The 55,813-nt window shown below is 58.9% G+C and carries 58 protein-coding genes and 3 tRNA genes (1 of these 61 cut by a window edge); 15 read left to right on the plus strand and 46 right to left on the minus strand.

All coding sequences use genetic code 11. The features are described 5' to 3' along the window. The coding region (locus JQM66_RS12760; protein ID WP_407945996.1) for an IS66 family transposase at positions 1-82 on the minus strand (82 nt) is incomplete at its 3' end. A gap of 49 nt (positions 83-131) precedes the next feature. On the opposite strand from JQM66_RS12760, the gene JQM66_RS01580 reads away from it, so the two are divergent. Then, the gene (locus JQM66_RS01580) at positions 132-680 is read left to right on the plus strand and encodes an O-acetyl-ADP-ribose deacetylase (RefSeq protein WP_235228065.1); all 549 of its coding nucleotides are present in this window, start codon (positions 132-134) and stop codon (positions 678-680) included. A gap of 62 nt (positions 681-742) precedes the next feature. Here JQM66_RS01580 and JQM66_RS01585 read toward each other — a convergent pair whose 3' ends face one another. From JQM66_RS01585 to JQM66_RS01650, 14 genes are all read right to left on the minus strand, one after another. Next, positions 743-1,930 (minus strand): M20/M25/M40 family metallo-hydrolase, encoded by a 1,188-nt coding sequence (locus tag JQM66_RS01585; RefSeq protein WP_235228066.1) that lies wholly within the window; start codon positions 1,928-1,930, stop codon positions 743-745. A 3-nt stretch (positions 1,931-1,933) separates the two neighbouring features. After that, positions 1,934-2,932 (minus strand): ABC transporter substrate-binding protein, encoded by a 999-nt coding sequence (locus JQM66_RS01590; protein WP_235228067.1) that lies wholly within the window; start codon positions 2,930-2,932, stop codon positions 1,934-1,936. A gap of 21 nt (positions 2,933-2,953) precedes the next feature. Further along, positions 2,954-3,709 carry an ABC transporter permease gene (locus tag JQM66_RS01595; protein ID WP_235228068.1) on the minus strand — a complete coding sequence of 252 codons (756 nt, stop codon included), beginning with the start codon at positions 3,707-3,709 and terminating at the stop codon, positions 2,954-2,956. Next, positions 3,706-4,461 (minus strand): ABC transporter ATP-binding protein, encoded by a 756-nt coding sequence (locus tag JQM66_RS01600; protein ID WP_235228353.1) that lies wholly within the window; start codon positions 4,459-4,461, stop codon positions 3,706-3,708. The genes JQM66_RS01595 and JQM66_RS01600 overlap by 4 nt, the downstream gene beginning before the upstream one ends. Before the next feature lie 2 nt (positions 4,462-4,463). Continuing rightward, entirely contained in the window at positions 4,464-5,132 is a 669-nt protein-coding gene (tenA, locus tag JQM66_RS01605; RefSeq protein ID WP_328284096.1) for a thiaminase II, read from the minus strand. Beyond that, on the minus strand, positions 5,129-5,938 hold the full coding sequence (gene thiD, locus JQM66_RS01610) for a bifunctional hydroxymethylpyrimidine kinase/phosphomethylpyrimidine kinase (RefSeq protein ID WP_235228069.1): 810 nt from the start codon (positions 5,936-5,938) through the stop codon (positions 5,129-5,131). Before thiD ends, tenA begins: the two co-directional genes overlap by 4 nt. Before the next feature lie 123 nt (positions 5,939-6,061). Then, on the minus strand, positions 6,062-6,361 hold the full coding sequence (locus JQM66_RS01615) for a thiamine-binding protein (RefSeq protein ID WP_235228070.1): 300 nt from the start codon (positions 6,359-6,361) through the stop codon (positions 6,062-6,064). A 16-nt stretch (positions 6,362-6,377) separates the two neighbouring features. Beyond that, a complete protein-coding gene (locus JQM66_RS01620; RefSeq protein WP_235228071.1) occupies positions 6,378-7,034 on the minus strand; it encodes an HAD family hydrolase in 657 nt (218 codons plus the stop codon). Beyond that, positions 7,027-7,689 carry a thiamine phosphate synthase gene (gene thiE, locus JQM66_RS01625; RefSeq protein WP_235228072.1) on the minus strand — a complete coding sequence of 221 codons (663 nt, stop codon included), beginning with the start codon at positions 7,687-7,689 and terminating at the stop codon, positions 7,027-7,029. Before thiE ends, JQM66_RS01620 begins: the two co-directional genes overlap by 8 nt. Further along, positions 7,670-8,497 carry a hydroxyethylthiazole kinase gene (gene thiM / locus JQM66_RS01630; protein WP_235228073.1) on the minus strand — a complete coding sequence of 276 codons (828 nt, stop codon included), beginning with the start codon at positions 8,495-8,497 and terminating at the stop codon, positions 7,670-7,672. The genes thiE and thiM overlap by 20 nt, the downstream gene beginning before the upstream one ends. A 12-nt stretch (positions 8,498-8,509) precedes the next feature. Further along, entirely contained in the window at positions 8,510-9,058 is a 549-nt protein-coding gene (gene thiW, locus JQM66_RS01635; RefSeq protein WP_235228074.1) for an energy coupling factor transporter S component ThiW, read from the minus strand. 288 nt (positions 9,059-9,346) lie between these two features. Next, complete coding sequence (locus JQM66_RS01640) at positions 9,347-12,763, minus strand: hypothetical protein (protein WP_235228075.1); 3,417 nt, start codon at positions 12,761-12,763, stop codon at positions 9,347-9,349. Beyond that, positions 12,747-15,212: an efflux RND transporter permease subunit gene (locus tag JQM66_RS01645; protein WP_235228076.1), complete on the minus strand. Its 2,466-nt coding sequence runs from the start codon at positions 15,210-15,212 to the stop codon at positions 12,747-12,749. Before JQM66_RS01645 ends, JQM66_RS01640 begins: the two co-directional genes overlap by 17 nt. A 6-nt stretch (positions 15,213-15,218) precedes the next feature. Further along, a complete protein-coding gene (locus JQM66_RS01650; RefSeq protein ID WP_235228077.1) occupies positions 15,219-15,509 on the minus strand; it encodes a hypothetical protein in 291 nt (96 codons plus the stop codon). Between the two features lie 162 nt (positions 15,510-15,671). Between JQM66_RS01650 and JQM66_RS01655 the strand changes: the two genes are divergently transcribed. Continuing rightward, a complete protein-coding gene (locus JQM66_RS01655) occupies positions 15,672-16,271 on the plus strand; it encodes a TetR/AcrR family transcriptional regulator (RefSeq protein ID WP_235228078.1) in 600 nt (199 codons plus the stop codon). Positions 16,272-16,329: 58 nt separating this feature from the next. On the opposite strand, the gene JQM66_RS01660 is transcribed toward JQM66_RS01655, so the two are convergent. From JQM66_RS01660 to JQM66_RS01690, 7 genes are all read right to left on the minus strand, one after another. Beyond that, positions 16,330-16,779 carry a GAF domain-containing protein gene (locus JQM66_RS01660; protein WP_235228079.1) on the minus strand — a complete coding sequence of 150 codons (450 nt, stop codon included), beginning with the start codon at positions 16,777-16,779 and terminating at the stop codon, positions 16,330-16,332. Positions 16,780-16,809: 30 nt separating this feature from the next. Beyond that, positions 16,810-17,184 carry a YkvA family protein gene (locus tag JQM66_RS01665; protein WP_235228080.1) on the minus strand — a complete coding sequence of 125 codons (375 nt, stop codon included), beginning with the start codon at positions 17,182-17,184 and terminating at the stop codon, positions 16,810-16,812. Continuing rightward, positions 17,181-17,642, minus strand: a complete 462-nt coding sequence (locus tag JQM66_RS01670; protein WP_235228081.1) for a flavodoxin family protein — start codon at positions 17,640-17,642, stop codon at positions 17,181-17,183. Before JQM66_RS01670 ends, JQM66_RS01665 begins: the two co-directional genes overlap by 4 nt. Before the next feature lie 11 nt (positions 17,643-17,653). Beyond that, positions 17,654-18,445: a GNAT family N-acetyltransferase gene (locus JQM66_RS01675; protein WP_328284097.1), complete on the minus strand. Its 792-nt coding sequence runs from the start codon at positions 18,443-18,445 to the stop codon at positions 17,654-17,656. A 10-nt stretch (positions 18,446-18,455) separates the two neighbouring features. Then, complete coding sequence (locus tag JQM66_RS01680; RefSeq protein ID WP_235228356.1) at positions 18,456-18,851, minus strand: DUF5655 domain-containing protein; 396 nt, start codon at positions 18,849-18,851, stop codon at positions 18,456-18,458. A gap of 445 nt (positions 18,852-19,296) precedes the next feature. Next, positions 19,297-19,389, minus strand: a tRNA-Ser gene (locus JQM66_RS01685). A 17-nt stretch (positions 19,390-19,406) separates the two neighbouring features. Next, a tRNA-Ser gene (locus JQM66_RS01690) sits at positions 19,407-19,494 on the minus strand. A gap of 191 nt (positions 19,495-19,685) precedes the next feature. Between JQM66_RS01690 and JQM66_RS01695 the strand changes: the two genes are divergently transcribed. Continuing rightward, positions 19,686-19,761 (plus strand) — tRNA-Pro (locus JQM66_RS01695). Between the two features lie 160 nt (positions 19,762-19,921). Beyond that, positions 19,922-21,139, plus strand: a complete 1,218-nt coding sequence (locus tag JQM66_RS01700; protein ID WP_235228082.1) for a tyrosine-type recombinase/integrase — start codon at positions 19,922-19,924, stop codon at positions 21,137-21,139. Between the two features lie 300 nt (positions 21,140-21,439). Here JQM66_RS01700 and JQM66_RS01705 read toward each other — a convergent pair whose 3' ends face one another. The 5 genes from JQM66_RS01705 to JQM66_RS01725 all read right to left on the minus strand — a co-directional run bounded on the left by JQM66_RS01705 (position 21,440) and on the right by JQM66_RS01725 (position 22,823). Further along, positions 21,440-21,655: a hypothetical protein gene (locus JQM66_RS01705; RefSeq protein WP_235228083.1), complete on the minus strand. Its 216-nt coding sequence runs from the start codon at positions 21,653-21,655 to the stop codon at positions 21,440-21,442. 195 nt (positions 21,656-21,850) lie between these two features. Next, positions 21,851-22,147, minus strand: a complete 297-nt coding sequence (locus JQM66_RS01710; protein ID WP_235228084.1) for a hypothetical protein — start codon at positions 22,145-22,147, stop codon at positions 21,851-21,853. 9 nt (positions 22,148-22,156) lie between these two features. Further along, positions 22,157-22,354, minus strand: a complete 198-nt coding sequence (locus JQM66_RS01715) for a hypothetical protein (RefSeq protein ID WP_235228085.1) — start codon at positions 22,352-22,354, stop codon at positions 22,157-22,159. 150 nt (positions 22,355-22,504) lie between these two features. Continuing rightward, the gene (locus JQM66_RS01720) at positions 22,505-22,651 is read right to left on the minus strand and encodes a hypothetical protein (RefSeq protein ID WP_235228086.1); all 147 of its coding nucleotides are present in this window, start codon (positions 22,649-22,651) and stop codon (positions 22,505-22,507) included. Beyond that, positions 22,641-22,823, minus strand: a complete 183-nt coding sequence (locus JQM66_RS01725; protein WP_235228087.1) for a hypothetical protein — start codon at positions 22,821-22,823, stop codon at positions 22,641-22,643. Before JQM66_RS01725 ends, JQM66_RS01720 begins: the two co-directional genes overlap by 11 nt. Positions 22,824-23,355: 532 nt before the next feature. Between JQM66_RS01725 and JQM66_RS01730 the strand changes: the two genes are divergently transcribed. The 8 genes from JQM66_RS01730 (at position 23,356) to JQM66_RS01765 (ending at position 30,524) form a co-directional block, all read left to right on the plus strand. After that, positions 23,356-23,553 (plus strand): hypothetical protein, encoded by a 198-nt coding sequence (locus tag JQM66_RS01730; RefSeq protein WP_235228088.1) that lies wholly within the window; start codon positions 23,356-23,358, stop codon positions 23,551-23,553. Further along, on the plus strand, positions 23,553-23,738 hold the full coding sequence (locus JQM66_RS01735) for a helix-turn-helix domain-containing protein (RefSeq protein ID WP_235228089.1): 186 nt from the start codon (positions 23,553-23,555) through the stop codon (positions 23,736-23,738). The genes JQM66_RS01730 and JQM66_RS01735 overlap by 1 nt, the downstream gene beginning before the upstream one ends. 76 nt (positions 23,739-23,814) lie before the next feature. Then, positions 23,815-24,396 carry a hypothetical protein gene (locus JQM66_RS01740; protein ID WP_235228090.1) on the plus strand — a complete coding sequence of 194 codons (582 nt, stop codon included), beginning with the start codon at positions 23,815-23,817 and terminating at the stop codon, positions 24,394-24,396. A gap of 13 nt (positions 24,397-24,409) precedes the next feature. Next, positions 24,410-25,699: a CFI-box-CTERM domain-containing protein gene (locus JQM66_RS01745; RefSeq protein WP_235228091.1), complete on the plus strand. Its 1,290-nt coding sequence runs from the start codon at positions 24,410-24,412 to the stop codon at positions 25,697-25,699. 193 nt (positions 25,700-25,892) lie between these two features. Further along, positions 25,893-26,498 (plus strand): recombinase family protein, encoded by a 606-nt coding sequence (locus tag JQM66_RS01750; RefSeq protein ID WP_235228092.1) that lies wholly within the window; start codon positions 25,893-25,895, stop codon positions 26,496-26,498. A gap of 869 nt (positions 26,499-27,367) precedes the next feature. After that, the gene (locus JQM66_RS01755) at positions 27,368-28,420 is read left to right on the plus strand and encodes a tripartite tricarboxylate transporter substrate binding protein (protein WP_235228093.1); all 1,053 of its coding nucleotides are present in this window, start codon (positions 27,368-27,370) and stop codon (positions 28,418-28,420) included. Positions 28,421-28,512: 92 nt separating this feature from the next. Further along, positions 28,513-28,989, plus strand: coding sequence for a tripartite tricarboxylate transporter TctB family protein (locus tag JQM66_RS01760; protein ID WP_235228094.1), 477 nt, complete (start codon positions 28,513-28,515; stop codon positions 28,987-28,989). 17 nt (positions 28,990-29,006) lie between these two features. Continuing rightward, the gene (locus tag JQM66_RS01765) at positions 29,007-30,524 is read left to right on the plus strand and encodes a tripartite tricarboxylate transporter permease (protein WP_235228095.1); all 1,518 of its coding nucleotides are present in this window, start codon (positions 29,007-29,009) and stop codon (positions 30,522-30,524) included. A 47-nt stretch (positions 30,525-30,571) separates the two neighbouring features. Here the strand turns inward: JQM66_RS01765 and JQM66_RS12525 are convergent, their stop codons facing one another. Beyond that, positions 30,572-31,087 carry a pyridoxal phosphate-dependent aminotransferase gene (locus JQM66_RS12525; protein WP_328284098.1) on the minus strand — a complete coding sequence of 172 codons (516 nt, stop codon included), beginning with the start codon at positions 31,085-31,087 and terminating at the stop codon, positions 30,572-30,574. Continuing rightward, a complete protein-coding gene (locus JQM66_RS12530; protein ID WP_328284099.1) occupies positions 31,057-31,752 on the minus strand; it encodes an aminotransferase class I/II-fold pyridoxal phosphate-dependent enzyme in 696 nt (231 codons plus the stop codon). Before JQM66_RS12530 ends, JQM66_RS12525 begins: the two co-directional genes overlap by 31 nt. A gap of 274 nt (positions 31,753-32,026) precedes the next feature. On the opposite strand from JQM66_RS12530, the gene JQM66_RS01775 reads away from it, so the two are divergent. Then, the gene (locus JQM66_RS01775; RefSeq protein WP_235228096.1) at positions 32,027-32,887 is read left to right on the plus strand and encodes a sugar phosphate isomerase/epimerase family protein; all 861 of its coding nucleotides are present in this window, start codon (positions 32,027-32,029) and stop codon (positions 32,885-32,887) included. 502 nt (positions 32,888-33,389) lie between these two features. Here the strand turns inward: JQM66_RS01775 and JQM66_RS01780 are convergent. After that, positions 33,390-34,121 carry a hypothetical protein gene (locus JQM66_RS01780; RefSeq protein WP_235228097.1) on the minus strand — a complete coding sequence of 244 codons (732 nt, stop codon included), beginning with the start codon at positions 34,119-34,121 and terminating at the stop codon, positions 33,390-33,392. Between the two features lie 548 nt (positions 34,122-34,669). On the opposite strand from JQM66_RS01780, the gene clpB reads away from it, so the two are divergent. Beyond that, complete coding sequence (gene clpB, locus JQM66_RS01785) at positions 34,670-37,261, plus strand: ATP-dependent chaperone ClpB (RefSeq protein WP_235228098.1); 2,592 nt, start codon at positions 34,670-34,672, stop codon at positions 37,259-37,261. 81 nt (positions 37,262-37,342) lie between these two features. Here clpB and JQM66_RS01790 read toward each other — a convergent pair whose 3' ends face one another. Together JQM66_RS01790 and JQM66_RS01795 are read right to left on the minus strand one after the other, a co-directional pair. Beyond that, a complete protein-coding gene (locus JQM66_RS01790) occupies positions 37,343-38,290 on the minus strand; it encodes an AEC family transporter (protein WP_235228099.1) in 948 nt (315 codons plus the stop codon). 27 nt (positions 38,291-38,317) lie between these two features. After that, positions 38,318-39,199, minus strand: coding sequence for an NAD(P)-dependent oxidoreductase (locus tag JQM66_RS01795; protein ID WP_235228100.1), 882 nt, complete (start codon positions 39,197-39,199; stop codon positions 38,318-38,320). 226 nt (positions 39,200-39,425) lie between these two features. On the opposite strand from JQM66_RS01795, the gene JQM66_RS01805 reads away from it, so the two are divergent. After that, positions 39,426-40,163 (plus strand): FadR/GntR family transcriptional regulator, encoded by a 738-nt coding sequence (locus JQM66_RS01805; protein ID WP_268824279.1) that lies wholly within the window; start codon positions 39,426-39,428, stop codon positions 40,161-40,163. A gap of 236 nt (positions 40,164-40,399) precedes the next feature. Here the strand turns inward: JQM66_RS01805 and hemL are convergent, their stop codons facing one another. The 14 genes in view from hemL to cobK are tightly spaced (at most 26 nt apart) and all read right to left on the minus strand, a layout consistent with a single transcriptional unit that may run on beyond the window. Beyond that, positions 40,400-41,662 carry a glutamate-1-semialdehyde 2,1-aminomutase gene (gene hemL / locus JQM66_RS01810; protein ID WP_235228101.1) on the minus strand — a complete coding sequence of 421 codons (1,263 nt, stop codon included), beginning with the start codon at positions 41,660-41,662 and terminating at the stop codon, positions 40,400-40,402. Continuing rightward, positions 41,662-42,645, minus strand: coding sequence for a porphobilinogen synthase (gene hemB / locus JQM66_RS01815; protein WP_235228102.1), 984 nt, complete (start codon positions 42,643-42,645; stop codon positions 41,662-41,664). Before hemB ends, hemL begins: the two co-directional genes overlap by 1 nt. A gap of 5 nt (positions 42,646-42,650) precedes the next feature. Next, a complete protein-coding gene (gene cobA, locus JQM66_RS01820) occupies positions 42,651-44,126 on the minus strand; it encodes a uroporphyrinogen-III C-methyltransferase (RefSeq protein ID WP_235228358.1) in 1,476 nt (491 codons plus the stop codon). 5 nt (positions 44,127-44,131) lie between these two features. Next, on the minus strand, positions 44,132-45,007 hold the full coding sequence (gene hemC, locus JQM66_RS01825) for a hydroxymethylbilane synthase (RefSeq protein WP_235228103.1): 876 nt from the start codon (positions 45,005-45,007) through the stop codon (positions 44,132-44,134). Beyond that, on the minus strand, positions 45,004-46,422 hold the full coding sequence (gene hemA, locus JQM66_RS01830; protein ID WP_235228104.1) for a glutamyl-tRNA reductase: 1,419 nt from the start codon (positions 46,420-46,422) through the stop codon (positions 45,004-45,006). The genes hemC and hemA overlap by 4 nt, the downstream gene beginning before the upstream one ends. Continuing rightward, positions 46,419-47,882 (minus strand): precorrin-2 C(20)-methyltransferase, encoded by a 1,464-nt coding sequence (gene cobI / locus JQM66_RS01835; RefSeq protein ID WP_235228105.1) that lies wholly within the window; start codon positions 47,880-47,882, stop codon positions 46,419-46,421. Before cobI ends, hemA begins: the two co-directional genes overlap by 4 nt. 4 nt (positions 47,883-47,886) lie before the next feature. Further along, a complete protein-coding gene (locus tag JQM66_RS01840) occupies positions 47,887-48,531 on the minus strand; it encodes a precorrin-8X methylmutase (protein WP_235228106.1) in 645 nt (214 codons plus the stop codon). Further along, complete coding sequence (locus JQM66_RS01845; protein ID WP_235228107.1) at positions 48,522-50,018, minus strand: cobyric acid synthase; 1,497 nt, start codon at positions 50,016-50,018, stop codon at positions 48,522-48,524. Before JQM66_RS01845 ends, JQM66_RS01840 begins: the two co-directional genes overlap by 10 nt. 2 nt (positions 50,019-50,020) lie before the next feature. Beyond that, a complete protein-coding gene (gene cobD, locus JQM66_RS01850; protein ID WP_235228108.1) occupies positions 50,021-51,073 on the minus strand; it encodes a threonine-phosphate decarboxylase CobD in 1,053 nt (350 codons plus the stop codon). A gap of 16 nt (positions 51,074-51,089) precedes the next feature. Continuing rightward, positions 51,090-52,043 carry an adenosylcobinamide-phosphate synthase CbiB gene (gene cbiB, locus JQM66_RS01855; protein WP_235228109.1) on the minus strand — a complete coding sequence of 318 codons (954 nt, stop codon included), beginning with the start codon at positions 52,041-52,043 and terminating at the stop codon, positions 51,090-51,092. A gap of 26 nt (positions 52,044-52,069) precedes the next feature. After that, positions 52,070-53,128, minus strand: coding sequence for a nicotinate-nucleotide--dimethylbenzimidazole phosphoribosyltransferase (cobT, locus tag JQM66_RS01860; RefSeq protein ID WP_235228110.1), 1,059 nt, complete (start codon positions 53,126-53,128; stop codon positions 52,070-52,072). A gap of 12 nt (positions 53,129-53,140) precedes the next feature. After that, positions 53,141-54,499: a cobyrinate a,c-diamide synthase gene (locus JQM66_RS01865; RefSeq protein ID WP_235228111.1), complete on the minus strand. Its 1,359-nt coding sequence runs from the start codon at positions 54,497-54,499 to the stop codon at positions 53,141-53,143. Further along, complete coding sequence (cbiE, locus tag JQM66_RS01870; protein ID WP_235228112.1) at positions 54,496-55,695, minus strand: precorrin-6y C5,15-methyltransferase (decarboxylating) subunit CbiE; 1,200 nt, start codon at positions 55,693-55,695, stop codon at positions 54,496-54,498. Before cbiE ends, JQM66_RS01865 begins: the two co-directional genes overlap by 4 nt. After that, on the minus strand, positions 55,692-55,813 hold the 3' end of the coding sequence (gene cobK, locus JQM66_RS01875; protein ID WP_235228113.1) for a precorrin-6A reductase. 625 nt of this gene lie beyond the right edge of the window; the window shows 122 of its 747 coding nt (coding positions 626-747); its start codon lies beyond the right edge, outside the window; its stop codon occupies positions 55,692-55,694. The genes cbiE and cobK overlap by 4 nt, the downstream gene beginning before the upstream one ends.

Genomic DNA, 55,813 nt, shown 5'->3' on the forward strand with positions numbered 1-55,813 from the left:
CATGTGCCCAACAACCCACAACACGGATATTTTCAGGCAGTTTGTGGTAGCCCTGGTATCCATCTGCATGAAGAGCTTGCATTTTTCGTCACGGCACCGTATACTGAAACAAAAAACGAGGGAGGTTCCCCATGCAACGATTTTCCATCATTGTGGGCGATATCACAGAATCAAAGGTTGACGCCATCGTCAACGCCGCCAACACCACTCTGCTGGGCGGCACCGGCGTGGACGGCGCCATCCACCGGGCCGCTGGCCCGGATCTGCTGGCGGAATGCCGGACCCTGGGCGGCTGCGAGACCGGAAAAGCCAAGATTACAGCGGGCTACCGCCTGCCCGCCAAATACGTCATCCACACCCCCGGCCCCATCTGGCGGGGCGGCAAGGAGAACGAGGCCGCCCTGCTGGCCTCCTGCTACCGCTCCTGTCTGGAGTTGGCCGCTGAAAAGGGTCTGCGGACCGTGGACTTCCCCTCCATCTCCACCGGGGTCTACCGCTACCCCCTCTCCCAGGCTGCCTCTGTGGCCCTGTGGGCCATCATGGACTTTCTGCGGCAGCATGACCTGCCGGAGCAGGTCCGCATGGTCTGTCACACCCCCGAAGCCGCCAACGTTTATCGCCAGATCTGGAACATGTGGTTCGCCAGCACCAAGGCCGAGCGTATGGAGACCGTCGAATAAAGCAGGATAGACAAAAACCAGCGTGTGCCGCCACGGCACACGCTGGTTTTTGTCTCACTGTATTACTTTTTGAAGTCCCGGCAGACAGTATGGATGGTCAGTGCAGCCAGGGCAGTCCGCTGCCGGATGGAGGAGATGGACACATGCTCCTCCATGGTGTGGATGCCCACTTCCATGGCCGACAGGGCATCCACAGCGGGAACACCAAAGGAGGAGATCCAGGCTGCGTCCGTGGCACAGGGGTCGGAAATCTCCACAGGAGAGAGCCCCAGCTGCTCTGCCGCCGCGGCTACGCAGCCGTACAGTCGGCCGCTGTCCTCCGTGCGCTCCATGGCGGGGAACAGGGTGTGCCAGGTCACATCCACCGTGCAGCCCTCCACCGTCACCTGCTCCGGCATGGAGCGGAGGTTTTCCTCCACAAGTCCGAAGTCGGCATTGGTGGGCATACCCGCCACGCAGAACTGTCCATGGGCCTCTCCGGCCACCACGCCGTTGGGCCGGCCGCCGGAAATGGGGGCCACATTGTAGTAGATCTTCTTCTCCATGTCGTTGAAGGAGTACAGCCGGACGATCTGCTGGGCCAGCTCATGGACCGCGCTGTATCCCTCCAGATAGGCGTTGCCGGCATGGGCCTCCTTACCGGTCACATGGATGTCGCCCAGGATGACGCCCCGGCGGGCCGTCACGAATGCGGAGTGTCCGTCCTGCTCCCGTCCGCCCTCGAAGACCAGGGCGCAGTCGGCGGTCTCCGCCTCCCGGGCAAAGAGCTTCTGTCCGGAGCCGGAGCCGATCTCCTCGTCGCAGTTGAAGAGGTAGGTCAGTTCCCAGGGCGGCAGCAGGCCCGCTTCCTTCAGGATCAATGCGCCGAACAGAGAGATCAGGACACCGCTCTTGCAGTCGCCCACGCCCAGGCCCCAGGCCCAGTCGCCGTCAATGTGGAAGGGGTGCTGGGCAGCGGAGCCCACGGGGAATACCGTATCCAGATGGGCCATCAGCAGCAGCTTTCCGGCAGGTTTCCCCTGGGGCTGCACTCTGGCCGCCAGATGGGTGCCGAGCCCCGGCTCATAGACCTCCTCCACCTGGGCGCCCAGTTCCTCCAGAACAGGGCGCAGCAGTTCGATCACCTGCCGATTCCCCTGCTCATGGCCGCTGCAGCTGTCCAGGGCACAGAGCTGCTCCAGAAGCCCCAGAATCCGGGGCAGTGCCCGTTCCGCGCCCTCCAGAGCAATTGTTTTCAATTCCTTGTCCATGGCTCACTCCCCCAGCAGGTCCACCATGACCTCCGCGGGATCAAAAGTGGATTCAATCATACCGGTGCTATAGAGCCAATCGATGTTCTCCTGCCACACCGCCGCGTCCTGGGACAGGAAGGGAGTCCCCTCTTTCTCCATAATGGGCAGCAGCACGTCAAAGCTCTTCTTCTCCACGGATTCCGTCAGGGGGAAATTCTCCGTGTTCTGATTATTCATCATCAGCTGCAGGGCACCGTCGGGATCGGCCTGCATGTCGTCAAAGCCTTTTTCACAGGCCCGCAGGAAGCGGGTGTACTTATCCCGGTTCTTCTCCAGCTGGCCCTCGCCGGTGACCAGCATTAGGGCGTAGTAATTGGGAACACCGTAGTCCGTCAGCTTCATGTAGTCCATGGGGAAGCCCTCTTCCTCCAGGGCGGGGATCTCATGGTTGATGAAGCAGCCGTAGGTGGCGTCCACGTTGCCGGTGGTCATGGAGCTCATCAGGTCAAAGCCCACGTCGATCATCTCCACGTCATCCAGCGTGGCACCCACGGACTGAAGCAGCTGATTCACGGCCACTTCAGCGAAACGGGTGCCGGAGTAGCCGATGGTCTTGCCCACCAGGTCAGCAGGCTGGGTGATGTTCTTCTCCTTCAGAGAGGCCATGATGCTGATGGGCTCCTGGACCACAGCGCCCAGCACCTTGACGGGAACGCCCTCATTGGCCTTGGCGATGATGGTGTCCTCTTGGTAGTAAAAGCCAATGTCCGCCTTTCCCGCCGCCGTCATGGTCAGAGGATCGGTGGTGTTGGAGGGAAAGAGGACGTTCACCTGCAGACCCTCATCGGCAAAGTAGCCCTTGTCAATGGCCTCATAGATAAAGGCATGGACGGCGTTGGGATACCAGTCCAGCACCACATCCACGGTCTCCGGTTTTTCCTCCTTGCCGCTCTTTTCCGGAGCGGCGCTGCAGCCCGCCAGCAGCAGGCAGACCAGCAGCAATGCAACGATTCGTTTCATACGATATCTCCTTTATATCACTCAGGATTCGCCCCGCCAGCGGACCAGCCGCTTCTCCAGCAGGGACACGATTCCCACTGTCACCATAGCTGTCACCGACAGCAGCACGATGGGCGAAAAGACGCCGGCACCGTCCAGCTGGGTCATCATCCGGCGGGAGAAATACCCCAGGCCGCTCTGCGCCCCCAGCCATTCGCCGATGGCGGCGCCGATGATGCTCATGGGCACAGCCATTTTCACGGCGGAGAAAAAGTACGGCAGGGCGCAGGGCACCTTTACCTTCCAATAGATATCCCGCTTGGTGGCTCCGTAGGTCAGCAGCAGCTCTGCCATCTCCACCTTGGCGGAGCGCAGGCCATCGTACACCGTGATGGTGATGGGGAAAAAGGTGATCAGAATGGTCACCAGCACCTTGCTCCAGATGCCGTAGCCGAACCACAGGACAAACAGCGGCGCGATGGTAGTGGTGGGGATGGTCTGGGAGGCCACCACCACCGGGTAGAGCGCCTTCTGCCAGAAGGGGCTCACGTCCATCAGCACCGCCAGTCCCAGGCCTAGTACCAGGGAGATGGCCAGGCCGATGAGGGTAACCTCCATGGTGGCCGGCAGGTGGACGGTGAACAGGATGACACGCAGCTCCCACAACTTCCGCAGGATTTGCATGGGCGTGGGCAGGATGTAAGACGCGTCGATCTTCATGGCCCCCAGCTGCCACAGCATCAGCAGGGCAAACAGGAACAGCAGGGCCGGAAGATTGCCTTTACAAGCCTTCTTCATGGCGTCACCTGCTTTCTCAGCATGTCCACCAGCTGCTCCCGCAGCCCCACGATCTCCGGCTGCGACAGGTCCTGCCGGGTGCGGGGATAGTCCATGGGGACGGGGATCTCCCGCAGGGAGCGGATGGGGGTGGACTCCACCACCAACACACTGGAGGAGAGGAAAACAGCCTCCTCCACGTCATGGGTGATGAAGAGGATGGTCTTTTTGTGCCGCTGCCACTGATCCAGCAGCCACTCCTGCATAGAGATACGGGTCAGGAAATCCAGGGCGGAGAAGGGCTCGTCCAGCAGCAGCAGGTCGCTGCCGGTCAGCATGGTGCGGGCAAAGGCCGCCCGCTGGCGCATACCGCCGGAGAGCTCCTGGGGCATTTTGTCCCGGCAGCCCTCCAGACCCACATCCGCCAGCGCCGCGTCGATCAGCTCCCGCCGCTCCTGCTTGGTGGTTCCTCCCTGAATCTCCAGGGGCAGGGCCAGGTTTTCACCGATGGTGCGCCAGGGGAACAGCAGGTCCTTCTGGGGCATGTAGCCGCAGTAGTGCTTCTGCTCCGTGATGGGGACGCCCCCCACCCGGATGGTGCCGCCCTTGGGCTGCAGCAGGCCGTTGGTCATGCGGAAGATGGTGCTCTTGCCGCAGCCGCTGACACCGATGATGCAGTGGAAAGACCCTGGCTCCACAGAGAAGGACAACTGGTCGATGATGTCGAAATCCTCACTGGGGTACTGGTAGGAGACCCGCTCAAATTCCAGAATGCTCATTGGCGCAGTTCCCATGCCATGTCCCAGAAGCCCAGCTCATAGCGGCTGCAGTTGACGAAAATATCCGTCAGGTGGGCGATCTGGTCCTCGGTTGCGTCGGTGGCCAGTTCGTCCATCAGCTCGATCAGGGCCTGATTGGTGGCGGCATAATCCTCAGAGGCGTAGCCCTGGATCCACTCCCCGTAGAAGGGATGGTCCGCTGCGCCAGGGATGGCTGCCAAAGCCTGACCGATCTCCGCGTAGCTCCAGGAGCAGGCCAGGATAGAGGCCACGATCTCCATAGGACCGCCGGTGTGGGCCACGGAGAGCATGTAGTTGGTATAGGACAAATTGTCCAGAGCAGGCTTCACGGCAAAGACCTGCTCCTCGGTAATGCCCAGCCGCTTCATATAGGCCCGGTGGATGTTCATTTCCCCGTTCAGGATGGCATCCACATTCTTGGAGAAGGTCCGCATCAGCTCGGGGTCTCTCGCCTTCACCACGCCCAGAGCGAATACCCGGGCGTAATCAAAGAGGTAGAGATAGTCCTGCAGCATAAAGTGCCGGAACTTTTCCACATCCAGCGTGCCGTCGCCGATACCGGTGACGAAAGGGTGGTGCAGGCATGTTTCCCACACCGGGTCCGCCGCCTGCCGCAGACGGGCGGAAACAGACAGGCCGCTCATGCGTTCTCCTCCTCTATGTAGTTGCTCTTCAGGTCAAAGAGGTGGTTCATGGGTCCCCGGCCCTTGCCCAGATCCAGCATGGCTGCCAGTGCCCCGGAGATGTAGGCCTTGGCGCCCTCCACAGCCGCTTCCAGGTCCATACCCTTGGCCAGATTGGAGGCGATGGCGCTGGAGAGGGTGCAGCCGGTGCCGTGGGTATTGGGATTGTCGATGCGGCGGCCTTTGAACCAGCGGGCATGGCCGTCCTTCCATAAAAGGTCGTTGGCGTCGTTCAGGTCGTGTCCGCCCTTGCAGAGGACGGCACAGCCGTACCGTTCACTGATGGCCCGGGCGGCAGTCTCCATGGCGGCAGGACTTTCGATCTTCATGTCCGCCAGGATCTCCGCCTCCGGGATGTTGGGGGTCAGGACCTCCGCCAGGGGCAGCAGCTTCTCCGTCAGGGCGCCGATGGCGTCATCCCTCAGCAGCTTGGAGCCGGAGGTGGCCACCATCACCGGGTCCACCACGATGTGGCGGGCGCCGTACTTGGTCAGCTTGTCCGCGATCACAGTGATCAGGTCCGCGGAGGACACCATGCCGATCTTGACCGCGTCGGGGAAGATATCGGTGAATACGGCGTCCAGCTGATTGGCGAGGAATGCGGGGGTGGATTCCAAAATGTCTGTGACGCCGGTGGTGTTCTGGGCAGTCAGGGCCGTGATGGCGCTCATGGCAAAAATGCCATGGGCGGACATGGTCTTGATGTCTGCCTGGATACCGGCGCCTCCGCTGGAATCGCTTCCAGCGATCGTCAATGCTGTTCTCATAGAGATTCTCCTTTCTGTTTATACAGCATTCGTTTTATAGAGCGACGGAAGGTGGTGCCCCCAATCCGCCGCTGAAAAACCGGCAGATGCCGGATTTTTCCACAGTTCCGTGATTTCAGCCGCTCAATGGCGGTGCTTGGTGATCTTCTGGTCGATGGTCAGGACTTCGCCCTCCGGCTCATAGTCCACCTTGATGTTGGTGCAGACCTCCGGCGCGCCCGCCCGGACCGCCACCTTCTGACATTCCTTGGCAATGTCCATCAGCTGGTCCATGTCGTCGCCCTCGATGGCCGTCTCAAAGGGGCCCACCTCATACCGCAGGCCGGTGCTCCTGATATAGTCGATGACCTCGTCCACAATGCGGACCAGCTCCTCTTTATCGCTCACCTGGGGCAAAATCTGAATGGCAATGCTTGCTTTCATATCTCATTTCTCCTGTTCAACGTTTGATCTCTTCCGCCGCTGCTCTCCAGTCCCGGACGGTCTCGTCCGCCAGGGCGGTCAGCTCGCTCCAGTGTCCCTCGCCGCTGGCGTCCCAGACGCCCACGGTGTAAAAACCCGCGTCCTTTGCCGTCCGCAGGGCGAACATGGCATCCTCAAAGACTGCTGTCTCGGCCGGGGCAGAACCCAGACGCCGGGCCGCCTCCAAAAAAACATCGGGCCGGTCCTTGCCGGCGCCCACCGCGTCGCAGCTGAGGAGGAACTCCAAATCCTCCAGCACGCCCAGCCGCTTCAGGCAGGCCCGGGCCAGAGGCTCCGGCGTGGCGGTGGCCACACACATCCTTGTTCCCCGCTCTTTCAGCGCGGCCAGATAGTCCGCCGCACCGGGTTTCAGGGGGATGTCGGAGCGGTAGTGCTCATCCATGACGGCGTTCATCTCCGCCGCCACGGATTCCGGTGTCCCCGGCAGTCCGAAGGTCTCGATAAACAGGGCAGAGGACTCCGCCATGGTCATGGCCTTGATGCGCTCCAGCACCTCGTCCATGCCCTCTGTGACACCCTGGGCCGTCAGGTACTCCCGCCCCAGCCGCTGCCAGTAGACCATGGAATCCACCAGGGTGCCATCCATGTCGAAAACAGCGTAAGGCTTATTCATGGGCAGCCACCATCTGTGCCGACAGCTTCCGCAGCTCCGCCGTGGCCCGACCGGGGTCCTGGGCCCCGAAAATGGCGGACACCACCGCCACACCGTCCACGCCGCTACCGGAGAGTTTTAAGATATTGCCCGCGCTGATGCCGCCGATGGCCACCACGGGAATGGAGACGGCATTGCTGATGCGCCGCAAAAGCTCCGTCTCCATGGGCTTGGCGTCCTTCTTGGTGCTGGTGGGGAACACTGCGCCCACGCCGATATAATCGGCGCCTGCCTGTTCGGCGGCGATCGCCTGCTCCACCGTTCCGGCGGAGATGCCCAGAATCTTGTCCGGCCCGATGATGGCCCGGATGTCCCGGCCCTTGATGTCGCTCTGGCCCACATGGACGCCGTCGGCACCGCACTGCAGGGCGATCTCCACGCTGTCGTTCACCACAAAGGGCACACGGTAGGCGCTGCACAGAGCCTTCAGCTTCTCGGACTCCTCCTCAAAGCTGGCCTCGTCCAGGTCCTTTTCCCGGATCTGCAGGAAGGTGGCGCCGTTCTGCAGCACCTTCTCCGCAACATCCACCAGACTCTCGCCCTCCTTCAGCCACATCCGGTCCGTCACCGCGTACAGCAGCATGGACGAGCGAATTTCATCCTTCGTAAATTTCATATCGAACTCCTCCGTTCAGTTGTTCTTCCGTCAGATTGAATACCGCGTCGATCAGGTCGGTGCGGAAGGTGGCGTTTCCGGTGCCGTTTTGCAGCCGCCGCGCCTCCGCCAGGTCCCCCGTCACACCCATGGCGGCGATAGCTCCGCAGGCGGCCTCAAAGGGATGGTCCGGGTCCGCGCCGCAGAAGGCGCCCAGCATGGCCGTCAGCATACAGCCGCTGCCGGTGATGCGGGCCATGGTGGCACAGCCGTTCCGCAAAAGGATCGTCCGTTCACCGTCCGTCACCACGTCAATGGGGCCGGACACCGCCGCCACAGCCCCGGTCTGTTTTGCCAGCAGGCGGGCGGTCTCCACGGTACGGGGCAGGTTCTCCTCTGTCACGGCATCCTCGCCGCTGACATCCACGCCGCTGCCGGCCCGCTCCCGCCGGGCCAGCGCCCGGATCTCCGAGGCGTTGCCCCGAATAACGGCGAATCGGACCCCCGCCAGCAGCCGGTCGGACTCCGCACGCCGCAGGGCCGTGTTGCCCGCCGCCACAGGGTCCAGCACCACCGGCCTGCCCAGCTCATTGGCCGCCTTGCCCGCGGACAGCATGGCGTCCACCGCAGCGATGGCCCCCAGGTTGCACACCAGTGCGGCAGCGCCCTGGACGGCCTCCGCAGCCTCCCGGAGGTCGTCTGCCATGGAGGGGGAACCTCCGGCGGCCAGAATGATGTTGGCGCAGTCGTTGACCGTGACAAAATTCGTGATGCACTGGACCAGGGGCGTCCGCTCCCGGACCAGGCTCAGCTGCTTTCCAAAATCCATGGTTTTCTCCTTTCAGCGCTCCAGCTCCTGCTTCATCCGGTTCAGCACACCAGTGCGCTTCAGCAGCACCAGCACCGCCGCGCCCATGGAGGCGCCCACGGCAGCAGAGGGGATGTAGAAGGGGATGAAGTAGAAGGGGGACTGGGCATCCAGGGCATAGAACATCTTAAACAGCGGGTAGGACGCCATGGCGCCGATAACGCCGGTGCCGATGATCTCTCCGATCCAAACGGACCACCAGGTCCCGAACTTCCGGTACAGCAATCCGCCCAAAATAGGGCCGAACATGGCGCCGGTGACGGAGCCGATATCCCGCCCGCACAGCATCCGCAGCACGCCGCACAGCGCTCCGGCGGCGCTGCCGTACCAGGGTCCCACCAGCACGGCGGCCAGCACGTTCACAAAATGCTGAAAGGGCGCCATGGCCGGAAAATACACAAAGGTATTCAGCACAAAGGCCAGGCAGGTGAACATGGCAGTCAGGACCAGCTTCCGGGTAGACAGTCGTCCGGCGCTCCCCAAGACAGGTCGATCCTTCTGGATATTCGTTTGTTGTTTCATGGCTTCACATTCCTCCTTTTGATTCGCTTCAGGAGCATCTGTGGTCATTGGAAGAAAAAAGCAGAGTCCCCCCTCACAAGGGGACTCTGCTCAAATTTCCATTGATCCGCCGCCTCACGGCCATCAGCCGCGAAACCGCGAAAAAATATCCGTTTTTCTTCGCATCCCTACGTTGGCATTACCCAAATCAGGTGAGGTCGAGGGAATACACCCTCCTCTCAGCCCTCTTCCGAGAACTCCCTTGCAAGGCACAGTATATGCCCGGAACGTCTGATTGTCAAGCCTTTATCAAACCTTTTCCGGAATGCGCGCCTTCTTTTCGCAGGAGCCCTTTGGCTTTTGGGGTTTGTGCCCGACAGCCAGCAGCAGGATACCAACGGCAGCAAGGGCCACGGCCCCGCCGATCCAAATGGTCGTTCCGCTCTCCGTTTTGACGAGGCACAGCTCCGCCGCGTTTGTCTCCAGCTCCGCACGCAGGTAGCTTCCCTCTTTGGTACAGGCGAGCTGGCGCCACGGTCCCTGCTCCGTCCGGCACCAGAGCTCCGCTTTTCGCACATTCTCCGGTTTCAGGACCCGCAAGGCAGTGAAGGGCGCACCGCCGTCCACGCTGACGGACTGGTGCAGCAGCACTTCACCCTTAGTCGCCGGGGTTTCCCCCTGCTCCTCAGATGTACGCAGCTCTGTCCCCGGTGCGAAGGTCCCCTCTGCCAAAATGCTGCCGTCCTCGTCGGACAGGGTGGTGACCCAGGGGGTGTAGACCGCCTTGATGGTATCATCGAAGGTCAGGGCCGTCCGGTCAAATTCCTCCCAGGCGCCGTAGAACCCCTCTTTCTCCGGTACAACAGGGATGTCATCCTCCCGGATGCCCTTGCCGTAAGAAAAGGAGACCTGTTTCACCGCCACATCATCCGCCGTGAAGGTCAGGGCAAAGGTCGAAAATTCCTCCGGGGCCCCCAGGTCCAACAGGTCTCCGTAAGCCACGGGCTCCGCCTGACCGGCATAGCTGATGCCGTCCACGCCGCCCAGGTCGTCACTGACAAAGTAGTTATCCGCCAGAGTCCCCTGGGTCTCTCCGGCGATAGCGCCGCTGTAAGCCGTTTCTTCCATACGCACCAGGGTCCGGCAGCCGCTCAGCTGATCCTCCGCCAGTCCGGCGATGCCGCCCACATGGCTGCCGCCGCTCAGGTCACATTTGGCCCAGCAGTCCCGGATAGGCACCGCGGACCGCCCGGCAATGCCGCCCACATAGGCGCCGCTGCTGCTCTCCACGCTGCCGTAGCCCTGACAACCGGTGATCACGCCCACCTCGGCACGGCCTACCACGCTGCCCACGCAATCCTTCCTGCCCGTTACCGCGGCGTGGTTGACGCACGCCCGCAACACCGCATGGGTGAGGTACTGGAAGTTGAGGGAGGCATCCCCCTGGCGGCTGATGTCGTCCTCCGGATCGAAATCCAACTCCACAGCCATGGAGCCGGCCACGCCGCCGGTGTTGACGTCTCCCTCAACACCCCCCCGGTTGACGCAGTCCGCCGCCGTGCCCATGGTGATGGAGTGATCCTCCTCCGAGGTATCCACCACCCGGTCCTCCTCTTCTTCTCCGCTGTCCCGCAGCAAATTTGTGATGACATCGAACTGGTCATTGATACGCCGCAGGTCGCCGCCCAGGGTATCTCCCACGCCGTCCGCCGTGGACTGCATGGACCGCAGTTCCTGAGACAGCCGGTCCAGCGTGGTGCTGAGGCTATCCTCCTTCTCATGGAAGGCACTGTCCAGCTTGGGGAACTCCAGTGCGGGCTGCTCCGTCTGCTCTTTCAAAAGTTCCTTCAATCCGCTCAGGGCGGAATCCATGGCGTCCCCGGCATCCTTCATGGTGCGCAGAGCCTTGCGGAACCGCTGGGAAGCCTCCTGCGCCTTGTCTCCCATATCTTCCCAGTGAGGAGCCGCGTCCTGGAGCCGGTCCAGGGCCTCCCGGATCTTCCCGGAGGCCGCCGTCATATGCTCCAGTGCTTCCTCCAGATGCTCCATCAGCGCCTGGAGGGCCTCCGGGTCCCCCGTAGCCCCCGGCAGCAGGCTCTCGCCGACGCCGCGGGCCGTGTCCACCGCCGATGCGCTCTCCCTCAGTGCCTTCCCCACCGTTTCCAGGGAAGTCGCTGCGTCCGCCGTCTCCTGCCAGCCGGGCTGGTCCTCCAGGTCCTCCGCCGCGTCCGTCACGTTACCCACGGTGTCCGCGGTCTCCTTCAGGGCATCCGATAGCTCTCCCAGCGCCTGATCCAACTCCTTTTCCGCCTCTCCAGTCTCTTTATCCAGGCCCACCGCTTCTTTCAAATGCTCCAGGGCTTCACCCACGGCGGCCATGGCCTGTTCTACCCGGTCAAAGGCCCCTCTCAGTTCCTTCAGCGCCTCCCGGAGCACCTTCGCTCCCTGAGAAGCAGAGTCCCCGGCATTCTCCAGGGTCCTCAGGGCCTCTTCCAGCTGACCGACGGCGCCGCCGATCTGCCCGGTACCCTCCTCCAGGTCCTCCATTACCGGGACTGCCCGGTCCAGCACCCGGGAAATTCTGGCGCTGAGATCATTCACCGTGTCCACGGTGCCGTCGCCCCACATCTCCAGGTCCTCCAGCAGGCCGCCCACGTCGCCCCGGGCGCTGTCCGTCAGGTCGCCTACGGCGGTCAGATGGGCGGACAGCTGCTGCCGGGAACGGTCCGTGTTGTCCAGAGCGGTCCCCATCAGGCTTTGCAGCGTAGACAACTCCTCCGCCATCCGCTGTAGGATATCCTCCTGAAAGCGCAGCTGGGTATAGGGCTCCATCTGCCCGATGATACCGCCCACTTCCTTCCGGCCCCGGATATTGCCGTGGTTGACGCAGTTGTTTACATAACCTGCCTGCCGACCCGCGATGCCGCCGACGTTGTAGCCGGTGTGGGGATAGCCAACGTCGCCGAAGTTCACGCAGCCCTGCAAAACGCCCTTGGAATATCCCACGATGCCGCCGGTGTCGGTGCAGGCCGGGATGTTCTCCGTGCTGTTCAGGTTCCCCCAGTCGATGCCGTCCAGGTCCGGGGACACCTCCTCGCCGCGGGTGTTGATCCGTGCCTTGTTGGTGCATTGAATGATGCTTCCGTAATTTTCCCCGGCGATGCCCCCGGTGAAATGCTCACCGGAAATGACGCCGGATGACGTGCAGTTGATGAGCGCACCGGCAGCCTCGTTGATACCGGCGATGCCGCCCACCCGGTCCGGGGCATCCATGACGCCGGTGTAGGCACACTGGGCGATGGTCCCCCGGTTAACTCCGGCGATGCCGCCGAAGCCGCTCCACTCTCCGGACACGCTGACTGTGCCGGACACGTTCAGGTTTTTGACTACGGCTCCCTCCTGGACATACCGGAACAGTCCCCGGTGGGAGCCCTCCCCTTCCAGCTTCCAGCCCCGGATGGTGTGGCCCTGGCCGTCAAAGGTCCCGCCGAAGGTAGGGATACTCGCCTCCCCCGTCAGGTCCAGATCACAATCCAGCACCACGGTCTTTCCTTGGGACCAGGTATCCAGGCGGCAGTTCTGCGCCAGTCGGCGCCAGTCGGCGGCGGAGCTGATGTGAATGTCTCCGTCCAGCGCCAGGGCAGCCGGCACCAGGATGCCCAGCAGCAAACACAGGCAGACCAGACCCGCTGTCAGGCGGCGCAGAGGTTTATTGGTTTTTCTCATCAGGGACCACCTCCTCCGTGTTTTCCTGCAGGGCGCCCACATCCACCACGGCGGACAGGGTCCCGTGAATGACGCCGTTCATCTCCGCGTCCACCATACCGTTGACATAACCCCGGACGCGGCCCTTGACCACCATGCTGCCCTGCCGCTCCGTCCGCGGGGGCAGGGGCACCTTCAGGGCGAAGGCCGTCTTTTCAATGATGGTATCGCCCAACAGCAGGATCTGGGGCAGCACCCCCATGACCAGCAGCATGGAGATCAAGGTGCCCCGGCCCAGGCACTCGCCGATGGCCGTGATGGCGGCCTCGGAGGTCAAAAAGCAGATCAGCGTACCGGCTGACGCCAGAATGGTGCCGGAGGTCACGATAGTGGGGAAGGCCAGATTCAGGGCCTCCACGATGGCCTCCCGGCAGCTCATGCGCTGCTTCAGCTCCATGTATCGGCTGGAGATCACGATGGCGTAGTCGATGTTGGCGCCCATCTGGATGGAGCTGACGATCAGGTAACTCATAAAGAACAGGTTCTTGTGCAGCAGGTACGGGAAGGAGAAGTTGATCCAGATACTGCCCTGGATCACCAGGATCAGCAGCACCGGAAGCCCCGCCGAGCGGAAGGTGAAAATCAGCACCATGATGACGAACAGGGCCGACAGGATGCTGATGAGCACATTGTCCCCCTCGAAGGAGGAAGCCAGATCGTGATCGCTGGTGGAGTCGCCCACCAGGTACACGTGGTCATAGTACCGTCCACCGATCCGGTGCAGCGTATCCAGATAGGCAAAGGTCTCCTGGCTCTCCTCCGGCAGGTCCAGGTAGACCAGCAGGCGGCTGTAATGGGGACCCGCCAGCTGGGCCCTGGCGTCGGTCAGCTGGCTGTGCATGTCATCCAGCTGTTCCGCCATGTCCTCATCCAGCGAGATATAGCCCGCCTCCTTCTGGTCGTACAGGAAAAACACCATGTCGATGAGGGGGATGCTGTACTGGTCCAGGTCGTTGATGATGCGGCCGTAGTCCTCCTGGTCGGCGGCATAGGCGCCATACAGCAGCTTTACCACCTCATAGTCCATGTCCAAAGTCTCGGCCAGCTGCCGGGGCGTCAGTGCGTCAGTCAGCATGTAACCGTCCACGGCCTCGATGTTGCCAAGCCCCATGACGCGCTCCACCTGGGGCTCCCGCTCCAGGTCTGCCAGCAGGGCCTGCTCCTTTTCATAGTCCCCGGCGGGCACCAGCATGGCCATGAGGTTGGTGCTGCCGAAGGTGTCCTTGATCTTCTGCTCCGCGATCTGGTTGTCGCTCTGTTTGAAGGTGGTCAGGGTAGAATAGCCGTAGACATAGGGGCATTTGTTGGACAGCAGGAAAGACACCGCCAGCAGCACCAAAAACACCGGCGGTATGATATACCGGCTCTTCACCACCAGCTTGCCCCAGCCGGTGATCCTGGGCACAAAGCTCTTGTGCTGGGTCCTGTCCATACCCCGTGAGAACAGCATCAGCAGCCCGGGCATCAGGGTGAACACCGACAGCAGGCTGAAGAAAATAGCCTTGATGAGAACGATGCCCATGTCATAGCCGATGCGGAACTGCATAAAGGTCATGGCTACCAGGCCGGAGATGGTGGTCAGGCTGGACCCCGCGATCTCAGGGATGGACTTGCTCAGGGCGGCAATGCAGGCCTCCCGGGCTTCCTGGTGCTCCCGCTCCTCGGTGAAGCGGTGGCACAGGATGATGGCGTAGTCAATGGCCAAAGCCAGCTGCAGCACCACCGCAATGGACTTGGTGATGAACGAAATTTCCCCCAGCAGATAGTTGGTACCCATGTTCAGCAGGGCCGCCATGCCGAAGGTCAGCATCAGCACCGGGATCTCCATGTAGGTCTTGGAGGTGAACAGCAGCACCAGCAGGATGATGACCACCGCCACCAGCATGACGATCTGCATTTCTCCGCCAATGGTGTCGTTGATCCCGCTGCCCACCTCACTGCTGATGTAGGTGTCATAGCTGCTGAGCCGCTCCCGGATCTCCTCCATGGCGGCATTGCAGATGTCATCCCCGGTCTCTCCGTCAAAGGTCACGGAGAACAGCGCCGCAGCGCCCCGGTAGTAGTCCTCCAGGCAGGCGTCCTCCCGGTCCGGGTCATAGAAGTCCACGGAGGTAACGCCTTCCACGGCCTCCAGCTCCTTCTGCAGCGCCAGTGCCCGGTCCAGGGTGATGTTATCCACCATCACCTGGGCTGTGGCATAGGTGGTGAACTCCTCCTCCATCAGCGTCAGGCCCTGGCGGGTCTCCGTGTCGGCGGGAAGGTAGTCCGTCAGGTCGCTGTTGGTCTGCACCCAGCCGGAGGCAATGGCGCAGAAAATTCCGGCAGCAATGAAAAACAGAAAGAAGATGTTGCGCTTATCCACAATAAATGTGGCGACCCTCTCCCAAAATGTCGGTTTCTTCGTATCCATGTATCGTTACTCCATATTCTCCACAAGTCGTCCGGTCAGCCGCATGTCGCCCTTTCCGGTGCGGGCCAGGCTGTCAAAGGCGCCGTCCCGGATGGTCAGCTTCGCCTCAAATCTGATCTTGCCCATAATGGAATCCAGATCGCCCGTCAGGCAGAACCGCCCGCCATCCATTCGGCGGACAGCCACTCCGCTGCGGAAGCCCAGCAGCTCCACCACCGCCTCCCGGTCATTCACGATCTCCAGGCTTCCCCGCCGCGGCCCCATGGGACTATGCAGGGTGATCTGATACCGTTCCATGTCCAATACCCCCTTGCAAATTAGTCCCAGTATACGCAAAGCCATCCCCCGATTTCCATAGACAATTGAGGCGATTTGTCGTATTGATCCGGGCTTCACAAAAAGTTTACATCGTCTTTTCCCCCGGTCATGGTATACTGGACCGGAAAAAGGAGTGGTTCCATGGAAGAAATGCTGCATACCGATACCACAAAGCGGCTGCTGACCGAATCGTTGAAACGGCTGATGGCACAGAAGCCGCTGAACAAGATCTCCATCCGGGAGATCACGGAGGGCTGCGGCGTCAACCGGCAGACCTTCTATTATCATTTTGAGGATATCTACGACCAGGTCCGCTGGATGTTTCATCAGGAGGCCGTCAAACTGCTGGATCGGCAGGAGGGCATCCTGGTCTGGCAGGATGGGCTTCTGCAGCTCTTCCGGTATCTGGAAGAAAACCGGGATATCTGTCTCTGCGCCATGCACTCCGTGAGCCACGAGCATCTGCGCCGTTTCTTCCAGGCTGACATCTATGACATCATCCATCGGGTGATCGACCAGCTGACGGAGGATCTTCGCACCAACGAGGCGGAAAAGGATATCCTGACTCACTTCTACGTCTCCGCCCTGGCCGGCACAGTGGAAAGCTGGCTGCTGGGCGAGCTCCCCTACACACCGGAAACCCTGGTGGCCGCCGCGGACCGGATTATCCAGGAACACATCACCGGAGCCCTGATAGCACGCAGCCCTGAAAAATCCGCTTCTCGCAGTCCCGAGCTATAAAAAAACAGCAGCACTGACTTTTTCCGTCAGTGCCGCTGTTTTGATCTTACAAGATACCTTACCAGAGCTCCGTCTCCAGAACATGTACGAATTCTTCCAGGCCCACCCGGTCCTCTTCCGTAAAGCGGCCCGTCAGGGGGCTGTCGATGTCCAGAACGCCGACGATCCGGTCCCCTGCATGGATGGGGACCACGATCTCAGAATTGGACGCGCCGTCGCAGGCGATGTGGCCGGGGAACTGGTGGACGTCGTACACCAGCTGCGTCCGGTCCTCTGCCACCGCCGTGCCGCAGACGCCCCGTCCCACCTGGATCTCGATGCAGGCCGGCTTGCCCTGAAACGGCCCCAGCACCAACATACCGTCTTCCATCAGATAGAAGCCCGCCCAGTTCAGGTCCGGCAGCGTGTTGTAAAGCAGCGCCGCGGCGTTGGAGAGGTTTGCGATTCTGTGTGGCACGCCGTGGATCAGTGCCGCAAGCTGTTGATTCAGCAATGGATACTCTGTCATGGTGTTCCCCCGTTTCGTTTTCTTTCCATTTCACAGCAGCCGTATCAGTAATCTGAACAGCCAGCAGCCCAGCAACACCCAAATCGCAATGATGGGCAGCGCATAATACCACTTCTTCGGCTTTCCGTCCGCCCACATACCGGCGGCCTCGCTGCGGTAATATTCAAAAACCTCTCTGGGGATACATTTCACCGTCAACGCTGCCAGGGCGGGCAGGATGATAAAGTCATCCAGATATCCCAGCACCGGAATAAAGTCCGGAATCAGGTCAATGGGCGACAGCGCATAGCCAACTGTTACTACTGCCAGCACTTTGGCGAGGGCCAGCGTTTCTTCTGCTTTCAGACAGAGCCACAGTACCGGGATGTCTGTTTTCAATTGTGCGGCCCGTTCTTTCCAGTTCATGTCGTCCCTTCATTTTCCCGGCAGATGGACTGATAAAACTCCCTGGCCCTCTGCAGTTCCTCCGCGCTGGGGTGGCCTTTGGCGATGCCGCCGATGAGCTTGAACGGCCCGAAGGTGTCAAAGCCCCGGCAGCCGTATTCGCCCAGGATATTTGCATCCTTGTCAGCTACAATTTCGGAAATGGCCTTGGTATATCCCTTCCGCATGGAGCCACAGGTGTAGACGAAGAACATGTCCTTGCCCTGAGGCAGGTACTGCCGGACAAAGTCCAGCACCGTCTCCTGAAACTTGGAATAGTAGATGCCGGATGCAAACCCAATGCAGTCGTAGTCCTCCAGGTGCACGGCCACACGGCTGGTCACATCGATCAGGTCAATATCGTTTCTCTGGGCCATGGCGTCCAGGACTTTCCGGGTGTTCCCGTGGTGGCGGGAGTAATAACAAATCGCAGTTTTCATCATTCTTCTCCTCACACAAGCTGTCCGGACAGCTTTTTCTTTTCCTTGGGCGGGAACTTCGCGTCAAAGGCCTCCACATCGTCATACTCCACAAAGTACCCCTCCGGGTCCCTGTATACGCCAGTAATACCCTCCAGGAAGCCCTCTTTCAGCTCTTTTACCATGAAAAAGGGTGCTTCCTCGCTTCGAGGGAGGCCGTTGTAATAGATGCCCAACCCGCTGCCGCTGACAAAACCAAAGCGGTGATAGTACCCTGGATCTCCGGTAATGGCCACGGCGCCGCAGCCCAGTTTCTCCGCCAGGTCCAGCGTGTGCCGGATCAGTTTGCTGCCGTATCCCTTGCCTTGTTTTTCCGGCAGGACACTGACCGGGCCAAAAATCATAATAGGAATCGTCGACCCGTCATCCGCAGTGATCTGTGCCCGGCTGTACATGATATGGGCGACGATTTTTCCGTCTTCCTCCACCACATAGTCCAGTTCCTTTACAAACTCCGGGCGGTCCCGGTAGCGGTGCAGCACATAGTGCTCAAAGCAGCCGGGACGGTACTTGTTCCAGAAGGCCTCCCGGGTGAGGTTCTCCACCTCCCGGTAATCTCCCGGTTCTTCCAGCCGGATGGTCATACTGTTCAACTCCCTCTCGATCAAATCCAACGCAATCCTGAAGGCCGCGATGCGCCGGGCCATCAGCGTGTGCTGAGACTTGCCGGGCTGCAGCTTCAAAATCACCTTTTCGCATTTGTTCAGCGTGGAGGTAATGGAACGTCTGGCCTCCAGCAGTTCTTCGGTGGTGTATATGTTCATATGACGGCCCTCACCGCTTGCTCTCCGCAAACTCGTATGCCTCCCGCAGCCAGTTCACCAACTCATCGTCGATCTGTTCCTCCGCGGAGATCAGCACATGGTGGGTCCAGCGGCCCGGATACGGCTCCACGGCCACCGCTACCCGGGGAGAGTCCAGTTGATGAGAAAGGCCGATAGTCACCACGATACAGTGCTCCGGCCAGCTCTTCTTCCTCCGAACCGGCAGGGACGCGGCCCCAAATAGGTGCCTTCCGTAAAAGCTGATCTGACTTTTCTGCACTTTGACAGTAGCGTCTGGAAACTCCGTCTCCATGCGCCGGAACAGCGTTTCATACTGAGATAATTCCAGCGGCTTGCCGTCGAAGAAAAACAATATATCAGATTCATAATGCTCAGGTTTTTTCATCACGAACATCCCTCCAACCGTGGTTTTATCATATCACGCTCCCGATCATTGAGAAAGCCCTGGGCCCCAACTTTCCAAAAAAAGTCAAGGCCTTGGGGGTATCCTTACCCGAAACCCTATTCCTGCAGGCGCACCATGGCAGCAGCTCTTGCCCACGGGAACATCGCCGCCTGGTATCCAGGAGATCATACGGCACACGAAGTTCAGCACCCCCCAGCGCTATATCTACCTGGACATGACGACAGCCCACGCGGCTATCGTCACGATAGAGAAGGGCCGCGAGGGATAGAAATACGTGTATACTACGATGTACACTACCAACACGGTTTTTTATGTCTGAAGCAGTCCGAACAGGTCTTTTTCAGTTTTCAATAAAGTGGCATTTCAGAACTCCATGAAACAAAAAAGTTACCGAAAACGCTCGATTCAAGCATTCTCGGTAACTTGGCGCGGAAGGAGGGATTTGAACCCTCGCGCCGGTTTTATCCAGCCTACTCCCTTAGCAGGGGAGCCCCTTCGGCCTCTTGGGTACTTCCGCAGGTCATCATATAATTGTGGCGGAGAGAGTGGGATTCGAACCCACGGACGCTTTCACGTCGCCGGTTTTCAAGACCGGTTCCTTCAACCGCTCGGACATCTCTCCATGAAACGGCGGGAGTGTCCGTCATTCAGGCACTTGTTTATGATACCATACCCCCCTATTCTTGTCAACATAATTTTGAAATGCTCAATTCAAAAATTTTTTTAAATTTTTTTGAAAAAGGGCTTGCATTTTTTTAATCGGCATGCTAATATATACAAGCTGACTTCCACGAGACAGCATCAAAAAAATATCCGGGTGTAGCGCAGTTGGTAGCGCACTTGACTGGGGGTCAAGGGGTCGTGAGTTCAAGTCTCGCCACTCGGACCAGTCGAAAAGCCTTGAATCCCAATGGATTCAAGGCTTTTTGCTTTTTCCGGAAGTCGGATGAAATTGCGAAAAATCAAAAAAAGCGCACAAAAAAGCGCACAACTTTGAAAAAGTGTGCGAAAAAGCCGTTGATGCATCGAGAAAGAAAGGGTGCGTATCAATGGCAAATATCAGAGAAAACACGAAGAATGGCAAGGTAGTTTCCTATCGCTTCACCGCTTGTATGGAGCGTGATGTGCGTGGAAAGCAAGTCCGCAAGTACACGACTTGGACACCGCCAGAGGGATTGACCCCCGCAAAGGCAAAGAAAGCAGCAGAACGCGCGGCGGACGCTTGGGAACAGGAAGTCAGAGCAGAGTACCAAAAGGAAAAGGAATTGGGAGATGCGTATCGTCTTCCGCCCGAAAAGCGTCACGATGATTTTGTTGCCTTTGTCAATGAGATGTGGTTGCCGTTGCAGATTCGCGGCGGAGATGCCAAGCCGTCAACCGTTGCTTTCTATGAATTTATGGCAAAGCCTATCACAGACTATTTCAACGGCGCGGTCTTGCAGGAAATCAGTCCAGTAGAGATTCAGAAATACTTGACCTATCTCCGCACAGAATACAAGACGCGCTCCGGCAAACCGCTTTCTCCCAAGTCCTTGCGTCACCAGTATGTGACCCTCAATGTGATTTTTGGCTACGCGGCGGAACAAGAAATGCTCGTCAAGAACCCGATGGAGAAAGTCACCGCCCCCAAGAAAGACAAGAACCCCGTTGACGCATTGACAAAGGAACAGGCCGCGCGGCTCTTTGCTTTGCTCCCGACCTTGCCGCTTGACTTCCATTGTATGATGAATCTGCTTGTCACTTCTGGAATCAGACGCGGCGAGTGCATCGGTCTAAAATGGAGTGACATTGACGAAAAGAATCGTACAATCTCCGTTTCCCGAAATGTTGTTTACAATCCGCGCGGCGGTGTTATCGTCAGCACTCCCAAGACAGCCAAGAGTATTCGCACAGTACCTATTATGGAAAACACGCTGCGGCTGCTCCAAGAGTACAGAAAGCAGATGCAAGCGGAACACCCAAGCACGATTCTGAAAAACGCGTTCATCTTCCCCCGCAAAGAAGATATTTTCGCTCCCCACGACCCCAGCGCGGTCACGAGGCGCGTTAAACGCTTTATGAAATTGAATGGCTTTCCTGACCTCTCTCCGCACGATTTGCGCCACTCTTGCGCGACCCTGCTTCTTTCCCAAGGTGCAGATATAAAGAGCGTACAGGAGATTTTAGGACACGCAGACGCAAGCACAACGCTCAACTTCTATGTGAAAGCCGATTTGCAGCAGATGCAGGCCGCAACAGAAAAGTATGCCGCCGCGTTTAACCTCTGATTTCCAAAAGCGGAAAAACACGATAGGCGGCGGAGGTTGCCGAAAGTATCAGAAAACAGACGGGAGATTTTCGCTCCCGTCTGTTGCTCTTTATAGCAGGTCTTTCAAGACTTCTCTTGCGTCCACGGCGCACACATCGAATTTGCGCCAATCGTCCTCTCTTGGAATCTGCGTATTCAAAACGGGGCGGTACTGCCGAATGTACTCGCCCTCTTTTTGGCCGATTTCCTCTTGGACGGCAGGATAATTACGCGCCTTTGCATCATAAAGTACATCAAAATTGATGGAATGGCCTTTGCGCTACACTTCCGCCAAGATGCGGTATTTCCGCTCTTTTTGGCCTTTCATGGCTGCGTAGTGCTGCGCCACGCGTTTCAGCATATTCATACTCTTGCCGATGTAAACAATGGTATCGTCGATCTTGATGCAGTAAATTCCCGCATGGTCGTATTTGGCTGCAAGTCCTTTTCTTTTGAGCCATTGATAGACATTTTCTTCATAGCTTGTTTTTCTCAAAACTCAAACTCTCCAAAAGGAATATCTGGATAGTCCGGCATGACTGCCCCGAAATCATACCTTAATGCTCCGGCAACATTCTCCGCTGCTACTAACACTTCTGGAAAGCGTGTATAGTCCTATTGCTGATATAACGCCCCCAGAACGCTTTCCAATGCGTCAATCATTTCATCTACGGTCAAATGCTTGTCCTCCTTAAAATTTGAATTGTGGCGTTGGAGAAACTTGTTTCTCCAACAGCCCATTATTATTTATTTTATCTGTATTATTTATATTTATTTCTATATCCTCCGCCGCTTCATCATTTGCGGTTTGCGGTGCATCCTGAACGTCTGCCGTAAAGTCAAGGCCGTCCGGCGTATCATTATTTTTTGTGTGCGTGTCGCGTTGTGGGGTTTCATAGAAATCATAGGTGTTGCTGTTTTTACGCTGCACAAGATAGCCTTTATCAATCAGCTTTACAAACTGGTCACGATAAGTAGAGGGCGGCATACCAACAGCCTAACGAATGGCGGCGGGGGATAGAGCCAATGTGAAGCCGTTGGCGTTGGATGCAAAGTATAAATAGAGCATGAGTGCGTGTGCGCCGAGGTCACGCGCAGCAGCTTGCCAGTTGTCGTTTTTTATTCCGAGGAAGTCAGACGCGGCGCGTTCTCTGTGAATGGCAATAATCCGTTGATTTGGTACTGTGTTCGGCATAACCGATAATCCTTTCTTTTGGAATGGGGGACTTGCGTCCCCCGCTGAATAAAATTAGTTTCCGAGATTGTTCAGCATATCGCGCAGTTGCTTGATTGCTTCATCCTCAATTCGGATGCTGATGCTTTTCATTACATTTTCAGTAATGCGCTACTCCATTTCTTCCATTTCGCGGCGGTGGTTGATTTCTTCCTTCATGCGGTAATGGGTATACATCAAGTTTAGTTGGGCTTGCATTTTGCTGTCCAATCCACGAATAAAGTAATTAAAAAAGTCATCGTTTTTGTTAGTTTTCATTTTTCTGTCCTCCTGTACAATAATCATAATACCAATCTTCAAAAGTGTTTTTTCGACCTATGGAAATATCAAGCAACATGGTCAATGTATCTTTCTTTGTCATACAATGGCTTGTTGCGTAGTCAGAAATGATTTCATACCAACCGGTATCAATCGTGATACTCTTACTCATGGGATATCCTCCAAAATGTATTAGAATTTATATAAAACATTACTATTTCCTTTGTTTTATATAAATATTATAACAAAAATTTAATATAAAATCAAAAAAGGGCGCCAAGGGAACACTTACGAAAAGCAGTCCGAGAGGCGGCGGGGGTATATTCGGGAGATAAAAAAATGCGAGGCGCGGCGGCGGAAATGTGTGGGCAGCGCCCCGACGAAGTGATTTTTTGTTTTTGCCGTCATCGTTGCAGTGGTATTTCTCTGATTTCTTCTGGAATTAGGCGGAAATTGGCCGGATTTCACAGAATATGCGCGAACGCTTGCAAAAATAATTGAATACGACGATAAAACATTGAAAATCGATGTAATTTTGCAAGAACGCAGTCGTTCCAATGAGAGTTTTCCTTGAAACATACAAAATTCGGTAAATTTCGGCAAAAACCTTGACAATACATACATATACCTATAACATAGAATGTGCGAAAGCCTGTGCAATATGACAGTTTTCGTACATTTTTGTTATTTAGGAGGAAAACACAATGCGTATTATTCTGGACACGAACAAAGGCAGAATTATTCTTCCCAAGTCCTTTTTCACCGAACTGGACAAGATGAATAAAATCCTTGCCGACGGCGGTTCTAACAAGAAGTGGACTGCTGAAACCTATGTGAAAGACCAGTTCGATAAAGCCATGAAAGAAACCATGCTTCGCGCCGAAGATAAGGTCATAAAGTAATGGCAGCAAAAGGAACGCGGGTCACGCAGAAGGAAAAGGAAAAGATGTGGCAACTTTTCCAAGACGGAAACAGCTTTGTCAAGATTGGAAAGAAGCTACGCAGAAGTCCCGACACCGTTTCCCGCTATGTGCATGAATACGAAGCCGCAGTCAGCGCGGCGGGTTATATTCTCAATCAAAAATGATATTACAATTGTATTTGTTCAATAAATCTTGTTGAAAAGGCATAATTCAAAAGAATACAACAAAGGAGGAAAAGAAATGGAATGGTTATTATTCCCTCTGGTTTTTCTTTTAGGCGGAATTATTGCCGTGCTTGGAGCCAACAAGAAAGAAAAGGCAGAAGAACAAGCAAGAAACGAGTGGAACGCGGAAGAGGAGAAGTATGAAGCGATTATACGTAAACTTCCCTCTGATTTAGTGAACAAACTGTTTGATTTTCTAAAACAAGCTTGCAAGAGAATAAACCGTGTTGTGCCAGACTCTTATCCAGTAGAACTTACAAAAATGGCGTTGGCCGCAGGAACCGTTGTAAAAAACGAATCATTCGGTGCTGTTACAAGAGAACAACATCGGCAAATTAGCCGCATATTGGACGAAAATCTCGATTGGGTCGTAAATACATACATTCCCGCAGCAAATCAGGCGCTGATGAAGCTTGCGGATACAGACGGCTTGGGATTTGGATTGATTACAAACAGCGCCGCTGATGCAATGCTGTATAGTGCATTGGATACCCATCAAAGGCTGAAAGGAAACGAGAAAAAAATCAGGGAATACGAAGAAGCTATTGACAAACAATTGATTCCGATTTTTGAAAAAATCCGCCAAATCGTATCTTAAAGGAGTGTGCTATATGAAAATTACAGAGGCAACACGATCCATCCAATCCTTATACGATAATGAGCAGTATCGTGAAGCATTTAACTTGGCGATGGAGGCACTGAAATCTTCTGATGATGATGAAGAAAGAATAACGCTTTGGTGTCTGCTGGCAAATTCCTATCTCAATCGACTTGACCCACCCGAAGATGAAAAATTAGACGAAACTTATGCGGAGACATTCAAAACGGCGTTTAGTACAGCCCTTTGCGTTGAAGATGTTTGGGAAATAAATGATTGCCTTTGGACAGCATTCAATGTATGGGAAGCGAACGGATACAGGAAAATGCTGGATTTCATCTCTGATAATCCAACGACCGACAATCTAGATGAGTATATACATTTGCCGGTCAAGTATGCCGGACAAAGGCTGCGCTTGCAGTTTCTTTGCGGAACGCATCCTCTTGAAGAAAGATTTATGGAGTCCAATGCTCTTTCGGAGGATGAGTATGCCGAACGATATGCGCACAACGGCTCTCAGCGCATCACAAAGGACGCCCGTGCACTGTTGCAGATTGATGCCGCAGAAACGATATTTTCTAAAACAAAAAACCGGGTGTCCAAAGAGGCAAAGGGCAATCTGGATGATGTAATTGATCTAGTGAACTATACAGTCAAGGCTTTGGTTACCGCCAGCGATCTCAGCACTCTTTATGTTGATGGTTGTTCCGTGGAGACCCAATGCAAAGGCCACAAGCTGCGCGTAGAAATCTGCAGGTACTTATTTGAGACGTATGTTTTCCCTGAAGGACAAAAAATGTCGCTGTATCAGAATAAGAGACAAATTTTGTTGGATTGGATTCAGGAGTCTTATGATGTGATTACAGAATTGGATTCGGAGTTCATCCCGTCTGCGCTTCCCTCTAACGAGATGATTCCTTTTGCCGAGGTGAAGGAACATTTGGAATCTCTTAAAGGAAAAAATGCAGAAAACGATGTCCCTGCATCCTCCGCGCCGGCAACTTCTGCCCCCGTATCTTCCACACAGAAATCTGGCGGCTGTTACGTCGCTACTGCTGTGTATGGGTCTTACGATTGTCCTGAGGTGTGGACTTTGCGTCGATTCCGCGACTATACACTTGCTGAAACTTGGCACGGTCGTGCATTTATCCGCACATATTATGCAATTAGTCCGACCCTTGTAAAATGGTTTGGACATACTGAATGGTTTAAGAACATTTGGAAACCGACCCTTGACCGTATGGTTGATAAACTAAATAGTAATGGCGTAGAAAACACGCCCTACAACGATAAAGAATGGTAATAGCTTGGAGCGGGAGCATTCCCGCTCCTTTCCTATCTGTTCGCAAGAGTACACCTTTACAAACACGGAAAATCTCCCTGTTTTTCTTGTTCGTATAGTATGATTTTTATTTTACAAATATATTCGTAAACATATTGACATTTACGAATAATCGTGGTACAATACGAACAGATAGAACAAAGGGGGACACGACATGGACAGCCGCACTTACTACTACGCCAGAGTATCAAGCAAGGAACAAAACCTTGACCGCCAGATTGCCGCTTTTAAGGCTCTTGGAGCTACCGAGCGGGAGATTATCACCGACAAGGAAAGCGGCAAGGATTTGGAGCGGGCGGGTTATCAGGCTCTTAAAAACGCCATGCTGCGGCGGGGTGACACCCTTGTTGTGAAATCCCTTGACCGTTTGAGCCGCAACAAGTGCGACATAAAAAATGAACTGCAATACTTCAAGGACAACGGCATTCGGCTGAAAGTCATTGACCTCCCCACAACCATGATGGAGCTGCCAGAGGGGCAGGAGTGGGTTTTTGAGATGGTCAACAACATTCTGATTGAAGTCTTGGGAACGATTGCCGAGCAGGAGCGGGAGACCATTCGTAAGCGTCAGGCAGAGGGCATTGAAGCGGCGAAGCAGAACGGCAAGAAACTGGGACGCCCCGCGCTCACTTTCCCCGCAAACTGGAATGAGGTTTATGCCTCTTGGAAAGCAGGAGAAATAACCGCAAAGACTGCCATGGAGCAGACGAACACAAAGCGAACCAGCTTCTACAAGTTGGTCGGCATGATGGAGGAGTAGGGAATACAGCGAAAATTATCATTCAAATTGAGCGCACAAAAAGCGCACAAGCCTCAAAAACTGTGCGCTTTTTCTTCTGGAATTGTGCAAAAAAAGATTGTATCGGCGGCGGAGGTATGGTATAATAAAAGTGTAAAAAACATAGATGTATCAAGGCTTTCAGCGTTTTTTGAAAGCGTGATTTCGATGAATAAAAGATTTGATGCAACGCATCAAATCTTAACTGGGGGTCAAGGGGTCGTGAGTTCAAGTCTCGCCACTCGGACCAGTAAAAGTCCTGAAACCGTAATGGTTTCAGGACTTTCTGTTTTGTTCGGAATTGAGATATGGGTTGTTGTTCGGAATTTGTTCGGAATCCATAAAATATTTACACACAGAATTCAAACTCTCCTATTACCTTTTTCGTATGTATGGAAATTATATTACTGAAGATACCTATGGTAAACTTGCGGAGCAGTATTATGCAGCCTTGCATAAGAAGTAATCAAGTATCCTATGGATAGAATGTCAACACCTGGAGGATTTAAGTAAAGAAGAAATATATAATCTCTTGAAAATTTCCATGGATTCCTTTTCTCTGGCAGATATATGAGTTGGGTTAAGGCGGGAGCATCATTGAGATGTTCCCGCCTGTTGTGTTATCCCTCCCTCCCTTTGGCATGGTAATGGTCACGGTGGTCCTCCTGACCGGGAGTTCTGATGAACTCCCGCTGCCCGATGCTTGAGATCAAGAAAATTCTCTTGACTATTCTCGGGTTTTGAAGTAATATACTAAAAGACTTCATCGCTTAAAAGCATTAAATTAGTAACACTTTTAAGTGCTAAATTATCAAGCTGTTTGAAGTCCCCAACAAAAAGGAGAGACCCCCATGAAAAAGATCATTGCAATCCTTATGGCCGCTGTTATGGTATGCTCACTGGCAGCCTGTGGCTCCGGCACTTCTTCCGCCCCCACCAATTCCGGCTCATCCGCGGCAAAGCCGGCTGAGACCGCCGCTTACCCCACCAAGAGCATCCAGGGCTCTATCATGTGGAGCGCTGGCGGTATTTGTGACACGGTCTCCCGTGCTGCCGGTCTGGTAGCCCAGGAGGAACTGGGTCAGTCCATCGTCTTTACCAACCGTCCTGGCTCCGGCGGCGGCGTTTCTACTGCCTATGTCAACGCTCAGGCAGCAGACGGCTACGAGTTGCTGTTCGGTGCGGAGAATCCCCAGATTGCCAAGGTCATGGGCACCAGTGAATTGGATTACGATGATTTCTATCCCATCTGCCTGCTGAGCAACAGCTACGGCGGCATTTACGTGGCCAAGGACTCCAAGTATCAGACTGTGGAGGACCTGTTCAATGATATGCTGGCAAATCCCGGCCAGGTCATCGCCGCCACCACCGGTGCCGGCGGTCTGCCTGAAACTGCCGCCACCATCATCCGCAGCATCAGCGGCACGGAGCCCAACATGGTCCCCTTCGACGGTGAGAATGAGTGCGCCATCGCCGTTATGGGCGGCAACGCCGATTTCGCAGTCTCCACCCTGGGCTCCATCGCCAGCTTCTACCAGTCCGGCGACATCCGCATCCTGGCCATGTTCCACAACGAACGCCTGGAAGGCTTTGATGATGTTCCCGCCATCACCGAAATTTATCCCGAATATAATGAAGTCCTCCCCTGGGGCCCCTTCTATGGCGTTTTCGTGAAGCAGGGGACGGACCAGGCCATCATCGACACCCTGACCGCTGCCTTCTCCAAGGCCTGCGAGGCTCCGGACTTCCAGGAACTGGTGGCCTCCAAGGGCTGCTTCGTAATGAACATGACCGGCGACGAAGCGGTGGAGTACCTGCGGAAGTACCGTTCCACCACCAGCTATATGCTGTATGATTCCGGCGTTGCCACCATCGACCCCGCCTCCGTGGGGATCGAGCGGTAAATCCCCCAGAGAACCTGTCGTTTTCTAAGAAGCAGGCCATGCCTCATGGCCTGCTTCTTCCCGCTGATTCCAACGAAAGGAACGCACCTCTTATGGAAAAACACACGCAGCAAAAGGGCGAAAAAGGCTTCCTCGCCGTCCTTAGTCTGTTCTCTCTGATCTGTTTCATCGCGTCGATGAAGCTGTTTCTCACCGCCCCCAAGCTCTCCGGAGAGGGAACGGTGCCCGCGCTCTGCTCTCTGGTCATGATGGTCACCACGATTCTCAGCTTCGCGGAGTTGCGGGGCTGTCCCCAGCCCTTTGAGGACAAGCTCCCTCTCGTCAAAAAGGCCAAGGAGACCTTCGCGTTTCTCTTTCCCGGCAAGGTGGGCGCCATTATTCTTTTCTGCATTCTGTATGCGGTGGCACTCAATTTCATCGGCTTCGCAGTATCCACCGTTTTGTTTCTCGCCCTCTCCATGCTCACGCTCAACCACGAAAAAAAGCTCCGTATGCTGGTAATTTCAGGCATTACGACGATCTGTGTCCTGGTGGTATTCCAATACATCTTCCAGGTTCAGCTTCCCTGAAAGGAGGGGCCTCAGATATGGAAATTTCACAAGCATTCGGATACGCCCTGCAGGCGCTGACAGACCCCAAGCTGCTGTTCTGCCTGGCGGTAGGCGTCTTTCTCGGAATTTATGTGGGCGCTATTCCCGGGCTTTCGGTGACTATGGCTACCTCCCTGCTGATCTCCTTCACCTACTCCTGGGCCACCCTTCCCGCCCTGGCGGCTATGGTGGGCGTCTATATTGGCGGCGTGTACGGTGGTTCCCGCTCGGCCATTCTGCTGAACATCCCCGGTGCCCCCGCCGCTGTGGCTACCGCACTGGAGGGCTATCCCCTGGCCCGGAAAGGCCTGGCCGGACAAGCCATCGGCGTGACGGTCATCCAGTCCGTGCTGGGTGGCTTCATCGGCACCATGATTTTGTGCCTCGGCGCGCCCTATCTCTCCAAATTCGCCATGCGCTTTGCGCCCCGGGATTACTTCCTGCTAGCAGTCATCGGACTGTTTCTGGTCAGCAGTCTGGGCAATAACCGCCCCGCCCGGGGTATCCTCTCCGCGGCCCTCGGCCTGTTCATCGGTTTCATCGGCCTGGACAACCAAACCGGCCACAACCGCTTCGTGCTTGGCGCCAGCGGCTCCATGTTCCGCACTTATATGATGCTGGGCGTCAGCTATGTGGTGGTGATGATCGGCCTGTTTGGCATGTCCGAGGCTCTCATTCAGCTCCGGGACCTGACTACAACGCCGGTCAAGCAAAAAGTCGATAAAATTATCCCCAGCTGGAAAAACACCGTCCGCTTTATTCCCCTGACCCTGAAAAGCTCCCTCATCGGTGCGGTGGTGGGTGCGCTGCCCGGCACCGGCGGCGACATTGCCGCCCTGTTGGCCTATGATCAGGCAAAGCGCACCACGAAAAACCCGGAGACGCCCTTTGGTGAAGGCGCCATGGAGGGTCTGGTGGCACCGGAAAGCGCCAACAACGCCGCCGTGGGCGGCGCCTGCATCCCCATGCTGTCTCTGGGCATCCCCGGTGACGCCGTCACTGCCATCATGCTGGGCGCCATGTACATCCACGGCCTGAATCCCGGCCCCCTGCTGATGACCAACAGCCCCGACGTGTTCTATTACATCATCGGCGCCATGTTCGTGGGTAACATCTTCCTCCTGATCTTCGGCTTCACCGGCATCAAGGCCTTCTCCAAGATCGTGGAAATCCCCAAGGAGATCTTAATGCCCATCATTATCCTGCTGTCCGTGGTGGGTGCCTTTTCCATCAATAACTCCATCATGGACGTCTACTGGATGATCGCCTTCGGCATCCTGGGCTATGTGATGAAGCTCTATCATTTCCCTGTCGGCCCCACCGTGCTGGGCATCATTCTCTCCGACCTGCTGGAGCTGAACTTCCGGCGGGCCGCCACCACGGTAGGCAATAGCCTGCCCGCGCTGCTGACGGATATTGTCAGCCATCCCGTCTCTCTGGTACTGGCTGTATTCGTGATCTGCATGGCCATCACCTCCAGTTCTCCTTATAAGCGTTGGAAGGCAAAACACTGAAAGCAGCAAGACAGCCGCAACTGCGGCTGTCTTGCTCTATTTCGATCTCAATCATTGATTTTTCGGATCGCGGCGTCCATCCGCCGCAGCGCCTCCCGCAGATCATCCTCCGCCGAGGCGAAGGACATGCGGATACAGCAAGCGCCGCCGAGACCATAGGCATCTCCGGGAACTGTGGCTACTCCGGCCTCCTCCAACAGATACTCCGCAATTTCACGGCTGTTCTTCCCCGCCAGCTCTACCTTCGTCCAGGCATAGAAGGTGCCCTTCGGCAAATGGCAGGTGACACCAGGAATGGCATTCAGCCCAGCGACAAAGAAGTCCCGGCGCCGGCGGTAGCTTTCCACCATAGCGGCCATCGCATCCTTGCATTGAAGCGCCTCCAGCGCGGCCTCCATAGAAAAGTCACTGAGGCAGCTTATGGTATGCTGATTCAGCTTCTGGATCGTATCCACAACTTCCTTCGGCCCACAAATATAGCCCAGCCGCCAGCCTGTCATGGCGGCAGACTTGGAAAAGCCATTGACGGTGATCACACGATCCGCCGCACGGGTAATGGACACGGGCTGATGCTCTCGGCTCCGTCATAGACAATGGTGCTGTACACCTCGTCGGACAGGATGAGCAGATCGTGCTCCACAGCAAAATCCGCTATGTACCCGGCCTCCTCCAGAGAGAGGACACAGCCGGTGGGGTTGTTGGGATAATTGATGATGAGCAGCCGGGTACGGGGCGAAACCGCCTTTTCCAGTGCTTCCCGGGTAATATGATAGTTCTCCTCAAAATCCAGTTCCACGCCTACAGGCACGCCGCCTGCCGCCGACACGATAGGTGCATAGGAAACCCAGCCGGGATTCAGGATCATGACCTCCTGTCCTTCGCCGGGATTGATGAGGGTGCGGACGGTCTCATAGATGGCATATTTGCCGCCGGGGGCCATCAGGATATTCTCTGCGGAGCAGGCGATGCCCCGGTCCTCCCACAACATCTGTGCAACGCTTTCCCGCAGCGGACGGATACCGCGGGATTCTGTATAATGGGTATGTCCCTCGGAGATCGCACGGATACCGGCGTTTCGCGCACGGTCCGGCGTATCGAAGTCAGGCTCTCCGGCGGCCAGCGTGATGACATGCTTCCCGGCAGCCCGCATGGCTTTTGCCCTTTCGTTGATTGCCATAGATGCAGACGGAGGTATGGCGCTGATGGCCTTATTAAACAAATATTGCACCGTTTTGACCCCTTTCTGTAAGATCTTCTCTGTCTGAAGTTCTCAGGCGGAGATTTCCCGACTGACGCCCGCGGCAGGATACCCAATCGTCCCCGGCACGCTGCACGAAATTAATCAACTGTGCCATGGATATTAGGCGTATGGAAGATCGTGAGAAGCACTCTTTTGTGGATGTGTCCATATCATAGCAGATAGATTTCAGAAAGTCTATTCCTATCCCGATAACAACGGCCGGAAAACAGCCCTGAATGCCGAATATATAAGGAGGAGCAACATGAAGATTGGTTTTAACGAAGGCTGCAACCGTTTCTGCGAGAACCACTCCGTTCTGGAAGATCTGGCCCTGTGCGAAAAGTATGGCTTTGATTACATCGATGTTCAGTCCGAGTGCCTGGACCGAGATCTGGCGGCGGGCAAGTACACGCTGGAGGAGCTGGGCGAGTTCTTCCGCACCCACAAGCTGAAGATGCTGTCCTACAACGCCCTTGTCGGTTTTAATATGAAGCAGACCCAGGCGGAAAAGGACGCTGTCATGGCCCAGCTGGACGAGATCATCCGCCGCTGCCGGATTCTGGACTGCAGGATGGTCGTGGTGGTGCCCTCCATGGACCTGACCGTCCACGCCACCCTGGACGACATCCGGGCCGACGCCGTGGCCGTCCTGCGGGAGATGGTGAAGAAAGCGGAGCCTTACGGCATCAAGCTGTCACTGGAGTTCTGCGGCTGCCCCACCATGACCATCAACCGCTTTGAGGACGCCTACGCCATCGTGGAGGAGGTCGATCATCCTCTGATGGGCGTGACCCTGGACCAGTATCACTTCCACGCCATGGCCTCCGGCTGGGACGCCCTGGAGAAGGCCGACGGCAAAAAGATTTTCATCTGGCACCTGAACGGCATGGAGAACATGCCCTGCGGCGCCGCCTACAACACGGACGAAAAACGCCTGTGGCCCGGCGAGCCCGGCGACTGCCTGGACCACAAGCGGTATGCGGACACCCTGAAGAAGATCGGCTTCGCCGGCGGCGTCTGCACCATCGAGGTATTCCGCCCCGACTACTACAAGCTCTCTAATGAGGAGAACATCAGGAAGGCCACCCAGGTCACCCGCGCCCATGTGGAGACCTACTGCTGATCATTTCGGAAGTATATTCTGCTCATAAAGCGCTGCGCTTTATCTCATATATTCTTCTTTTCTCAACGTAAATCACCCAGCCGAAAACCGACTGGGTGATTTGCATGCAGGCTTGTTGCGGGCAAGTATGCACATCTGCAATGTCCAGCCTTCACAGTCCGATGAATCAGATATTTGGAGAGTCAAATATTTATAACCATCGGAAATAAATTGCACTTTTTCCGTCGTAATGCAGCAAAAAAGTGTCAAATACATAGGAAATCCGCATAATTTGATATTGTATTGTTGATGGATCTTTTGGTTTTCCGAACCCTCTGACATCTTGAATTCAAGTCTCTCCACTCAAGCCAAGAAAGCATAGAACCGCAACGGTTCTATGCTTTCTTGTTGTTGAAAAAGTTGTGCAAAATGGGTGCAAAATTTACTCTATTACACCTCTATTGCACCGTTTTCAGCTCAGGCCCTGCCCAGAAGATCTTAGGTGTGCTTCCAGGTCCGCTTTTTAATCGCTCACAGCCGCATCGGCCGAGGTGCAGTCCGCGCAGATATTCTGATTGCTGGCTTCGCCGCACTGGACGCTGGGCGTTCCCGCCACGGCCCGGGCGCCGAATTCCACAGGGACGGCGACGCAGATCTCCTGGCTGATGGTAAAGCGGCAGACACCGCCGTTCCGGGGGCAGACATCTCCCTCCGTTACGATGGGCTCGCCGCAGCAGTTCGTGATCGGCGTGCCCACGTGTGCAAAGGGGGTCACTGTCACCGGCACGCAGACAGTGGAGCGCTGATACCCCACCACCGGGCAGCTCCCGCCGCCCTGCTTTTCACAGATGGGACCGCAGATCTTCAGACCCTCGGTAGTCGTATTGCCGCCGAACAGACAGATATCAATCCCCGCCACCTCGCGGGCCACCGTCAATTCAAAGCAGATGCGCATCATCCCGTATACCTTATCCAGTGGGAAATCAAATTTCAGGCCAGGGCATCCGGTGGGAGGATCAGGGCTGTCAGCGATGCGCAGCTCTACATTGCCGCCCTCTCCAAACACCACTTCCTGGGCCACACCATTGATGGCGACGGTGATATTCACGATCTCCTCCGCCGGGATCTCATTGCAGATTCCAAGCACCAGATGGCTCAGATCGGCGTACAGCGAACTATCTTCGCCGACGGCCACAACGTCATAACAGAACCGCTGATTCTCACCGGCAGATGGGTCGAGGACGGAGTCGGTCAAATTGAGAGATATCTGAAAAGGCAGGACCCGCTCACCCGGAACAGTCGAGTAATCGATTTCCAGATTGCATGCGGAGGTCCTTGCCTGATTGCAAGAGCAGGACATGGTCCAATACACGCTCCTCTTTGTCAGTTTTGGTCAGCAGGGTGCCGGCCATTTCATACTATGTCTCCGGAGAGCGCATGGTGTACGCTCTGACGGACCGGCCCTGATACGTGTCCACATACAGGCTGATACGACCGCCGGCGCCGCTTCAGAGCATCATTCATTCCAGAATACAAAGCTCTGATATGTTCCGCCGTTCTCCAAAATCTAAGGCGTCCCCTGTTATCGTGCCATTTTTGAAAAAGCTGTGAACATTCTTTGCCTGCTTTATGAATTTTAGCACTCTCCTGTTGACAGTGCTAAAAGCAGAGGTATAATAAAGCCAAATTGAGAGGAGCAGCTAGGGCTTTCTTTCTGATCTGAGGAAGCGGCAGCCCAAGGCGGAAAACACTCCAGCCGGACGCCGGAGCACGGCGCCGGTCTTTTGAATCGAGGGAGATCCTATGAGTACGGAAAACTATACGCAGAAAACGCTGGAGGCCATCCGGGACGCCCAGGCCCTGGCGCAGGAGAAAAACAACCAATATCTGACGCCGGAGCACCTGCTGTATGCCCTGCTGAAGCAGGACGGCGGCCTCATCGGCTCCATGTTCAGCCGGATGGGAGTGGACTGCAGCAGTCTGCTGACGGAGCTGGATGCCAAGATCAACGAGTTCCCCAAGGTCTCCGGCGGCAGCGGACAGGTCTACGCCTCCCCTGAGACCAGCAAGGTCCTGACCGTGGCGGAAAAGACGGCGGAAAAGCTTCACGACGAATATATCTCCGTGGAGCACCTGATGCTGGGCATCTTCGCCGAGAGTTCCGGAGCGCTCAGGCAGCTTTTGCAGGACCACGGCATCACCCGCAGCCGGTTCAGCGAGGAGCTGTCCAAGGTGAAGTCCAATCCTGTCACCTCCGACAATCCGGAGGACACCTACGACGCCCTGAAAAAGTACGGCACCGACCTGGTGGAACGGGCCCGGAAAAAGGAACTGGACCCGGTCATCGGCCGGGACAGCGAGATCCGGAACGTCATCCGCATCCTGTCCCGGAAGACCAAGAACAACCCCGTCCTCATCGGCGAACCCGGCGTGGGCAAGACCGCCATCGCCGAGGGGCTGGCCCAGCGGATCGTCCGGGGCGACGTGCCCGACGGTCTGAAAGACCGCACCATCTTTTCCCTGGATATGGGCGCCCTGATCGCGGGCGCCAAGTACCGGGGCGAGTTCGAGGAGCGGCTGAAAGCGGTCCTGGAACAGGTCCGCAAGTCCGAGGGAAAAATCATCCTCTTTATCGATGAGCTGCACACCATCGTGGGCGCAGGCAAGACCGAGGGCAGCATGGACGCCGGCAATCTGCTGAAACCCATGCTGGCCCGCGGCGAGCTGCACTGCATCGGCGCCACCACCCTGGATGAGTACCGCCAGTATATCGAAAAGGACGCCGCTCTGGAGCGCCGGTTCCAGCCGGTGCAGGTGGATGAGCCCACGGTGGAGGACACTATCTCTATCCTCCGGGGCCTGAAAGACCGCTATGAGATTTTCCATGGCGTCCGCATCCACGACAACGCTCTGGTGGCCGCCGCCACCCTGTCCAACCGCTATATCACCGACCGCTTCCTCCCCGACAAGGCCATCGACCTGGTGGACGAGGCCTGCGCCATGATCCGTACGGAGATCGACTCCATGCCCGCCGAACTGGATGACCTACGCCGGAAGATCATGCAGCAGGAAATTGAGGAGATGGCCCTGAAAAAGGAGGACGACCAGCTGTCCCGGGACCGTCTGGAGGAGCTGAAACGTGAGTTGGCCGACGGAAAGGAGCAGTTCAACGCCCTGAAATCCCGCTGGGAGGCGGAAAAGCACGGCGTGGACAAGGTCAAGGAACTGAAAGGCAGGCTGGAGCAGCTCCAGGGCCAAATTGAACAGGCCCAGACCCGTTTGGAATACGAGAAGGCCGCCAAGCTGAAATACTCCGACCTGCCCGCCCTGGAAAAAGAACTGAAAGAGGCCGAGGCCATCGCCGAGCAGCACACCGGGGACAACACCCTGGTCCACGACACGGTGACGGAGAACGAGATCGCGGATATCGTGGCCAAGTGGACGGGTATCCCCGTCAGCCGCCTGGTGGAGGGTGAGCGGGAGAAGCTGCTGCACCTGGATGACGTTATCCACAAGCGAGTGGTGGGCCAGGACGAGGCCGTGCGGCTGGTGACGGAGGCCATCCAGCGCTCCCGTGCCGGTATCGCGGACCCCAACCGGCCCATCGGCAGCTTCCTGTTCCTGGGTCCCACCGGCGTGGGCAAGACGGAGCTGGCCAAGTCCCTGGCGGACTGCCTGTTCGACGACGAGCACAACCTGGTGCGCATCGACATGACGGAGTACATGGAGAAATTCTCCGTATCCCGGCTCATCGGCGCGCCTCCGGGATATGTGGGCTATGACGAGGGCGGCCAGCTGACAGAGGCCGTCCGCCGCAAGCCGTACAGCGTGGTGCTGTTCGACGAGGTGGAAAAGGCCCACCCGGATGTGTTCAATATTCTGCTGCAGATCCTGGACGACGGCCGCATCACCGATTCCCAAGGCCGCACGGTGGACTTCAAGAACACCATCATCATCCTGACCTCCAACCTGGGCTCTCAGGAACTGCTGGGCGGCATCCAGCCCGACGGCAACATCTCCGAAGACGCCCGGAACGCCGTCATGGCGGAGCTGCGCGCCTCCTTCCGGCCGGAGTTCCTGAACCGTCTGGACGAGATCATCCTGTTCAAGCCCCTGACCAAGGAGAACCTGAAGGGCATCATCGACATCCTGATGCAGGGCCTGAAGCGGCGGCTGGCGGACAAGACACTGAAGCTGGAAGTCACGGACAGCGCCAAGACGCTGCTGATCGACCGGGGCTTCGACCCGGTATACGGCGCCCGCCCCCTGAAGCGGTATCTCCAGAGCAGCGCCGAGACATTGATCGCCAAGGCCATTCTCCGGGGCGACCTGTCCGCAGGCAGCACCCTGGTGCTGGATACGGAGAACGGAGAGCTGGTCTGCAAAACGAAATAATACGCGGTCCCGCAGGCATCGACCGGCCTGCGGGACTGCAAAAAACCTCCAAGCGCGAAAATATCGCGCTTGGAGGTTTTTTCAAATCAGACCCGTCTGCTTCATCAGGGCCACGAATACGCAGAGCGTCACGGAGGACACCAGTGTGGAGGTGGTCACGATGCTGCCCGCCAGCAGGTCGTCCGCACCATACTCCCCCGCCAGTTGGTAGGTGGTGATGGCCGAGGGCGCCGCCGTAAATAGAAACACGGGGATCAGTTCTGTTCCCCGGAAGCCGAAGCCCCAGATGGCAATGGGCATCCCCAACAGCGGCATGACCAGCAGCTTCCAGGCCACCACGGCAGCCGTCAGATTTCTCTGTCCGGCGGGCCGCTTCCCGTTGTACAGCTTGGCACCCAGGGTCAGAAACGCCAGCGGCGACGCCATGGAGGCAAGACTCGTGGTCAGGCTCTCCAGCGGTCCCGGCAAAGCCATGTGGAAGGGCCGGAAGGCCAGTCCCAGAAACACGCCCCACAGAATGGGGTTTTTCAGGATGCCTTTCAGGAGCTGTCCCCAGCTTTTGTGTTCCTGCCCGGCGTACCAGGCGTACATGACCACCGCCGCAATATTCAGCACCGGCAGGGTAGCCGCCGCCATGGCGGAGGCGGCAGCGGCGGCGCCCGCTCCCCCCAGAAGCTGGGAGAAGGGGATGCCGTAAAGGGTGAAATTCCCCCGGTAGAGACACTGGATCACCACGGCGATCTGCCTTCGGTCATGGATCAGGTGCGGGATCACCAGGACCCCCGCCAGCAGGCACACGGCGATAAACCCATAGGCAAAGGCGATACTCCGCAGGCAGCTGTCCAATGCCAGCTCTGCCTGAGAGATGCTGCGGAACAGCAGCACCGGGAACAGCAGGCGCATACACAGGTGGTCCCCCTCCGCCGCAAAGTGCTCTGAGACCATGTTTCTTTTCCGCAGCAGCCAGCCCAGCACCAGCAGCAAGGCCACCGGCAGGACTGCCTGCAGTGCGTATCGGACCGCTTCCATATTGGCATCCACCTCCGTGGGATACAATCAGTCGGCGCTTCCCACCGTCACGCCCATCTTATCTTCGTAGTATTTTACCATGGCGATCTGGTCCTCGTCAATGTGGCCGTTGTCGTTCATCCAGTCCATCACCTGCAGCACCACGTCGGTCATGGGCGTATCCACGCCCATATGGTGGGCATAGTGCTTGGCGTTCAGAATGTCTTTGCGGTGAACGGCCACACGGGCTCCAGGCTCGTAGTCCCGGTGGATCAGCTTGGGGATCTTGTTATCATAGAGGGGACCGCCGGCAAAGCCGCCGCGGGTGGCCTCAAAGGTGGTCTGCAGGTCGATGCCCGCCTTGGCGGCAAAGGCATAGCCCTCGGCCATGGCCACCAGATAGGCACCGGCCACCATGTTGTTCACCAGCTTGGTGACGCTGCCGCTGGCGGGACCGCCCACATACACGGGGGTACCCATGCACTCCAGCAGGGGCTTCACTTCCTCAAAGGCCTCCCTGTCACCGCCGGTCATGATGGCCAGAGTACCGGCGATGGCCATGGGGTTGCCGCCGCTGATGGGAGAGTCCAGCAGGTACATACCGGCGTCTTTGGCCAGCTTGTACAGCTCTTGGATAATGTCGGGGGCGGTAGAACTCAGGTCCACGATGATGCGGCCGGGCTTACCGTATTGGACAGCCTTTTCCACGCTGTCCCGGATGATGGCGTGGGTGGGCAGGATCTGCATGATGACATCGCAGATCTTGTAGATCTCCTCCGGCCCGGCCACGGTGCCGCCGGCGGCGATGAAGTTCTCCCGCTGCTTTTCCACCACGTCGTAGCCCAGAATCTCACAGCCGGACTTTTTCAGCAGATTCTTCGCCATAGGCAGGCCCATGACACCCAGTCCCAGAAAACCGATTTTTTTCATGTCAGCATAACTCCTTTTTCTATATAAAATATATGAATGGTCTTACCATTTATATACATGATTGGAAGCCAAATGTCAATATACCCTCTTTGATTTATATTCCCCATACAGTCGGAAACTGTTTTCATGTGGACACACCATCGCTTTCTGCGCAATTTCTTGACGCAAAATGAAGAACATGATAAAATTCATGTTAAATGTGCAACAAAGTCAGGAGAAAGCCATCATGGGCGATGTTCAGAATTCCAATCCCCTCTTTCAGCCCGCTACTACCAAGCGCGCTTCTGAGGTGATCTACGATCAGATCTATCAAAAAATTGCCTCCGGCGAACTGCGTCCCGGTGACTCTCTGCCCTCGGAGCGGGAGCTGGCGGAGCAATTCCACCGCAGCCGGCCCAGTGTGCGGGAGGCTCTGCGGATGCTGCAGCAGGACGGCTTTTTGAAAATCAACGTAGGCAGTGCCGGCGGTGCTGTGGTGCAGAGTCTCTCTCTGCACACGGTGGAGGAACCGCTGAAAAAGCTGTTGGCCGCAGGTGCCATCAAGCTGGATGATTTAGTGGAATACCGCAACATCAATGACCATACCTGCGCCCGTCTGGCCGCTCTCCGGCGGACGGAAGAGGACATCCGTGCCATCCAGGCAACCCTGGACGCGGCGGAGGCCAGCATCTGCACCCCCAACAGCTTTGAGAAATACGATATCGCCTTCCACACCGCCCTGGCAAAAGCCAGCCACAATGCTCTGGCCCTGCTGATCAACGATGTGATCGTGGGACTGAACACAGACGCGTTCCTGCAGTCCATCCAGCACTGCTCCCTGGAGGAACATCAACGCATCAACCGGGAGATCTTCGAATCTCACTCCGCCATTCTGCGGGCCGTTATCAAGGGCGACCCGGACGAGGCGGACCGGTGTGTGGATGAAATGGTCCGCCTGTTCCGGGGATATATCTCCAGGCGATAATTTTCATCTTCAAAAAAGCAAATGGGAAGCATCGGTTCTGAACATGCTCCCCGTTTGTTATTCTTTGGCTGTCTCCTGCGACTTCACCGTCACCAAAACCGCATCTCCCGGCTGTTTTCCAATTCGGTCCCGGAGGATTCTTCCATAGAGCATTTGTTTCCCGAAGCAAGCAAAAAAAGTCACCGCAGATGCCAAGCACCTGCGGTGACTTTTTGTCTGACAGTTGACCTTTCCGGTCAGAAAATCTCCCGGGCGGCCCGGATGATCTGCTCGATTTCCTCATCGGTGTGGACCGCGGAGAGAAACATGGCCTCAAACTGGCTGGGGGCCGCGTAAATGCCCCGCTGCAGCAGGCCCAAATACCAGTGCTTGAAGCGCTCCAGGTCGGAGGACTTAGCCTGTTCATAGGTGGTGACAGGCTGCTCGGTGAAGAACACTGTCAGAATAGAGCCCACCCGGTTCACCTGGGCGGGGATGCCCTTCAGGGCGTCCCGCAGGCCCTCCTGCAGCATGGCGCCCCGCCGCTCCAGTTCCGCATAAATGGAGGGGTTGCTTTGCAGCGTCTTCAGCTGGGCCAGACCCGCGGCCATAGCCACGGGGTTGCCGGAGAGGGTACCGGCCTGATACACCGGTCCCAGGGGCGCCACCAGTTCCATCAGCTTCCGGCTTCCGCCGTAAGCGCCCACCGGCATACCGCCGCCGATGATCTTGCCGTAGGTCACCAGATCGGCCCGGACACCGTAGTATTCCTGGGCGCCGCCGGGGGCCAGGCGGAAGCCGGTGATGACCTCGTCAAAGATCAGCAGACCGCCGAATTCGTCGCACAGGTCCCGCAGGCCCTGCAAAAAACCGGGCTGAGGCGGCACCACGCCCATGTTGGCCGCCACCGGCTCCACGATGGCCGCCGCCACCTGACCGGGATTGGCCTCAAACAGGCGGCGCACGCTGTCCAGGTCGTTATAATCAGCGGTCAGGGTATCCCCTGCCATCTCCGCCGGGACACCTGCGGAATCCGGAGCGCCGCCGGTCAGAGCGCCGGAGCCGGCCTTCACCAGCATAGAGTCGGAATGACCGTGATAGCACCCGGCAAATTTGATGATCTTGCTGCGGTCCGTAGCACCTCTGGCCAGCCGCAGGGCCGACATGACCGCCTCGGTGCCGGAGTTGACCATGCGGACCATTTCCACGCCGGTCATTTCACAAACCAGCTCCGCCATTTCCACCTCAATGGCTGTGGGCGCGCCGAAGCTGAGGCCCTTCTTCACGGCCTCCTGCACCGCCGTCTCCACAGTCTCGTTGCAGTGGCCCAGGAGCAGGGGCCCCCAGGAGCAGATCAGGTCGATATACTCCTTTCCGTCCGCGTCCCAGACCCGGCTGCCCCTGCCCTTTTCCAGAAAACGGGGATACGTCCCCACCGCGCGGCAGGCCCGCACCGGGGAGTTGACGCCACCGGGCAGGACCTTCTGGGCGGCTTCAAACAGCTGTTCCGAACGGGTCATTATCCCAGCTCCCCTCTCTGCATGGCCTGGGCCAGTTCCTTGGCGAAATAGGTGATCAGGATATCCGCGCCGGCCCGGTAAATGGACAGGGCGCTCTCACACATAACCCGGTGCTCGTCGATGAGGCCCTCTTTCCCGGCAGCCTTGATCATAGCATACTCGCCGCTGACGGAATAAGCGGCCATGGGCAGGTCAAAGTTGTCGGCGCACTCCCGGATGATATCCAGGTAGCTGAGGGCGGGCTTCACCATCAGGATGTCCGCCCCCTCCTGCACGTCCAGAGCGCACTCCTTCAGGGCCTCTTTCCGGTTGTGGGGGTCCATCTGATAACCCCGGCGGTCGCCGAAGGACGGCGCAGAACCGGCGGCATCCCGGAAGGGGCCGTAGAAAGCAGAGGCGTACTTGGCGGAATAGGACATGATGGGGGTGGTCTCAAAGCCGTTTTCATCCAGGATGGTCCGGATGGCAGCCACCCGTCCGTCCATCATGTCAGAGGGCGCCACCATATCAGCACCCGCCTGCACATGGGACAGGGCGGTCTTTGCCAGGACCTCCAGGGTCTTGTCGTTGTCCACCTCATGGTCGTGGAGGATACCGCAGTGGCCGTGGTCGGTGTACTCGCACATGCACACATCGGTGATGACATAGCAGTCGGGGTAGGCGGCCTTGATGGCCCGGATGCCCTGCTGCACCACGCCGTTGGGATCCCATGCGGAGGAACCGCAGGCGTCCTTGTGGGCGGGGATGCCGAAGAGCAGCACCCGGCTGACACCAGCATCCATACAGGCGGCGATCTCCTCACAGATCCGGTCAGGAGAATACCGGTACTGTCCATCCAGAGAGGGAATGGGCTCCTTGATGTTCTCCCCCTCCACCAGAAACAGGGGGTAGATCAGGCTGTCCGGAGACACTCTGGTTTCCCGCACCATACGGCGCAGGCTGTCGCAGGTCCGAAGCCTGCGGGGACGAATGGTAAGATCCATTTGATTCACACTTCCTTGATACATTCCATGAGAGATTCCATGGTGGCCTCCTTGGCCGTCACCACGGTCATGCCGTATTTCTTTGCTTCCGCCGCCGTCTGGGGGCCGATGCAGCAGCCCAGCACCCTGGAGAGGTCCGCGCCGGGAAGGCTTTCCACAAAGCCCCGCACGGTGGAGGCGCTGGTAAAGGTCACCAGCACAGGCCGCTCCAGCAGCGCCCGCACAGGCGCCGGGTCCGGGTTTTCATACACCGTATCATAACACGGTACATCCACAAAGGGAATGCGGTTTTTTTCGAAAATTTCAGGCAGAGCGCGGCTTCCCTGACTGGCCCGGCACAGCAGCACGGGGCCTTCCACCCCGGCCATGGCCCGGGCCAGATTGTCGGAATCGTAAACTTCCGGCACCAGGTCCGCCGCCAGGCCATGGACCTCCAGCGCAGCCGCCGTCTTGGGTCCGATGGCCGCCAGTTTCACCCCCGCCAGGGCTCTGGCGTCCTTCCCCGCTGCCCGCAGGCGGTCAAAGAAGATGCCGGGGCCTACGGGGCTGGTGAACACCAGCCAGCGGTAGCGGTCCAGCTCCCGGATGGCCTGGTCCAGCTCCGGGCTGGGGTCTCTGGCTACCGTGCGGATGCAGGGATAGTCCGTCACGCTGGCCCCCAGCTGCCGCAAACGCTCCGAAAGGGTGCCGCTGCGGTCCGTCGGACGGGTGACCACCACTTCCCTGCCCTTCAGAGGCAGGCTGTCGAACCAGTCGAACCGGTCAGACAGGCCGCAGACCTTGCCCACTACGATGATGGCCGGGCTCTTGATCCGGGCCTCCTGGGCCTTCTCAGGCAGCTCCGCCAGGGTGGCGACCACCTTCCGCTGTCCGGGCAGGGTGCCACGCTCCACCACAGCCGCCGGCATGGACGGCTCCATCCCGGCGTCCAGCAGTCCCTTGCAGATGTTGGGCAGAGAGGAAACGCCCATGAGGAACACCAGGGTCCCCCCTGTGCGGCGCAGGGCGTCAAAATCGATGTGCAGCTCCGACCCGGCCTTGGCGTGGCCGGTGATGATGTGGAGTGAGGAGCAGAAATCCCGGTGGGTCACAGGGATGCCCGCGTAAGCCGGCACCGACAGGGCCGACGTGACACCGGGGACCACCTGGAAGGGCACGCCGTGCTCCTCCAGCAGCTCCAGTTCCTCGCCGCCCCGGCCAAACAGGAAGGGATCGCCGCCCTTCAGCCGCACCACCCGCTTGCCCTCCAGGGCCTTTTCCAGCAGGATGCGGTTGATCTGGTCCTGGGGCACCAGGTGGTGACTGGACTCCTTGCCCACGTCAATGGCTTCCGCCCGGGGCGGGATCAGGGCCAGAATGGCAGGGCTCACCAGCCGGTCAAACACCACCACCTGGGCCTGCTCCAGAGCCTGACGACCCTTCTGTGTCAGCAGGCCGGGGTCACCGGGACCCGCGCCCACCAATATCACATTGCCTTTCATGGGCTTCACGTTCCTTTCTTCAGCTTGTCGGCCAGGGTCTCCCCCAGCGTCTCCGCTGCCGTCCTGGGGCCGCTTAGAGAGTCCTTGCGCACCACTGTCTCGTCGGGACTCACATACAGGCCCGTCAGAGTCAGGGTCTCCCCTTCCACCACAGCGTAGGCCGCCACGGGAGAGCTGCATCCGCCATCCAGCGCCCGAACAAAAGCCCGTTCCGCCAGGGCGCAGCAGGCGGCGTCCGGGTCATGGACCCCAGCCAGACAGGCAGTGTCCACACCCTGCCGGGTCTGCACCGCCAGGATGCCCTGACCCGCCGCAGGAAGCATCTCCTCCGGGGAGAAATACCGGCTGATGCGGTCCTCCAGACCCAGGCGCTTCAACCCCGCCGCCGCCAGCACCAGAGCGGAGAATTCCCCGTCCTGGAGCTTTTTCAGTCGGGTCTGCACGTTGCCCCGGACGGGCTTCACGTCCATCTGGGGAAACAGCGCTTTCAATTGCAGCTGCCGACGCCGGGAGGAGCAGCCGATGGGCTTGGACGGGTCCAGCTCCGTGACGCCCTCCGGAAGCGCCAGCGCATCCCGGGGGTCCGCCCGCTTGGAGAAAGCCGCCAGCGGCAGGTCCTCCGGCACCTCCATGGGCATATCCTTCAGGGAGTGGACGGTGAAATCGGCCCGTCCGTCCCGCAGCGCCTGATCCAGTTCCTTCACAAAGAGGCCCTTGCCGCCGATCTGGTCCAGGGTCTTATCCAAAATCCGGTCGCCGGTGGTCTTCATGGTCACCAGCTCCAGCTCCGCCTCGGGAACGGTCCGGGCAATGGCGTCCATGACCATCCGGCTCTGGATCACCGCCAGTTTGCTTTCCCGGCTGCCGATCTTGATCTTCATTCCAGTTCCTCCAATACCTTGCGGATCTCCCGTGCCGCCCGGGCAGTCTTGTGGTGGTCCTTTCCGGAGGACACCACCCCTGCCACCAGGCCCTCGCCGGTACAGATGGCGGGGAAATAGAAGCTGCACTCCGCTTCGCAGTCCGCCACGGACACGGGGATGCCCAGACGGCGGGCCTCCTGGCCCACCTGGCGGTTGACCTCCCGGTTATCTGTTGCGGCGATGGCCAGAACGGCGCCCTTCAGGTCGCCGGGTTCATAGGGCCTCTGGATCCAGGTAATGCCATCGGCCTTGGCCTTCAGCTCCGGGGCGATCACCACGATCTCGCAGCCAAACAGCCGCAGCGTGCCGATACGCCGGGCGGCAATGGTCCCGCCGCCCACCAGCGCCACTTTTTTTCCCGTCAGGTCCAGGAACAGCGGGAACCGCAGAGGACGCTCCGGCGCCGTCTGGCGCCGCTGCCACTGACAGAACTTCTCCAGCTCCTCCCCGGCGATGGCCTCCATGGCCGCCAGTTCCTCCCGGTTGCCGGGGCCGCAGGCACCCAGGGAGTCCGTGTCAAAGCAGCGCATCCGGGCGGCACAGGCTGGATCGATGTCCCGGGGCACCGCCAGGTCCACCGCCACCCGGGGCGGCCGGGCCACGGTTTCCAACTGGCGCAGTGTCAGCGTATAGTGAGGGCTTGCCGTGGCAGACACCAGCGCGTCGATCCCTTCCATGGCCGCAAGGCGCTCCTCATAGGGCACCGTGCCGCAGCCAGCGGGCACCACAGTCTCGCCGTGGCGGTAGCTCCGCAGGGTCACCTGCACCCGGGCCCCGTCCTCGTGGAGCAGCTCCGCCGCCAGACGGCCCATCTGCCCGTTGCCGATGACCAGGACCTTCTTTCCCGCCAAGTTTCCCAGTTCCTGCTGCAAAATTTCCCGGCAGCGGGTGCCCATGGAGGGCACGCCCCGGGCCACATGGACCTCGGTCCTGGCCCGCTTGCCGGCAGTCACCGCCCGACGGAACAGTGCCGCCAAAATTGGGTCGGCGGTCTTTTCCTCCTGGGCCAGCTCCATGGCAGTGCGGACCTGGGTGATGATCTGATCCTCCCCTAAAATTTGGGAATGGAGCCCGCAGGCCACCTCCATCAGATGCTTCGCCGCATCGGTGCCGGTGCGGGTGGTGAAGTAAGACTCCAACTCCTCCTCCGGCACCCCGGCGCCCCGGCACAGCAGCCGCCAGGGGGTGTCTGTCTCACCGCTGAGATACAGCTCGGTCCGGTTGCAGGTGGACAGCAGCACGCAGCCCTCCACCCCCGGCTGGTGCCGGAGCCACAGCAGCAGGTCCCGCACCTCCTGTTGGGAAAAGGCCAGCCGCTCCCGCAGGGCAATGGATGCCCGGTGGCAGTCCAGGCCCGACATGACCAGGCTCATGACTTGCCTCCTTTGGCGATCACCAGGGAGAAGTAGCCGGAGGGCTCCTTCAGCTCCGCGAAGTTGGGATAGACCCGCTCATTGGCCATGCCGCAGTTCTCCACCATAGAGGCACCTTCCAGCATCCCCCGGTCTGCCAGGGTCTGCCGCAGCTCCAGAATGGACCGTCCGGCCTTCATAAACACTTTATTGGCAGGCACGTCCAGCAATGCCTCCTGATCGTGGGAAGCAGGGATCACCAGCAGGGGCTCAGAGCCCTGACACAGGGAGATGTTCAGCCGGGCAGCCGCCGCGCAGAAGGAGGTCACACCGGGGACCACCTCCACCTCATAGCCCTGCCGCAGCACTTTTTCATGGATATACATGTAGGTAGAGTAGACCGTAGGATCGCCCAGGGTCAGGAACACCACCTGTTTGCCCTGGTCCAGCAGGGCGGCGATCTTCCCGGCGGCCTCCTCATAGGCCGCGTCCACCACAGCCTTGTCCCGCACCATGGGGGTCTTCACAAAGACCAACTCTTTGCCGTCCAGATAGTCCTTTGCGATGTTCAAGGCCGTCTTTTCAGTCTTGCTGGTATCCGGCACCATGACCACGTCGGCCTCCCGCAGCACCCGGACCGCCTTCATAGTCAGCAGTTCCGGGTCGCCGGGGCCAACACCCACACCCCACAGCTTGCCGCCCCGGGACAGGGTCTCCACCGCCTCCCGGCAGTGTTCCGTGAACAGCGTCCGGATATCCGGGCATTGGCCCAGGCCCCGGAGCACACAGCGGACCTCATAGCCCTCCGCCTCCAGTTCTGCCTTCCAGGAGTCCTCCCCCCCGGCCATGTCGTTGCGGGCATGGTCTCCCGCCACCAGCATGAAGGGCGCCAGGGTCACCTCTCTGATCTCCGGATGCTTGGTCAGCTGCTGCTTCACACTGTCCAGGGTGGGATATCCCTCCACCGTGGCCACATACACCCGTTCGCACCGGGCCTGGAGCACATGCTCCATCTGGGCGTAGGCGGAGTTGGCGAAGTGGGGCGTGCCGTGGCCCATGAGCACCAGTGCCTCGTCCTCTACGGGTCTGGGCAGCCAGTTCAGCAGGGCCTCCGCCACGGCGGTGTAGTCCGCCTCGGCATGGAGCAGGGGCATGCCCACGGACACCTGCATCCGCAGGCGGTAGGGCTCCAGCTGAGCCAGCATCTTTTCGTATTCCTCGCCGTGCATCACATGGGTGGACTGCACCGCCACATGGGTGAAGCCCTCCGTCTCCAGGCGGTCCATGGCCTGGGCCACGTTGTCGATCTCCACGCCGTCCCGCTGCCGGAGCTTGTTGATGATCATGCCGCTGGTGAAGGCACGGCGAACCTCCCAGTTGGGGAAAGTCTCTGCCAGGGCTCGCTCTGTGGCGGCAATGGCCTGTTCCAGAGTATCCGGATAAGAGGTGCCGAAGGACACCGCCAAAATTGCTTTTTTCATTGCTTCACTCTCTTTCGTTCCGGGATGCGATGTACAGCAGGGCATTGCAGATGGCGGCGGCCACATTGCTGCCGCCCTTGCGGCCCCGGGCCACAATCCAGGGGCAGTCCATCTCCATGATCAGTTCCTTGGCCTCCACCACGTTGACAAAGCCCACCGGCACACCGATGATCAGCGCCGGGGCCGGCAGGGTCCCCTCCTGCCACAGCTCATAGAGCCGCACCAGGGCCGTGGGGGCGTTGCCGATGGCGTAGACCAGGGACTTGCCCATGGCCGCCGCCCGCTCCATGCTGACGGTGGCCCGTGTCACGCCCCGCTCCTTGGCCTGGGCCGCCACCTCGGGGTCCGCGATGAAATTGTGGACCTCCCCGCCGAATTTGGCCAGCACCCGCTTGTTGATGCCGGACATGGCCATGGTGGTGTCGGTGACGATGTGGGCGCCGCCGCGCAGGGCCTCCACGCCCCGGGCCACCGCTTCCGGGGAAAAACAGAGGTTCTCCGCGTAGTCAAAATCCGCCGTGGTGTGAATGGCCCGCAGGATGACCGCCTCGTTTTCCGGCGGCAGGGGTTGTTTCAGCTCCGACCGGATGATCTCCATGCTTCTGGCCTCGATCTCCGCCGGGGCCACCCGCTGCAGCTCTATGTGCATATGCCTTCCTCCATGATCGCGTAAATCTTTTCCATATCCAGGGACTGCCGGACGCCGTCAGCCAGCAGATCGTACTGCCGCTGCTTGTAGTCCTCCCAGTCCTCCACGCCCTGGGCCGGGTCCAGACCCTTGGCCCGCAGCAGGCAGGACACAAAGGTCTGGGCAAACTGGCCCTGGTCGAAAATGCCGTGGACATAGCTGCCCCAGACATTGTCCTTCGCCATGCCGTCGGCCTTGGTCCGGTCCGTTTCCTCCAGCCGGGCCAGGTCCGTCTGTCCGGAGGTCCGGCCCATGTGGATCTCGTATCCGGCAAAGCAGGCTCCGTTCAGTTCCCGGAAGATGCCCCGGGCGTTCTCCATGCGGCCGCTGACACGGGTCCGCTCCTTTTCCCCCAGGAACACGGTGTCCGCTTCCAGGAGGCCCATGCCCCGCATCTGCCCGCCGGCTTCCACGCCGGTGGGGTCGGAAATGGAGCTGCACAGCATCTGGTAGCCGCCGCAGATGCCCACCACGGCGCCGCCGGCGGCGGCGTGCTTCAGGATGGCCACCTCCATACCGCTCTGGCGCAGCCAGCGCAGGTCCTCCATGGTGTTTTTCGTCCCCGGCAGGATCACCACGTCGGGGCTGCCCAGCTGGGGTGCGGACTTCACATACCGCAGAGAGACCTCCGGCAGCCGGGACAGGGCGTTGAAATCCGTAAAGTTGGAAATGCGGGGCAGCCGCACCACGGCGATGTCCACCAGTCCCCTGCCGCCGGTCCGGTCGAACCGCTCCGTCAGGGAATCCTCGTCGTCCAGGTCCACCTGCAAATGGGGGACCACCCCCACCACGGGGATGCCCGTCAGTTGTTCCAGCATCTCCACGCCAGGGTCCAGGATGGTCTTGTCCCCCCGGAAGTTGTTGATGATCAGGCCCTTCACCCTGGCCCGCTCCTCCGGCTCCAGCAGGGCCACCGTGCCGTACAGGGAGGCAAATACGCCGCCCTTGTCAATGTCGGCACACAGCAGTACCGGAGCATTCGCCATACGGGCCATGCCCATGTTGACGATGTCCTCCTGCTTCAGGTTGATCTCAGCGGGGCTGCCGGCGCCCTCCAGCACGATGATGTCATGGCTGTCCGCCAGAGCGTTGTAGGCCCGCATCACATCCGGCACCAGATTTTTTTTGAAGGCGAAATAGTCCCGGGCGCTCATGACGCCCCGCACCTCGCCGTTGACGATGACCTGGGAACCGGTGTCGTTGGTAGGCTTCAGCAAAATGGGGTTCATCTCCACCGTGGGAGCGATGCCCGCCGCCTCAGCCTGCATCACCTGGGCCCGGCCCATCTCCAGGCCGTCCGCCGTGATGAAGGAGTTCAGGGCCATATTCTGGGATTTGAAGGGGGCCACCGAATGGCCGTCCTGCTGGAAAATACGGCACAGGGCCGCCGCCAGAAAGCTCTTTCCCGCATTGGACGTGGTGCCCTGCACCATGATGGACTTCGCCATGGTCATCCCTCCAGTTCCGCGCCCAGAATGCGCAGGAATCGATCATTGTTCTCCGCCTGTCCCACAGCCACCCGGTACCAGTCCGGTCCCAGGCCGCGATAGTTGGCGCAGCTGCGTAGCAGTACGCCCCGCCGCAGCAGCCGTTCCTTTAAGTCTGCTACACCCGTCAGGCGGAACAGCAGATAGTTGGCAGCACCGGGGATTACCTGGCAGCCCAGCCGGGTCAAGCCCTCTGTCAGCAGGGGCCGCTGGGCGTCCAGCAGCTTCCGCCCCTCCGTCGGCCACTCCGGCAGTTCACAGCAGGCAAGGCCCGCCGCCTGAGCAGGGCCGGAGACGTTCCAGCAGGGGCCCCAGGCCATCAGCCGCTCCACCAGCTCCGGGGCGCCGAGACCGTAGCCCAGCCGCAGGCCGGGGATGGCGTAGGTCTTGGTGAAGGCCCGCAGCAAAAAGAGTTCCGGATAGTCCGCCAGATACGGCGCCATGCCACGTCCCTCCCGGGCCAGGGGCAGGAAGCACTCGTCCACCATCAGCACCGCTCCGATCTCCCGGCAGCGGTCCAGGACCCGCAGCAGCAGGTCCTCCGATACCAGCCGTCCCGTGGGATTGTTGGGGCTGCAGAGGACCACCAGCTCTACCGGCGGCTGGATATCCGCCAGGATGGCCTCCGTCACATCAAAGTTCTCCTCCTGCCGGAGCACATGGAACCGGCAGTCACAGCCCACCTGTACCAAAGCCCCCTCGTACTCCGAGAAAGTGGGGGCCGTCAGCAGGGCGGCCTTAGGCCGCAGGGCCATGGCCAGGCGGAAGATCACCTCCGCCGCTCCGTTGCCGCAGAAGATCTGCTCCGGAGAAACCCCGTCCTTTTTGGCAATGGCCTGCCGCAGATCCCGGCACAGGGGGTCCGGATACGCCTTGACATGCTCCAAAGCGTCCCGGGCCGCTTCCATCACCTGGGGCGGCGGTCCCATGGGATGGAGATTGACCGACAGGTCCAGGATCTCTCCCGAACAGATATTCCGGGCGGAGACCAGATCTCCGCCATGCTCCAAAGTCATAGCATCCTCCAAACAGTCAGAAAAGCAGCAGCGGTATGATATCAAACAGCACCAGTGCCAGCACCGAGGTCATCAGCGCCAGATCGTTGGCCCGCTTCACATCCTCCCGGCAGATGGGCCGCACCGGGTCACCAATGGTGGGCTTTTCCACCGGCTTGCCGAAATACAGGTGCGTTCCGCCCAGCTGCAGCCCCAATGCCCCGGCACAGGCGGCCTCGGTGTGGGCGGAATTGGGAGACTTGTGGTTCTTCCGGTCCCGGAAAAAGATACGGAATGCGTTCTTTCCGTCAAAGCCCAGATATGCCGCCAGGCACATGAGCAGTCCTGCGATACGGGCGGGCAGAAAGTTACAGACATCGTCCAGCAGCGCCGCCGCCCGGCCAAAGTACCGATATTTGTCATTTTGATAGCCCACCATGGAGTCCATGGTGTTCACCGCTTTGTAGCACATGCCGCCCACCGGGCCCAGCAGGGCCGCCCAAAGCAGCGGCGCCAGAATGCCGTCGGCGGCGTTTTCCGCCACGGTCTCCACATCGGCGGCCAGCACCTCTTCCTCCGTCAGCTGGTCCGTGTCCCGGCCCACCACCATGGAAACTGCTCTGCGGCCATCCTCCAGAGAACCCCGCTCCAGGGCGCGGACCACCTTCATGGTCTCCGTCCGCAGGGACTTGGCGGCCAGGATCTGCCAGCAGATCACCACCTCCAGCACGGCTCGCAGCGCCGGATGGACCAGGCCTGCCGCCCACAGCACCAGCCCCGTGGCAAGGCCCGTCAGGCCCACCACCAGGAGCACCAGGCAGACGCCTGCATGAAGTTCGCCCCGCTCGGTTTTGGGAAATACGGCCCGCAGGGGCGGCTCCAGCTTTCCGATCAGCCAGCCCATTCCCTGGACGGGGTGGGGCAGACAGCGGGGGTCTCCCACCACCAGGTCCACACAAAAGCCCAGCAGCAAGGCAAGAAAGTGGTTCATGGTCTCACTCCAATCAAAGGTCAGGTTCAACTCTGGGGCGTATAGGCCTCGATCTGCAGGTCATCAAAGGTGTCGCCGTTATACACTGCCATGGCCATGTCCAGAATGGGCATGACGGCCACAGCGCCGGTCCCCTCTCCCAGACGCATCCCCGCATGGAGGATGGGCTTCACTCCCAGGGCATTCAACACCGGCTGGGCGGCAGGCTCACCGGACAGGTGGCTCGCCAGCATATAGTCCCTGGCCGCCGGGCACAGGGAGGCCGCGCACATGGCCGCCGCCGCGGAGATCAGTCCGTCGATCAGCACCGGCACATGATACAGGGCACCGCCCAGGAACACGCCGCACAGGCCCGCCAGGTCATAGCCGCCCACCTTGCTCAGCACATCCAGACCGTCCGCCGAGTCGGGCCGGTGGCGCTGGATGGCCGTCTCGATGGCCCGGACCTTCCGCTCCAGTCCGGCGTCGGAGAGTCCCGCTCCCCGGCCTGTCATCTCTGCCGGGCTGCGGTTCAGCAGCACAGATAGGACCGCCGCGGAGGTGGTGGTGTTGCCGATGCCCATTTCGCCGGTGGCAAAGAGCCGGACACCCTTGTCATAGAGGGTCTGGACCGTTTCCACGCCCACCAGGATGGCCTGCTCTGCTTCCTCCCGGGTCATGGCGGGTTCTTTCACAAAATTCCGGGTGCCGCCCCGGCGGATGCACTTCTGAGCGATGCCGGGCAGGTCCACAGCGTTGGCCATACCGATATCCACGGGATAAATCTCCGCTCCCGCCACCCGGGCCATCTTGCACACGCTGGACTGGCGGCGGGCCATGTTGGCGGCCACGATGGCCGTCACCTCCTGGCCGGTCTGGGTGACGCCCTCGGCTACCACGCCGTTGTCGGCGCACATGATCACCACGGCCTTCCGGGCAATGTCAAAATCCGCCGTGCCGAACATACCGGCCATGCGAACTACCATATCCTCCAGCGTTCCCAGGGAACCCAGGGGCTTTCCCACACCATTCCACTTCTTCTGAGATGCCACCATGGCCTCCCGGCTGGCGGGGGCGATCTCTGAAATCACTTGCTGCAGGTCCATATCGATACTCCTTTATGTTTCCGCACCGAAGGCCAGCGCCGCTTCCAAAAAGCGCCGCGCCGTCTCCGGCTTTGAGGCAAGATGAAAATGGGGGAATCCGGCGTACAGGCTGTCCGTCCCCACACCGGCCTGCCACTGGCGGGCCGACTGGGGCTTCCTGGCCGTGAAATCCGTACCGGGGGCCGTGCTGTCCCAGTAGTGGAACTCGTGGGCGGGCATGGTCTCTCCCTGCCGGAAGAGCAGGCTGTCCTTCTCTGCCGTCAGCGTCACATAGCCAAACCGGCTCAGCTTCCCCGTGGGGTAGGCTTCCGCATCCAGCACCCCGGCCATGGGCCAGGGCATACCCGACGCATCCTGCAGGGTCTTGTGCAGATACAGGAAGCCGCCGCACTCCGCGATGGTGGGAAGGCCGCCCGTCACGGCATCCAGTACAGACTGCCGCATCTCTGCGTTTTCCGAAAGCTGCTCTGCGTAAAGCTCCGGATAGCCGCCTCCCAGATAGAGGCCCTGGATATGCGCCGGCAGTTCCCCATCCTCCAGGGGAGAAAACTCCACCAGCTCCGCACCCAGGTCCCGCAGGACCTGGAGGGAAGCCTCATAGTAAAAGCAAAAGGCCTTGTCCCGGGCCACGGCAATCCGGGGCCGTCCCGCCACCGGCACCAGGGACAGGGGTTCCGCCTTCAGCGGCGGCGCTTTGCGGGCCAGTTCCAGCAGGCCGTCCAGGTCCACAGACTGTTCCGCCTGGTCCGCCATCCGGTCCAGCTTCTGCTGCAGGTCGTCGATCTCCGCCGCCGTCACCAGTCCCAGGTGGCGGCTCTCAATGGCGCAATCATCCATCACCGGCAGATATCCCAGCACCGGCAATCTTGTCTCCCGGGAGATGGTCTCCGCCAGACGGGGATACAGCATAGGGGACACCCGGTTCAAGATCACACCTGCGATTCGGCTGGGCTGCCGGAAGCTCTGAAAGCCCCGGACCTCCGCCGCGGCGGAAAGGGCCCGTCCCCTGCCGTCCACCACCAGCACCGCCGGGGTCTCCGTGGCAGAGGCCAGGTCGTAGGCAGAGGCGTCTGTCCCCATGGAAATGCCGTCGTAATACCCCATGGCCCCTTCCAACACCGTCACGTCCGCCTGGGCGGCACACCGGGCCAGCAGGCTCCGGGCCGTGGCGTGGGAGAAGAAAAACAGGTCCAGGTTACAGCTCTGGGCCCCCAGGACCCGGCTGTGGAACATGGGGTCGATGTAGTCCGGGCCGGACTTGCAGGCCATGGGCCGCAGTCCCCGCCGGAGCAATGCCCGCAGCACGGCGCAGATGACCGTGGTCTTGCCGCCGCCGGAGGCCGGGGCACAGAACATCAGCCGGGGCGTCATGGCCGCCCCTCCCCGGAGAGGATCCAGACAGGGTTCTGGCCCATCATCATATGATACCAGCCCTGATTTCTGGCCTGCGCCGCTGAGATCTGTGTCACGTCTACATTCGTCAGGCCGAACCGCTTCATGCAGTCCAGTCCGTCGGTGAGACTTTCCAGGCTGACCGCCGTCAGGCAGATGCGGGCAGCCGGATTCTTTTCCAGGGCCACCCGGAAGATGTTCGCCATGGAGCCCGAGGAGCCGCCGATGAACACGCACTCCGGCTTGGGCAGGTCCGCCAGGGCGGCAGGGGCCTCGCCCTCCACCACCCGCAGGTTCCACAGGCCCAGAGCCTCCCGGTTCTGCCGGATCAGGTCCAGGGCTTCCACTTCCTTTTCCACAGCCCAGACCTGGCCCTGCCAGGCCGCCATGGCACAGGCGGCGGACACGGAGCCGGTACCGGCTCCCACGTCCCACACCACGCTGTCCGGCCGGACCGCCATGCGGGCCACCGCCAGCAGGCGGATGTTCTCCTTGGTCATGGGGGTCTTGCCCCGGATCAATTGGTCATCCCACAGGCAGGGGACCCCCGCCTGCCAGCCGATGGGGGCGGGATTCTCCGCCAGCACCACCGTCAGATCGTCAAATTGTTCTCCCGTCAGTTCTTCCGCCGTGCCGGAGACGATGCGCTCCTGCGGATAAGACAGTCGCTGGCCCACATGGACCCGCACCTGTCCAAGGCCCGCCTCCGTCAGCTGGGTGCACAGGTCCGCCGCCGTACAGGTCCTGCCGGTCAGCAGGAAGGTTTTGGCGTGGGACTGGATCTCCCCCACGGCGTTGGCCTCCCGGCCATGGACTGACACCAGCCGGGCGTCCTGCCAAGAGATGTGCAGTTTCGCGCAGAAGTAGTTCAAAGAAGAGATTCCGGGGATGGTCTCCACAGTCACGTCCTCCAGCAGTCCGTAGAGCCTGGCGGCGCCGCTGTAAAAGCCCGGGTCGCCGGACAGCAGCACGGCGCTGTCGCCGTCAAAGGCACGCACCGCCGCCGCGATCTCCTCTGCCCGGATCAGGGCCAGCTTCTTTCCCGGATGGTCCGGGAAAGCCTCCAGCATCCGCCGGGCGCCGATCAGCTGGCCGCAGGCCTCGATCCGCCGGGCCGCGCCCAGGGTCAGGGTCTCCGGGTTTCCCATACCGATGCCGATGAGATAACAGGTCATAGCGTCCCTCCGGTAAATTTCTTCAGTAGTTCTTCCAGCTCCAGGCCCGTCTCCTGAACAGGCCGCCGGATCACCAGCAGCTTCGCCCCAGCCTCCCGGGCCGCTGCAGCCTTTTCTC

The organism is Oscillibacter valericigenes (assembly GCF_021531915.1).
GTDB lineage: Bacteria > Bacillota > Clostridia > Oscillospirales > Oscillospiraceae > Oscillibacter > Oscillibacter valericigenes_A.

Coding starts and splice junctions, on each gene's coding strand:
- clpB (WP_235228098.1), top strand. CDS start 34,670: ATGAGTACGGAAAACTATACGCAGAAAACGCTGGAGGCCATCCGGGAC.
- JQM66_RS01715 (WP_235228085.1), bottom strand. CDS start 22,354: ATGCCGAACACAGTACCAAATCAACGGATTATTGCCATTCACAGAGAA.
- JQM66_RS01725 (WP_235228087.1), bottom strand. CDS start 22,823: ATGAGTAAGAGTATCACGATTGATACCGGTTGGTATGAAATCATTTCT.
- thiM (WP_235228073.1), bottom strand. CDS start 8,497: ATGGATTTTGGAAAGCAGCTGAGCCTGGTCCGGGAGCGGACGCCCCTG.
- JQM66_RS01710 (WP_235228084.1), bottom strand. CDS start 22,147: ATGCCGCCCTCTACTTATCGTGACCAGTTTGTAAAGCTGATTGATAAA.
- JQM66_RS01700 (WP_235228082.1), top strand. CDS start 19,922: ATGGCAAATATCAGAGAAAACACGAAGAATGGCAAGGTAGTTTCCTAT.
- JQM66_RS01670 (WP_235228081.1), bottom strand. CDS start 17,642: ATGAAAACTGCGATTTGTTATTACTCCCGCCACCACGGGAACACCCGG.
- JQM66_RS01760 (WP_235228094.1), top strand. CDS start 28,513: ATGGAAAAACACACGCAGCAAAAGGGCGAAAAAGGCTTCCTCGCCGTC.
- JQM66_RS01735 (WP_235228089.1), top strand. CDS start 23,553: ATGGCAGCAAAAGGAACGCGGGTCACGCAGAAGGAAAAGGAAAAGATG.
- cobD (WP_235228108.1), bottom strand. CDS start 51,073: ATGACTTTGGAGCATGGCGGAGATCTGGTCTCCGCCCGGAATATCTGT.
- JQM66_RS01750 (WP_235228092.1), top strand. CDS start 25,893: ATGGACAGCCGCACTTACTACTACGCCAGAGTATCAAGCAAGGAACAA.
- JQM66_RS01720 (WP_235228086.1), bottom strand. CDS start 22,651: ATGAAAACTAACAAAAACGATGACTTTTTTAATTACTTTATTCGTGGA.
- JQM66_RS01745 (WP_235228091.1), top strand. CDS start 24,410: ATGAAAATTACAGAGGCAACACGATCCATCCAATCCTTATACGATAAT.
- hemL (WP_235228101.1), bottom strand. CDS start 41,662: ATGACCCGTTCGGAACAGCTGTTTGAAGCCGCCCAGAAGGTCCTGCCC.
- JQM66_RS01580 (WP_235228065.1), top strand. CDS start 132: ATGCAACGATTTTCCATCATTGTGGGCGATATCACAGAATCAAAGGTT.
- JQM66_RS01645 (WP_235228076.1), bottom strand. CDS start 15,212: ATGGATACGAAGAAACCGACATTTTGGGAGAGGGTCGCCACATTTATT.
- JQM66_RS01805 (WP_268824279.1), top strand. CDS start 39,426: ATGGGCGATGTTCAGAATTCCAATCCCCTCTTTCAGCCCGCTACTACC.
- JQM66_RS01595 (WP_235228068.1), bottom strand. CDS start 3,709: ATGAAGAAGGCTTGTAAAGGCAATCTTCCGGCCCTGCTGTTCCTGTTT.
- hemC (WP_235228103.1), bottom strand. CDS start 45,007: ATGAAGATCAAGATCGGCAGCCGGGAAAGCAAACTGGCGGTGATCCAG.
- JQM66_RS01680 (WP_235228356.1), bottom strand. CDS start 18,851: ATGAAAAAACCTGAGCATTATGAATCTGATATATTGTTTTTCTTCGAC.
- JQM66_RS01730 (WP_235228088.1), top strand. CDS start 23,356: ATGCGTATTATTCTGGACACGAACAAAGGCAGAATTATTCTTCCCAAG.
- JQM66_RS01590 (WP_235228067.1), bottom strand. CDS start 2,932: ATGAAACGAATCGTTGCATTGCTGCTGGTCTGCCTGCTGCTGGCGGGC.
- JQM66_RS01675 (WP_328284097.1), bottom strand. CDS start 18,445: ATGAACATATACACCACCGAAGAACTGCTGGAGGCCAGACGTTCCATT.
- thiE (WP_235228072.1), bottom strand. CDS start 7,689: ATGAAATTTACGAAGGATGAAATTCGCTCGTCCATGCTGCTGTACGCG.
- JQM66_RS01865 (WP_235228111.1), bottom strand. CDS start 54,499: ATGACGCCCCGGCTGATGTTCTGTGCCCCGGCCTCCGGCGGCGGCAAG.
- JQM66_RS01585 (WP_235228066.1), bottom strand. CDS start 1,930: ATGGACAAGGAATTGAAAACAATTGCTCTGGAGGGCGCGGAACGGGCA.
- hemB (WP_235228102.1), bottom strand. CDS start 42,645: ATGGATCTTACCATTCGTCCCCGCAGGCTTCGGACCTGCGACAGCCTG.
- cobA (WP_235228358.1), bottom strand. CDS start 44,126: ATGAAAGGCAATGTGATATTGGTGGGCGCGGGTCCCGGTGACCCCGGC.
- JQM66_RS01665 (WP_235228080.1), bottom strand. CDS start 17,184: ATGAACTGGAAAGAACGGGCCGCACAATTGAAAACAGACATCCCGGTA.
- tenA (WP_328284096.1), bottom strand. CDS start 5,132: ATGAGCGGCCTGTCTGTTTCCGCCCGTCTGCGGCAGGCGGCGGACCCG.
- JQM66_RS01655 (WP_235228078.1), top strand. CDS start 15,672: ATGGAAGAAATGCTGCATACCGATACCACAAAGCGGCTGCTGACCGAA.
- cobI (WP_235228105.1), bottom strand. CDS start 47,882: ATGAAAAAAGCAATTTTGGCGGTGTCCTTCGGCACCTCTTATCCGGAT.
- thiD (WP_235228069.1), bottom strand. CDS start 5,938: ATGAGAACAGCATTGACGATCGCTGGAAGCGATTCCAGCGGAGGCGCC.
- cobT (WP_235228110.1), bottom strand. CDS start 53,128: ATGGACCTGCAGCAAGTGATTTCAGAGATCGCCCCCGCCAGCCGGGAG.
- JQM66_RS01790 (WP_235228099.1), bottom strand. CDS start 38,290: ATGGAAGCGGTCCGATACGCACTGCAGGCAGTCCTGCCGGTGGCCTTG.
- hemA (WP_235228104.1), bottom strand. CDS start 46,422: ATGAGCCTGGTCATGTCGGGCCTGGACTGCCACCGGGCATCCATTGCC.
- thiW (WP_235228074.1), bottom strand. CDS start 9,058: ATGAAACAACAAACGAATATCCAGAAGGATCGACCTGTCTTGGGGAGC.
- JQM66_RS01660 (WP_235228079.1), bottom strand. CDS start 16,779: ATGACAGAGTATCCATTGCTGAATCAACAGCTTGCGGCACTGATCCAC.
- JQM66_RS01775 (WP_235228096.1), top strand. CDS start 32,027: ATGAAGATTGGTTTTAACGAAGGCTGCAACCGTTTCTGCGAGAACCAC.
- cbiB (WP_235228109.1), bottom strand. CDS start 52,043: ATGAACCACTTTCTTGCCTTGCTGCTGGGCTTTTGTGTGGACCTGGTG.
- JQM66_RS01640 (WP_235228075.1), bottom strand. CDS start 12,763: ATGAGAAAAACCAATAAACCTCTGCGCCGCCTGACAGCGGGTCTGGTC.
- JQM66_RS01755 (WP_235228093.1), top strand. CDS start 27,368: ATGAAAAAGATCATTGCAATCCTTATGGCCGCTGTTATGGTATGCTCA.
- JQM66_RS01650 (WP_235228077.1), bottom strand. CDS start 15,509: ATGGAACGGTATCAGATCACCCTGCATAGTCCCATGGGGCCGCGGCGG.
- JQM66_RS01845 (WP_235228107.1), bottom strand. CDS start 50,018: ATGGCGAAGTCCATCATGGTGCAGGGCACCACGTCCAATGCGGGAAAG.
- JQM66_RS01795 (WP_235228100.1), bottom strand. CDS start 39,199: ATGAAAAAAATCGGTTTTCTGGGACTGGGTGTCATGGGCCTGCCTATG.
- cbiE (WP_235228112.1), bottom strand. CDS start 55,695: ATGACCTGTTATCTCATCGGCATCGGTATGGGAAACCCGGAGACCCTG.
- JQM66_RS01615 (WP_235228070.1), bottom strand. CDS start 6,361: ATGAAAGCAAGCATTGCCATTCAGATTTTGCCCCAGGTGAGCGATAAA.
- JQM66_RS01840 (WP_235228106.1), bottom strand. CDS start 48,531: ATGCACATAGAGCTGCAGCGGGTGGCCCCGGCGGAGATCGAGGCCAGA.
- JQM66_RS01620 (WP_235228071.1), bottom strand. CDS start 7,034: ATGAATAAGCCTTACGCTGTTTTCGACATGGATGGCACCCTGGTGGAT.
- JQM66_RS01740 (WP_235228090.1), top strand. CDS start 23,815: ATGGAATGGTTATTATTCCCTCTGGTTTTTCTTTTAGGCGGAATTATT.
- JQM66_RS01765 (WP_235228095.1), top strand. CDS start 29,007: ATGGAAATTTCACAAGCATTCGGATACGCCCTGCAGGCGCTGACAGAC.